The 57,671-nt window shown below is 67.4% G+C and carries 55 protein-coding genes (1 of these 55 running past the window's edge); 34 read left to right on the top strand and 21 right to left on the bottom strand.

The window, feature by feature from the left end:
• The 7 genes from FM113_RS04590 to FM113_RS04560 form a co-directional block, all read left to right on the top strand.
• On the top strand, positions 1-464 hold the final stretch of the coding sequence (locus FM113_RS04590) for a CPBP family intramembrane glutamic endopeptidase (RefSeq protein WP_087011956.1). The gene continues 664 nt to the left of window position 1, outside the view; the window shows 464 of its 1,128 coding nt (coding positions 665-1,128); its start codon lies off the left edge, out of view; the stop codon is at positions 462-464.
• Positions 457-1,878 carry a hypothetical protein gene (locus FM113_RS04585; RefSeq protein ID WP_087011954.1) on the top strand — a complete coding sequence of 474 codons (1,422 nt, stop codon included), beginning with the start codon at positions 457-459 and terminating at the stop codon, positions 1,876-1,878. Before FM113_RS04590 ends, FM113_RS04585 begins: the two co-directional genes overlap by 8 nt.
• Positions 1,879-1,975: 97 nt before the next feature.
• The gene (locus FM113_RS18390) at positions 1,976-2,347 is read left to right on the top strand and encodes a hypothetical protein (RefSeq protein WP_087011952.1); all 372 of its coding nucleotides are present in this window, start codon (positions 1,976-1,978) and stop codon (positions 2,345-2,347) included.
• The gene (locus FM113_RS04575; RefSeq protein ID WP_087011950.1) at positions 2,344-2,838 is read left to right on the top strand and encodes a phage holin family protein; all 495 of its coding nucleotides are present in this window, start codon (positions 2,344-2,346) and stop codon (positions 2,836-2,838) included. The genes FM113_RS18390 and FM113_RS04575 overlap by 4 nt, the downstream gene beginning before the upstream one ends.
• Positions 2,835-3,095, top strand: coding sequence for a hypothetical protein (locus FM113_RS04570; RefSeq protein WP_087011948.1), 261 nt, complete (start codon positions 2,835-2,837; stop codon positions 3,093-3,095). The genes FM113_RS04575 and FM113_RS04570 overlap by 4 nt, the downstream gene beginning before the upstream one ends.
• Positions 3,096-3,284: 189 nt before the next feature.
• The gene (locus FM113_RS04565; protein ID WP_087011946.1) at positions 3,285-4,076 is read left to right on the top strand and encodes a uroporphyrinogen-III synthase; all 792 of its coding nucleotides are present in this window, start codon (positions 3,285-3,287) and stop codon (positions 4,074-4,076) included.
• Positions 4,077-4,078: 2 nt separating this feature from the next.
• Positions 4,079-4,501 (top strand): hypothetical protein, encoded by a 423-nt coding sequence (locus FM113_RS04560; protein ID WP_087011944.1) that lies wholly within the window; start codon positions 4,079-4,081, stop codon positions 4,499-4,501.
• Between the two features lie 71 nt (positions 4,502-4,572).
• On the opposite strand, the gene FM113_RS04555 is transcribed toward FM113_RS04560, so the two are convergent.
• From FM113_RS04555 to FM113_RS04545, 3 genes are all read right to left on the bottom strand, one after another.
• A complete protein-coding gene (locus FM113_RS04555) occupies positions 4,573-5,148 on the bottom strand; it encodes a nitroreductase family protein (protein ID WP_254908867.1) in 576 nt (191 codons plus the stop codon).
• Positions 5,149-5,248: 100 nt separating this feature from the next.
• Complete coding sequence (locus FM113_RS04550; RefSeq protein WP_087011940.1) at positions 5,249-6,172, bottom strand: AEC family transporter; 924 nt, start codon at positions 6,170-6,172, stop codon at positions 5,249-5,251.
• A complete protein-coding gene (locus tag FM113_RS04545) occupies positions 6,172-6,855 on the bottom strand; it encodes a TetR/AcrR family transcriptional regulator (RefSeq protein ID WP_087011938.1) in 684 nt (227 codons plus the stop codon). The genes FM113_RS04550 and FM113_RS04545 overlap by 1 nt, the downstream gene beginning before the upstream one ends.
• Before the next feature lie 112 nt (positions 6,856-6,967).
• On the opposite strand from FM113_RS04545, the gene FM113_RS04540 reads away from it, so the two are divergent.
• Both FM113_RS04540 and FM113_RS04535 read left to right on the top strand, forming a co-directional pair.
• Positions 6,968-8,605, top strand: a complete 1,638-nt coding sequence (locus tag FM113_RS04540) for an amidohydrolase (protein WP_254908866.1) — start codon at positions 6,968-6,970, stop codon at positions 8,603-8,605.
• Between the two features lie 82 nt (positions 8,606-8,687).
• Entirely contained in the window at positions 8,688-10,067 is a 1,380-nt protein-coding gene (locus FM113_RS04535) for a TRAP transporter large permease subunit (protein ID WP_087011936.1), read from the top strand.
• 9 nt (positions 10,068-10,076) lie between these two features.
• Here FM113_RS04535 and FM113_RS04530 read toward each other — a convergent pair whose 3' ends face one another.
• Positions 10,077-10,961: a LysR family transcriptional regulator ArgP gene (locus FM113_RS04530; RefSeq protein ID WP_254908865.1), complete on the bottom strand. Its 885-nt coding sequence runs from the start codon at positions 10,959-10,961 to the stop codon at positions 10,077-10,079.
• A 100-nt stretch (positions 10,962-11,061) separates the two neighbouring features.
• Between FM113_RS04530 and lysE the strand changes: the two genes are divergently transcribed.
• On the top strand, positions 11,062-11,670 hold the full coding sequence (gene lysE, locus FM113_RS04525; RefSeq protein WP_087011932.1) for an L-lysine exporter: 609 nt from the start codon (positions 11,062-11,064) through the stop codon (positions 11,668-11,670).
• Positions 11,671-11,941: 271 nt separating this feature from the next.
• Here lysE and FM113_RS04520 read toward each other — a convergent pair whose 3' ends face one another.
• Positions 11,942-12,706, bottom strand: coding sequence for a response regulator (locus tag FM113_RS04520; RefSeq protein WP_087011930.1), 765 nt, complete (start codon positions 12,704-12,706; stop codon positions 11,942-11,944).
• Positions 12,703-13,941: an ATP-binding protein gene (locus FM113_RS04515; protein ID WP_087011928.1), complete on the bottom strand. Its 1,239-nt coding sequence runs from the start codon at positions 13,939-13,941 to the stop codon at positions 12,703-12,705. The genes FM113_RS04520 and FM113_RS04515 overlap by 4 nt, the downstream gene beginning before the upstream one ends.
• Before the next feature lie 298 nt (positions 13,942-14,239).
• On the opposite strand from FM113_RS04515, the gene FM113_RS04510 reads away from it, so the two are divergent.
• The 5 genes from FM113_RS04510 to codB all read left to right on the top strand — a co-directional run bounded on the left by FM113_RS04510 (position 14,240) and on the right by codB (position 19,460).
• On the top strand, positions 14,240-15,181 hold the full coding sequence (locus tag FM113_RS04510) for a tripartite tricarboxylate transporter substrate binding protein (protein WP_254908869.1): 942 nt from the start codon (positions 14,240-14,242) through the stop codon (positions 15,179-15,181).
• On the top strand, positions 15,178-15,834 hold the full coding sequence (locus tag FM113_RS04505) for a tripartite tricarboxylate transporter TctB family protein (RefSeq protein WP_087011924.1): 657 nt from the start codon (positions 15,178-15,180) through the stop codon (positions 15,832-15,834). The genes FM113_RS04510 and FM113_RS04505 overlap by 4 nt, the downstream gene beginning before the upstream one ends.
• 2 nt (positions 15,835-15,836) lie before the next feature.
• Positions 15,837-17,411, top strand: a complete 1,575-nt coding sequence (locus FM113_RS04500; protein WP_087011922.1) for a tripartite tricarboxylate transporter permease — start codon at positions 15,837-15,839, stop codon at positions 17,409-17,411.
• 223 nt (positions 17,412-17,634) lie between these two features.
• Positions 17,635-18,150 carry a nucleoside deaminase gene (locus FM113_RS04495; protein WP_087011920.1) on the top strand — a complete coding sequence of 172 codons (516 nt, stop codon included), beginning with the start codon at positions 17,635-17,637 and terminating at the stop codon, positions 18,148-18,150.
• Positions 18,147-19,460 carry a cytosine permease gene (gene codB, locus FM113_RS04490; RefSeq protein WP_087011918.1) on the top strand — a complete coding sequence of 438 codons (1,314 nt, stop codon included), beginning with the start codon at positions 18,147-18,149 and terminating at the stop codon, positions 19,458-19,460. The genes FM113_RS04495 and codB overlap by 4 nt, the downstream gene beginning before the upstream one ends.
• Positions 19,461-19,607: 147 nt before the next feature.
• Here codB and FM113_RS04485 read toward each other — a convergent pair whose 3' ends face one another.
• Positions 19,608-20,642: a low specificity L-threonine aldolase gene (locus FM113_RS04485; RefSeq protein WP_087011981.1), complete on the bottom strand. Its 1,035-nt coding sequence runs from the start codon at positions 20,640-20,642 to the stop codon at positions 19,608-19,610.
• A gap of 314 nt (positions 20,643-20,956) precedes the next feature.
• Between FM113_RS04485 and FM113_RS04480 the strand changes: the two genes are divergently transcribed.
• The 4 genes from FM113_RS04480 to FM113_RS04465 all read left to right on the top strand — a co-directional run bounded on the left by FM113_RS04480 (position 20,957) and on the right by FM113_RS04465 (position 24,980).
• Positions 20,957-21,904, top strand: coding sequence for an ABC transporter ATP-binding protein (locus FM113_RS04480; protein ID WP_087011972.1), 948 nt, complete (start codon positions 20,957-20,959; stop codon positions 21,902-21,904).
• A complete protein-coding gene (locus FM113_RS04475) occupies positions 21,901-22,773 on the top strand; it encodes an ABC transporter permease (RefSeq protein WP_087011915.1) in 873 nt (290 codons plus the stop codon). Before FM113_RS04480 ends, FM113_RS04475 begins: the two co-directional genes overlap by 4 nt.
• Positions 22,774-23,031: 258 nt before the next feature.
• Positions 23,032-24,321: a sensor histidine kinase gene (locus FM113_RS04470; RefSeq protein WP_087011913.1), complete on the top strand. Its 1,290-nt coding sequence runs from the start codon at positions 23,032-23,034 to the stop codon at positions 24,319-24,321.
• Positions 24,318-24,980, top strand: coding sequence for a response regulator transcription factor (locus FM113_RS04465; RefSeq protein WP_176387076.1), 663 nt, complete (start codon positions 24,318-24,320; stop codon positions 24,978-24,980). Before FM113_RS04470 ends, FM113_RS04465 begins: the two co-directional genes overlap by 4 nt.
• Before the next feature lie 218 nt (positions 24,981-25,198).
• Here the strand turns inward: FM113_RS04465 and allB are convergent, their stop codons facing one another.
• From allB to FM113_RS04420, 9 genes are all read right to left on the bottom strand, one after another.
• A complete protein-coding gene (gene allB / locus FM113_RS04460; protein ID WP_087011911.1) occupies positions 25,199-26,563 on the bottom strand; it encodes an allantoinase AllB in 1,365 nt (454 codons plus the stop codon).
• Positions 26,564-26,641: 78 nt separating this feature from the next.
• Positions 26,642-27,781, bottom strand: a complete 1,140-nt coding sequence (locus FM113_RS04455; protein ID WP_087011909.1) for a glycerate kinase — start codon at positions 27,779-27,781, stop codon at positions 26,642-26,644.
• A gap of 8 nt (positions 27,782-27,789) precedes the next feature.
• Positions 27,790-29,589 (bottom strand): glyoxylate carboligase, encoded by a 1,800-nt coding sequence (gene gcl, locus FM113_RS04450; RefSeq protein WP_087011907.1) that lies wholly within the window; start codon positions 29,587-29,589, stop codon positions 27,790-27,792.
• A 148-nt stretch (positions 29,590-29,737) separates the two neighbouring features.
• A complete protein-coding gene (locus FM113_RS04445) occupies positions 29,738-30,613 on the bottom strand; it encodes a 2-hydroxy-3-oxopropionate reductase (protein ID WP_087011906.1) in 876 nt (291 codons plus the stop codon).
• Positions 30,614-30,671: 58 nt separating this feature from the next.
• The gene (locus FM113_RS04440; RefSeq protein ID WP_087011904.1) at positions 30,672-31,451 is read right to left on the bottom strand and encodes a hydroxypyruvate isomerase family protein; all 780 of its coding nucleotides are present in this window, start codon (positions 31,449-31,451) and stop codon (positions 30,672-30,674) included.
• Between the two features lie 183 nt (positions 31,452-31,634).
• Positions 31,635-32,450, bottom strand: coding sequence for a bifunctional allantoicase/(S)-ureidoglycine aminohydrolase (locus FM113_RS04435; RefSeq protein WP_087011902.1), 816 nt, complete (start codon positions 32,448-32,450; stop codon positions 31,635-31,637).
• Between the two features lie 37 nt (positions 32,451-32,487).
• Positions 32,488-33,789, bottom strand: a complete 1,302-nt coding sequence (locus FM113_RS04430; protein ID WP_087011900.1) for an aldolase — start codon at positions 33,787-33,789, stop codon at positions 32,488-32,490.
• A complete protein-coding gene (gene aceB / locus FM113_RS04425; RefSeq protein WP_087011898.1) occupies positions 33,786-35,396 on the bottom strand; it encodes a malate synthase A in 1,611 nt (536 codons plus the stop codon). The genes FM113_RS04430 and aceB overlap by 4 nt, the downstream gene beginning before the upstream one ends.
• A 23-nt stretch (positions 35,397-35,419) precedes the next feature.
• Entirely contained in the window at positions 35,420-36,817 is a 1,398-nt protein-coding gene (locus tag FM113_RS04420) for an NAD-dependent malic enzyme (protein WP_087011896.1), read from the bottom strand.
• A gap of 237 nt (positions 36,818-37,054) precedes the next feature.
• Here FM113_RS04420 and FM113_RS04415 point away from each other — a divergent pair, with 237 nt between their 5' ends.
• Positions 37,055-37,834 (top strand): IclR family transcriptional regulator, encoded by a 780-nt coding sequence (locus FM113_RS04415; protein WP_087011894.1) that lies wholly within the window; start codon positions 37,055-37,057, stop codon positions 37,832-37,834.
• Between the two features lie 21 nt (positions 37,835-37,855).
• Positions 37,856-39,061 (top strand): MFS transporter, encoded by a 1,206-nt coding sequence (locus FM113_RS04410; RefSeq protein ID WP_087011893.1) that lies wholly within the window; start codon positions 37,856-37,858, stop codon positions 39,059-39,061.
• Here FM113_RS04410 and FM113_RS04405 read toward each other — a convergent pair.
• Positions 39,058-40,020 (bottom strand): cation diffusion facilitator family transporter, encoded by a 963-nt coding sequence (locus tag FM113_RS04405; protein ID WP_087011891.1) that lies wholly within the window; start codon positions 40,018-40,020, stop codon positions 39,058-39,060. The genes FM113_RS04410 and FM113_RS04405 overlap by 4 nt on opposite strands.
• A 171-nt stretch (positions 40,021-40,191) precedes the next feature.
• Here FM113_RS04405 and proC point away from each other — a divergent pair, with 171 nt between their 5' ends.
• Positions 40,192-41,001 carry a pyrroline-5-carboxylate reductase gene (gene proC / locus FM113_RS04400; protein WP_087011968.1) on the top strand — a complete coding sequence of 270 codons (810 nt, stop codon included), beginning with the start codon at positions 40,192-40,194 and terminating at the stop codon, positions 40,999-41,001.
• A 166-nt stretch (positions 41,002-41,167) separates the two neighbouring features.
• Here the strand turns inward: proC and FM113_RS04395 are convergent, their stop codons facing one another.
• Complete coding sequence (locus tag FM113_RS04395; RefSeq protein WP_176387075.1) at positions 41,168-41,833, bottom strand: TrkA family potassium uptake protein; 666 nt, start codon at positions 41,831-41,833, stop codon at positions 41,168-41,170.
• Complete coding sequence (locus tag FM113_RS04390) at positions 41,826-43,199, bottom strand: TrkH family potassium uptake protein (protein ID WP_087011889.1); 1,374 nt, start codon at positions 43,197-43,199, stop codon at positions 41,826-41,828. Before FM113_RS04390 ends, FM113_RS04395 begins: the two co-directional genes overlap by 8 nt.
• 220 nt (positions 43,200-43,419) lie before the next feature.
• Between FM113_RS04390 and FM113_RS04385 the strand changes: the two genes are divergently transcribed.
• From FM113_RS04385 to FM113_RS04370, 4 genes are all read left to right on the top strand, one after another.
• Positions 43,420-43,896 (top strand): helix-turn-helix transcriptional regulator, encoded by a 477-nt coding sequence (locus FM113_RS04385; protein ID WP_087011887.1) that lies wholly within the window; start codon positions 43,420-43,422, stop codon positions 43,894-43,896.
• A 106-nt stretch (positions 43,897-44,002) separates the two neighbouring features.
• Positions 44,003-44,101, top strand: coding sequence for an AURKAIP1/COX24 domain-containing protein (locus FM113_RS04380; RefSeq protein ID WP_005504750.1), 99 nt, complete (start codon positions 44,003-44,005; stop codon positions 44,099-44,101).
• 93 nt (positions 44,102-44,194) lie between these two features.
• Entirely contained in the window at positions 44,195-44,485 is a 291-nt protein-coding gene (locus FM113_RS04375; protein ID WP_087011885.1) for a glutaredoxin family protein, read from the top strand.
• A 34-nt stretch (positions 44,486-44,519) separates the two neighbouring features.
• Positions 44,520-44,822: a Dabb family protein gene (locus FM113_RS04370; RefSeq protein ID WP_087011883.1), complete on the top strand. Its 303-nt coding sequence runs from the start codon at positions 44,520-44,522 to the stop codon at positions 44,820-44,822.
• A gap of 170 nt (positions 44,823-44,992) precedes the next feature.
• Here FM113_RS04370 and FM113_RS04365 read toward each other — a convergent pair whose 3' ends face one another.
• Together FM113_RS04365 and FM113_RS04360 are read right to left on the bottom strand one after the other, a co-directional pair.
• A complete protein-coding gene (locus FM113_RS04365; protein WP_087011881.1) occupies positions 44,993-46,273 on the bottom strand; it encodes an NAD(P)/FAD-dependent oxidoreductase in 1,281 nt (426 codons plus the stop codon).
• Between the two features lie 235 nt (positions 46,274-46,508).
• A complete protein-coding gene (locus FM113_RS04360; protein WP_087011879.1) occupies positions 46,509-47,435 on the bottom strand; it encodes a LysR family transcriptional regulator in 927 nt (308 codons plus the stop codon).
• Positions 47,436-47,582: 147 nt separating this feature from the next.
• Between FM113_RS04360 and FM113_RS04355 the strand changes: the two genes are divergently transcribed.
• The 8 genes from FM113_RS04355 to FM113_RS04320 form a co-directional block, all read left to right on the top strand.
• Complete coding sequence (locus FM113_RS04355) at positions 47,583-48,014, top strand: RidA family protein (protein WP_087011877.1); 432 nt, start codon at positions 47,583-47,585, stop codon at positions 48,012-48,014.
• The gene (locus FM113_RS04350; protein WP_087011875.1) at positions 48,011-48,688 is read left to right on the top strand and encodes a DUF1028 domain-containing protein; all 678 of its coding nucleotides are present in this window, start codon (positions 48,011-48,013) and stop codon (positions 48,686-48,688) included. The genes FM113_RS04355 and FM113_RS04350 overlap by 4 nt, the downstream gene beginning before the upstream one ends.
• A complete protein-coding gene (locus tag FM113_RS04345; protein WP_087011873.1) occupies positions 48,681-49,823 on the top strand; it encodes a M20 family metallopeptidase in 1,143 nt (380 codons plus the stop codon). Before FM113_RS04350 ends, FM113_RS04345 begins: the two co-directional genes overlap by 8 nt.
• 84 nt (positions 49,824-49,907) lie before the next feature.
• Positions 49,908-51,398, top strand: coding sequence for an aldehyde dehydrogenase family protein (locus FM113_RS04340; protein WP_087011871.1), 1,491 nt, complete (start codon positions 49,908-49,910; stop codon positions 51,396-51,398).
• A 140-nt stretch (positions 51,399-51,538) separates the two neighbouring features.
• Complete coding sequence (locus tag FM113_RS04335) at positions 51,539-52,975, top strand: aspartate aminotransferase family protein (RefSeq protein WP_087011869.1); 1,437 nt, start codon at positions 51,539-51,541, stop codon at positions 52,973-52,975.
• A gap of 106 nt (positions 52,976-53,081) precedes the next feature.
• Entirely contained in the window at positions 53,082-54,506 is a 1,425-nt protein-coding gene (locus FM113_RS04330; protein WP_087011867.1) for a cytosine permease, read from the top strand.
• Positions 54,503-56,188 (top strand): amidohydrolase, encoded by a 1,686-nt coding sequence (locus tag FM113_RS04325; RefSeq protein WP_087011865.1) that lies wholly within the window; start codon positions 54,503-54,505, stop codon positions 56,186-56,188. Before FM113_RS04330 ends, FM113_RS04325 begins: the two co-directional genes overlap by 4 nt.
• A gap of 11 nt (positions 56,189-56,199) precedes the next feature.
• On the top strand, positions 56,200-57,671 hold a 1,472-nt coding region (locus FM113_RS04320), incomplete at its 3' end, for a cytosine permease (protein WP_140393283.1).

The following is a 57,671-nucleotide window of genomic DNA, read 5'->3' as shown; positions in this document are numbered from 1 at the left end:
TGATCCTGGTGCCGTTCCAGGCAACGGCCGAGGAGGTCGTATTCCGGGGTCTGTTCATGCAGGTGCTGGGCTCGTGGCTGAAGAATCCCTGGTTTGCGATTTTGATCCCCTCCGTGCTGTTTGCGCTCGGCCACATCTATGACATTTGGGGCTTGCTGGCCGTAGGCCTGATGGGTGTTGTGGCCGCCTGGCTGACCTGGCGCACGGGCGGCCTGGAGGCCGCGATCGCGATCCACGTCATCAATAACCTTGTCGCGTTCGGCTTCATGACCGCCGGGTTCGGCGGGGAGACCGCGCAAACCTCGGAGGCCGGCGGTCCTGGCGGCGTGATCGGAGAGATCGCGGGCCTGGCCGTCTTTATTTGGCTGACGCTTCGCATCGTCCGGCGTGGGGGACACGGCCGGACGCGCATCGACCTGGTGCAGGTGACGGTTCCCGTGTCGCAGGACGTGGCTCGTGGCTGACGTCGCGGTCCTCGGCGACCAGATCCCGGAACTCGCGGCAGCCCTCGAACTTGCCGAAGTCGGCTTGCGGGTGCGGGTGTACCCCAGCAACGAAGCAGCGGAGCTGGGCGCGGGTGTTGCGGAAGGCCCGGAGAATTTCGACGCGGTGCCGGATCCGACTGGCGCTCTCCGGGACCTCGTGGCACATGTTGCGTCGCCGATTTCCCCGTCTGCGGACGCGGGAGCGAAAGAGGTGGCGGTGCCCGGACACGCACTGCATCTGCGCACGGTGCCTCCCGTCGCGCCACTGCTCCGCGGACCGGGGGGTGCGTGGTTCGCGCAGCCCGAGCCCGCGGTCTGGGGCATCCCGGCGGTCCCCCTCTCCGCCGCCGCGATTGCCCTTCTGGGTGGGGGCGCGGCGCTCCGCGCGGCACTTGACCGGGTGACTCCTGTGTTAACAATCGGCAAGACGCACCGTTTCGGGCCCCTCGTGCGGCGCCGCATGGGCGCGGCGGTGCTGTCTCGGCTCGTTGATCCGCTGAGCCGAGAAACAATGGGTGTGGCCGCTGACGAGATCGACGTGGCGATGCTTACGCCGGGCTTGAACGAGGCGATGACCCGAATGGGTACCCTGAGTGGCGCTGCCCAGGACATCGCTGAGCGGACCGTTGCACGTGAAACGGGGGTCGTTCCAGACGGCGGATGGGACGCACTGCGGACCGCCCTTCGCGCTCGCTTGCGGCTGTATGACGTCGAGTTCTCGACGTCCCCCGCGAGCCGTGTCGCGGCGGCAGAGACCGGTTGGCTTGTCTCTGGCGCGGGTGACTCTCAGGTTTCGGCCCGAGCGCTGGTGCGCGGGGTGTCGAAAACGGGCAGTGACATCGCCGAATCGGGTGATGCCGAATCGGTTGATGCCGGTGAGCTTGCGTTGGGCGAGCTGCTTGTGGGCGCACGGCGTACCGCCGGGGTTGTGGCAATTGCGGCACCCGAATTCCCGGAGGCTCAGCCCGAAGGCCCCGCCGTGTGCGCGGTGCGGCTGACAAACGGTGAGACATGGTCTGTTCGACTGCGGCGTGCGGCGGCACCCGATTCAACTGCGTGGGAGGCGGCGGTGCTCGGTCCCGTGCGAGATTCGCGCATCTGGCAGGGTGAAACGACTGCGCAGCAGCACCACGAGTACATTCGCGAGGCGCTTGAGGCGGCGAACGCGACCCCTACGGGGCCGGTGAAGCTTCTGCCCATGCCGTTTGCGCCATATGCCACGGTCGCGGCGAGAGAACACGCCGAGCAGCAGCTGGAACAGTGGTGTGGGTCCCAGCCTGAGGAACTGCCTGCGGGCGTCGCGATCCACGGGGGGAGTCTGGCGCGCGCCGTCGAGGATGCCCGATCACGGGCAATCATGCTCCGCAGGCGCCTAGCAGGGATCGCCGACTGAAAGAAGCCGGGGGTATATGGCAGTTTGGGTATGCAGATGCCCGGATTCGCGGAGTAGGGTAGTGCAAGAACACCGCACGCTATCGGCTGGAGGCAGCATGAAGGGCAAGATCGCATTCGTTCTGGGCGCGGCCGTGGGCTACGTCTTGGGATCACGCGCGGGCCGGGAACGGTACGAGCAGATCAAGCGTGGTGCACAGTCCGTGTGGAACACGGAACCCGTGCAGCGCGGGGTGGGCGTGGTCCGGACGGCCGCTCAGGGGCGCGTCGACGAGTTCAAGGCCGCAGCCGTCCGCGTGGGAAAGGGCGCCGTCGCCGCACTTGTCCGCGATGACGCGAAGACCCCGGCCCGCAGCCAGCCGTCGACCGCGGGACAGAATTGGCCCGAGGCCACCGACACCTCGGAAGCTTCGCCAGCTGCCGCGGCGGAGCACGGGGATGAGACCCCGACGTCAGGTGGTGCGGCGTGAGCCGGAAGAAGGACCAGGCGGGTACCTTCGAGCTCCTCTCTCGCCTCCCGCAGCAGGTCGTGTCCCTCGCCAAAATCGAGTATGAGAACGCGAAGCACGAGGTCGCCTCGAAAGCGAAGAAGGCGGGGATCGGTGCCGGGGCGCTTATCGTCGCCCTGTTCTTTGTGTTTTTCATGCTGCAGGGTCTGATGATCGCCGCAATCGCGGCGCTCGCTCTCGTGTGGCCCTGGTGGCTCGCGGCACTCGTTGTCGCTGCGGCAATGCTGCTGCTCGCGGCCGCGGCGGTGCTTGCCGGCGTGGCGCTGATCAAGCGAGGAAATCCGGTTCCCGAGGACACTCTGGACCGCGTCGGCAATGATGTCGCCGCGATGAGCGACGTCAAGTTCAATGCCGGTCCTGCGGCACCGGCCCCCGGGGCAACTCCGCCCGGGTCGGGCGGAGTGCCGCAGCACCGAATGCCGCGTGTCGGCGAGGAAGGAAACTGGCGATGAGCGGATGGGACCGTGAGCAGGGCGTCGCGGAGGCACAGGTCGCCCGGGCCGAGTTGTACGACACGCTCACCCAGCTCCAGGGGCGCCTCAACTACGCGCAGCGGATCGATGATTCCGTCGCGCACGCGAAGCGCCGAATAGTGGCCGAGAAGGAGCGCAATCCGCTCGCGTTTGTCGCCGGAGTCGCGGGCGTTGCGGTCGTTGCCGGGCTTGTTGTGTGGGGAATTGCGCGATCGGTGGGCAATCGGCTCCGCTGACCCGGTACAGTGACCTCTTGGGGAGGTTACAGTTCGGTTGCGTTCTGTAACCCAAGGGCGCTCGTTTTGCTTCCTTGAGGTCTCAGGGTAAGAATAGGGTCAACGGTTTTCCGCAGTGACCAACTCTGGGTCCTCAACATGACTGAAATGAGTTGGTCTTTTCTTATTGGTGTCGAGTGAGTGGGGTTTATGTCGTCTGAGGCGAAACCGCTCAGTGGCCTGCGAGTTCTCATTCCTCGCGGCGGCACGTGGGGTGATTTAGTTTCGAAGGCACTGCGCGAGCAGGGTGCCCACACGGTCACCGCGCCGCTGGTCGACTTCGCGCACACAAGCGATGAAGACCAGCTTGTCAATGCGCTGAAACGCCTGGAATCCGGTGAGTTCGACTGGATGACGGCGACGAGCTCTACCGTCGCTGATGTTCTTGCGCATCACAACGCTGTGATCCCGCCCGAGACCAATGTGGCGATCGTCGGCGAAGCCACGGCAGTGGCTTTTCGTGACGCGGGATATCACGTGTCGCGGACTCCGGAAGCGGAGAACAGCACGCATGCGCTTCTCGAGGAGTGGCCGGAGATCGATACAGGCGCGGTGCTGCGCGTCTTGACGTTGCGCTCTGACGTGGCGATCCCCGTGTTGACTGAGGGCCTGATCGATCGCGGGCATGACGTCACGCAGGTCTTGGCGTTTCGGACAGTCGGCGTTCCCGCATCGGTGCACATCCGTGAGGACATCGAGTCAGGCCGAATCAACGCGCTGCTCGTTGCCTCAGCAAAGATCGCGGAGGAGGTTGCGGCTCAGTTCCCTGAGCTTCCCACCGACACGATCGTTGCCTGCGTGGGCGTGAACACGCTGGAGGCCGCGGAAGCGCTTGGGCTCCCCGCGGACGCCAACGATCCGACACATCCCGATTACCGACTGAAACACGCACTGATTGAGACGGTCGAGTCCGTCATCGACCAGAGCGACATGCTGGACTAGCCATGGCACGCGTTGAAGTTCACCCGGATCGCGTTGTGATCCGCCTCACGCGCGCGGAGAAGATCACCGCGATGCGCCGCCGTGACATCACACTGGATCGCTCTGCAATCACTTCGGCTGTCATTACCGAAGACCCGTGGATTTGGCTCCGCGGGATCCGCTCCCCGGGGACGCATGTCCCGGGGACTCTGGCCGCAGGCACGTGGCGGAGTTTTGCGGGCGATGACTTCGTGCTGGTGAAAAAGGGCCGCGACGCGATCGTCATTGACTTGGAGAGCCATGCCGCTTCGGCGGAGGACCGCGGCTGGGTGGGCGAGTACGACGGGTTCTCTCGCGTGATTCTTTCGACCACGCACGCCGCCGATCTTGTGCGTGCCCTGCGGCTCGCTGACGAAGCCACCGAGATCACCCTCGACACGGAGTAGCTCCGATCGGCAGTATGCATGACTGAGGGGCCCGCGGCAGTGCCGCGGGCCCCTCAGTCATGCGGTGGTGCTTAGTCGCGCGCGACGAACAGCTCGTCGAGTTCGATGCGGGTGCGCGGCGCGACCTCGCGCTCACGGAGCGGCTCGGGCAGCTGCTCGACGGTGCCGATCGCGCCGATGACCATCACGGAGACGGGCACAAAGCGCGCTTCCAGGCCGAATGCCGCGCTGATAGCCTCGCGGTCGAAGCCGCCCATCTGGTGGACGTAGAGACCCTCGGCGTGCGCCTGGACGCTGAGGTGAGCTACGGCCTGGCCCAGGTCGTACTCCGCCCACGGCTGCGCGTTCCCGTCAGCATCGGCAACCTCGGCGATGTTCACGACAAGTGCTGCTGCGCTGCCAGCCCACATCTTATTGAAGCCCGCGAGCGTGTCCTCAATTTTCGCGAAGCTCTCGCTACCGCGCCGGGCCAGAATGAAACGCCAGGGCTGCGAGTTGTTGGCGCTCGGTGCCCAGCGGGCTGCCTCGAAGACGCCGCGGAGGGCACCCTCGTCGAACGCGTGGCTTGCGTCGAATGCGCGGGGGCTCCACCGCTCTGCGAGGGTGTCGAGGACGGGGGCGCTGGTCTGTGCGGTGCGCGGGCTCACGGTGTGTGGTCTCCTAGGGTTCATACGTCGACGGTCGGGGCCGGATCTCCCGAGCGCCCGTCGGAGTGCAACGCCGCTGATGGGGTCACTATTCCCGCGGCTAGGCATTCCTCAGCAATAGTGAAATGAGGGCGATGACGGGGAGCGACGCGAAGGTCGTGAGGAACACTGTGTCCCGGACCATTGTCTCGGCGCGGCGGTATGTTGCCGCGTAGTTGTACACGTTCTGCGCCGTGGGCAGGGCAGCGATTGTGGTGGCCACGAACACCTCGTGTGGGGGGAGGCGGAACGCGATCGCCAGAACCCAGGCCACGAGCGGCATCACAATGACTTTGAGGCCTGACGCGACGAACACTGCGGCCCGCCCGGTGCCGCGCTGCAGTGCCCGCTGGCCCCGGAGCGACATCCCAAAGCTGAGGAGCACCATCGGGATCGCGGCACCGCCGAGCATGTCAATGGGGCCGAGCACGATCTCCGGCACGGGAAACGCGAGGAGCGCGACCACCAGGCCAGCCACGGAACCGATGATCACCGGGTTGGCGGCGGCCCGGCCCAGGGCCACCATCGCGCCACGCTGGTTTCCCCGGGTCGTTTCGAGGATCGCGAGGATCGCTGGCGCGAAGATCACCAGTTGCACAAGTAACAGCGGCGCGACGTACGCGGCATCGCCGAGGATGTAGAGCGCGACGGGCAGCCCGAGATTATTGGAGTTGACGTACCCGGCGCACGTGGCCCCGAGCGTGGTACCGGCGAGATCCCGCCGAAACCAGAGCCGCGATGCCACGACAAAGCCTGCCGCCACGATGAGCGCCGCCGCGCTGGTGATGAGGATCACCGGTGACAGGATGACGCTGGGGTCGCTGCGGCTGAGAACGGAAAAGAGGAGCGCCGGGGTCGCGACATAGAAGGCGACGTTGTTCAGCACTCGCCGCTGCTCGCCCTCAACGACCCCGAAGCGGGCTGCGAGGTAGCCTGCGCCGATGATGCCGAGGATGAGGGCAAAACCCTGAAGTACCCCGAACATCAGCCGGCTTCGGCTTCGGCTTCGGCTTCGCCAGCGGCCCGCAGCCCTGCGATGAGCGCGGCGAGTCCAAACTCAAATGTGGCCTCGGCTACCCCGAGCCGCTGGGCACCCGCGTGCGCGCGTGCGGACTGCTCAGCAGCGGTGAGCACAGGCACCAGTGTGGTGTTGCTCAGGGGGCGGAGGTTGTCTTCCGGAGCGAGCGAGTCGAGCGCTGAACCGATCACAAAACACTCGATGGCGACCAGGGCAGGAACGATCCGATGCTCCGGATAGCCATCGCGACGCATCGCCGCCGCGATGCGTTCATAGTCGACCATTGACTCGGGCTCGTCCGCGACGGGCAGCGTGGCAAGTGCCGCAATGATTCCAGGGTGCGCACCAAATGTCGTGCGGTAGACGCGCGCCCACGGCACGATGGCCTCGTGCCAGGGCAGCGTGGCGAATCCGGTGTCGCCGACGCGCGCGGTGAGCTGGCCGCGCATCCCCGCGATGAGTTCATCTTTGCCCGCGAAATAGTGATGCAGCGCGGAGGGCCGCACATCCAGGCTGCGCGCGAGCGCGGCGAGGGTGAAATCGCCGCCACGGACGTCTGCGAGCGCGAAAGCGGCGGCGAGAATGCGCTCGCGCGAGAGCACCGCGGTGCGGGGCCTGCCAGCGGGCCGGTGCGGTTCTGGCACCGTCATAGGGCCCTCCTTTTGTGGGCAGAGGTTGCGGAGTTAATTGAATCTACGTAAATTAAGGGTGCTCCGCCTCATCTTCGAGGATACGGGGTGTCAACAACCGGGGGAGTACACCGTGGCGGAGACCAACGCCGAGCTGATCGTCGCGAACGCGCGCGTGCACACGATGCACGAGGACAGCGCCGTCAACGCGCCACGCTCGATCGCCATCGCCGATGGTCGGATCCTCGCGCTCGGCACGGACGATGAGATCGCGACTGCATTCCGCGGTCCGTCGACCCGTGTGGACGATGTGCGGGGCGCCACGGTGACTCCCGGGTTGATTGACGCGCACCTACACCCGATTCAGGGTGTAGAACTGTGCCAGGGGCTAGACCTCGGACGCGTCCGCACGGTCCGTGAACTTCGCGACGCACTCGGTGCCGAGGCTGAGCGCGTGCGGCGTGACACAAGTGATGGCTGGGTACGGGCCTGGAACCTGGATTACGCGGTCTTCGAGGGGACTCGGCTCACTTCAGCCCTCATCGACGGTGCCGTGGGCGATGTGCCCGCGATGCTCTTTTTCTTCGACTTCCACACGGCGCTCGCCAGCACTGCGGCGCTCACCCGAGCCGGCATCACGGGCGCGCGATCCTTCGCTGACAGCTCAGAGATCGTGGTGGACGCACACGGCACTCCCACGGGAGAGCTGCGCGAGGACAGCGCCTACCAGCCGCTCCTCGAGGTCGCGCCGAAGCCCAGCCGCGACGAGACCCTCGAGGCTGCTCGCGCCACCTTCGCGAAGATGCGGCGGTCCGGCCTGACCGGCGGCGCGATCATGGACGGCAACCCCGAGACCCTTGACCTCCTCGAGGCGCTCGACTCGACCGGTCTTGGACTCCCCGTCCGCATCGTGAGCGCAATGGACGTGAAGCCCAGCTACACGGCGGAGCAGCGCGCCGCCATCGCTGCGCAGCGCGATCGAGCTGGCAAGCGCTGGCGCGGCGGCGTGATCAAGCTCTACGCCGACGGCGTGATCGATACCGGGGCCGGGTGGCTCTACGAGGCGGACGCCGATGGCGAAGGGCTCTCCGGGTTCTGGCCTGAGCAGGCGGATTTCGCCGCTGCGGTCCGCGAGTTCACCGAGGCTGGGTTTCAGATTGCCACTCACGCGATCGGGGACCGCGCGGTGGGGGAAACTATTACCGCGTACGAGGCCGTGGGGAGCCGATCCCGCGCAGGGATCCCGCACCGGATCGAGCACCTCGAAACGCTCGACCCGCGCGACCTGGCGCGTTTGGCGGCAACGGGCATCACCGCATCGATGCAGTTGCCGCACCTGCAGTGGCGGATTGCGGACGGCAGCGACGAGTGGGCTAGGCGCCTGGGCTCGGAGCGAGCCGCGCGCGCGTGGAACGCAGGATCGGTGCTCCGGGCGGGAGCACCGCTCGCCCTCGGATCGGACTGGCCGATCGCGGATCTCGATGCCCGCGTTGGACTCGCCTGGGCCATGCTGCGCCGCGCCCCCGGCGATCGCGATGCCTTCGTCTACGAACCCGAGGAGCGTCTGACCGCCGCGCAGGCACTGCACGGCTACACCCGGGGCGCCGCCCTGGCCCAGGGGGACGATGACCTTGGCGTGATCCGCGCCGGTGCGCGCGCCGACCTGGCCGTGTGGGCCGAGGATCCGCTCGAAGTGTCCGGCGACGATCTCGTCGAGCTCCCCGTGCTGGCGACCTATCTCGACGGCCTGCACACCTCCCACGAGGGCTAACTGCCCGCTGCTCCCGATGGCGCTCCGCCTCACCGACCCCCGACACGATCCGCGCGGCACAGCCGCCGCCTGAAAGGCCACCGTGGTCCAGAACACAGCCCTGGCGCTCCTGCCAGTCCTCACCGTCCTCATCGTCTCGGTGCTCACCAAGCGCGCCCTGTTTGGGCTCCTCTCAGGTGTGCTCGTCGGCGCGGTCATGCTGGGCGGGTGGGGTTTCTTTGACACATTTGTGGGGGCCTTCGGCGCCTCGCTCTCCAACGAGACCGTGCATTGGCTCGCCCTCGTGGTGGTGCTCTTCGGGATCCTGATCGCCTACTTCAACGCCTCCGGTGCGGTGAACGACTTTGCGCGGTGGACGGAGCGGTTTGTGAACTCGCGCCGCAAGTCGCTGCTGCTCACCTGGCTGCTGACAATCGCGCTGTTCATTGATGACTACCTCAACGCGCTCACCGTCGGCACGTCGATGAAACGCGTGACCGACCGTTACGGTGTGCCCCGCACAATGGTCGGCTCGATCGTGAAGCTCACCTCGGCACCCATCGCGGTGATCATCCCGTTCTCGACCTGGGCGGTGTTCTTCGCGGCGCTGCTCGAACAGGACGGCGTCACTGTCGGCGGGTCCGGCTTCGGTGCCTACCTCTCCGGTTTGCCCTTCATCTTCTTCGGCTGGTTCGCCCTCGCGATCGGACTGCTGCTCGCCGCGGGCGTGCTGCCGCTCGTTGGCCCCCTGAAGCGGGAGCAGGCGCGGGTGGACCGCACCGGCGACACTCTGCCGGAGGGCCTCACACCCGAGGAGCGGGCCTTCGAGCTCGCGACGGACGGTGCCGAGAGCGCCCGCCCGCTGCCCTTCAACTTCCTGATTCCGGTCGTCACCCTCGTGCTCGTCACGATCTTCACCGAGGTGGACATCATCAAGGGCGCCGCGGCCGCCGTGGTCGTCGCCCTGGTGCTCTACCTCGCGCAGCGCCGCCTCACCTTCAAAGCCGTCTTTGAGCAGGCGTTCGAGGGCATCACGAGCATGGGCTATGTCATGGTGCTGTTCGTGCTCGCCTTCATGATGCAGCAGATCAACACGGATCTACAGCTCGCTGAATGGGTCATCGGTGCCGCAGAACCCGTGATGTACGGCGCGCTGCTCCCCGCCGTTGTGTTCCTGATCTGCGGTATCTACGCCTACGCCACGGGTGCGTTCTGGGATCTCGCCGTGGTCATCACGCCCGTCGTGCTGCCCCTCGCCATCGGGATGGGCGTCGACCCCGTGCTTGCCGGCACGGCAGTGTTCTCGGGCGCCGCGCTCGGGTCCACAACCTGCCTCTACGGTGACGGGATGGTGCTCGCCGCAAAGTCAGTGGGCGTCAAGCCGCTGAACCTGATGCTGTCGATCCTGCCCTACGCGGGTGCCGCTGCCGTGCTCTCGTTCATCGCCTACCTGATCGCCGGGTTCGTTTCCTTCGGGGGGTAGCTGCGGCGCTCAGGCCAGCGCCGCGGTCGCGTGTCGGGCCACCACCTCGGAGAGGGTATCGAGTACGGGGGAGCGCAGATTCCAGCGTTGCCAGTACAGCGGCAGCTCGACCGTGGTGCCCGGATCAAGCTCCACGATGCGCCCGGCCGCGAGCGGCTCGATGCACTGGAGCGCGGGCAGCATGCCCCAGCCCATGCCGAGCTCGATGGCGTGCGCGAACTCGGCGGAGGACGGGATGAAGTGGCGGGGTGGTTCGACCCGAGCCCGGGTGACCCGGTGGAGGAAGCGCTGCTGGAACGCGTCGTGCCTGTCGAATTCGACGGTGGGGGCGCGGCGGAGGGCCTCGACGGTGAGGCCGTCGGGGAAGCACCTGGCAACGAACTCGGGGCTCGCGACCGCGCGGTAGTGGTCTCCGCCCAGGCGTGACGAGGTGCAGCCGGGTACGGGCTCCCGCGTTGCAGTGAGCGCGGCCATCACCGAGCCGTTGCGCAGGCTCTCGGTCGAGACTGTCTCGTCTGCCCGGATCACCTCGAAGTACACGCCGGTCTCGCGGGCGGCCTCCGCGAGTGCGGGGACGAACCAGGTCGCAAGCGAGTCCGCGTTGACGACGATCGGGATCAGCGTGCCGCCAGCGGGGCCGTGCCCGAGCTCGGCACCCAGGTCGTCGCCGATCCGGGCGATTTGCCGGGCGGCGCGCAGCACGGCGGCACCCGCCTCCGTGACCGCGACCGGACGCGTGCGCTGCACGAGGACCGATCCCACGCGTTCCTCCATCGCACGCACGCGCTGGCTCACGGCGGACGGGGTGATGTGGAGGCGGCGGGCGGCCCCCTCGAAACTGCCCTCGTCAATGACGGCGGTAAACGTGGCGAGGTGCTCGACGGGCAAGTCCACGAGAGTCTCCCTGCTAGATGAAGCACTACTAATGATGCTTGAGAATATACAGGCACGCTGAAGTTGGAGTGGGCGGTCTGCCGCCCCTAGCGTCGAGAGCATGTTCCTTCCCTTCCTCGTCGGTATCGGCAGCGGCCTCTCGCTCATCATGGCGATCGGCGCGCAGAACGCGTTTGTGCTGCGCCAGGGGATCCGGCGCGAGCACGTGCTGCCCGTGGTGCTCATCTGTGGGCTCACGGACGCCGTGCTCGAGACGTTGGGGGTTGCGGGGATCGGGTTCGTTGTGGAACGGGCCCCGATCGTGCTCGAGATCGTGCGCTGGGGCGGGGTCGCGTTCCTGCTCTGGTACGCGTGGTCTGCGGCGCGGCGGGCCATGAAGCCGGAGGTGCTCGTTGCCGCTGAGGGCGAGGCCGGATCGCTGAAGCGCACGGTGCTCGCCTGTCTCGCGATCACGTTCTTGAACCCGCACGTGTACCTCGACACCGTCGTCCTCATGGGGTCCATCGGCAATGCGCAGGGGGATCCGGGCAAGTGGTGGTTCGCTGCCGGCGGGGCGCTCGCGAGTCTCGTCTGGTTTTTCCTGATCGGGTATGGGGCGCGGGCGCTGACCCGGTTCTTCGCGACGCCGCGCTCGTGGCAGATCCTCGACGGCGTGGTCGCGGTCGTGATGCTCGTCATCGCGGGCCGGCTTGCCTTCGGCGGAGTGTGAGCGGTGCCGCCCCTCGTCGGCTGCTGCCTGCTGCCTGCTGCCGCCTGCCGCCCGCTGCCTGCTGCCGCTGAATCCTGCCGCTGCACGCGCAGGAGATTCACACTACAGGTGCCGGATCCGGCACAAAGTCTCCGTGATCTTCGTGAATCTCCGTCGATTCGGTCACACAGCTCACACAGCTCACACAGCTCACACAGCGCGCACGGGTGACACAGCTCGCACGGGTGGCACAGCGCGCACGGGAGCGCAGGGTGGACGGCGTGCGTGCGCGCTACTCCTCGGGCGCAGGGACCAGCCGGTACAGGACCTCGGGGCGGCCGCGCTTGCCGTAGCGGTGGGCGATATCGATCGCACCACGGCTGATCAGGTGGTCCAGATACCGGCGTGCGGTCGGGACGGAGATCTGGCTCGCCGCGGCAAGGCCTGCAACGGTCAGCGGGGCTACTGGATCGAGCGCGGCCAGCACACGTTCGAGGGTCACCGCGGAGATCCCCTTCGGTAGCGGGCCAGGCCGGGCCCTGCCCGCCGGCCCTGTGGCGATCCTCCCAGTGGCGAGGAGGCGGTCGATCTCGCCCTGCCCCAGCGGCACCTCGCGGATTTCGGTGCGTCCAGCGCCTGGTGCAGTACACGTCGCAGCGGCCGCGCGCCGCTCATGCTCTGCTCGGTAGGTGGCTAGTCGTGCGTGCACGGCTTCGGCGGTAAACGGCTTCACGAGATACCCGATCACATGGCCCGCGAGCGCCTGTCGCACCGTGACGCGATCCTGCGAAGAACTGATCACCAGCACGTCCGGGGAGTGCGCTGCGGATGCGCGCAGCCGATGCAGCACCTCGACCCCACTGATGTCCGGCAACCGCATGTCGAGCAGGATGAGATCGATCCCCCCGCTGAGACCGTACTCCACAGCCGACCGCCCGGTTCCAACAGCCGAGACGAGCGTGAAGCCAGGCGCGCCGTCAACGAAGCGGCTGTGCAGCACGCGAGCGCCCGCATCGTCATCCACCACGAGGACGCGGATTCCAGTCCCCGCGGTCACCGGAGCACCCGCATCTCGAAGCGGAAACGAGCGCCGCCGAGTTTCGCCTTGCCCAACTCGACGGCGCCCCCGCGGTCCGCAACGGTGCGACGCACAAGTTCAAGCCCGATCCCGCGCCCGAAGCCCGACGCATCCCGCTTTGACGAGACCCCGCGTGTGAATACCCGCTCGGCCTCCCCTTCGGCCACGCCCGTGCCGTTGTCCGAAACTTCCCCGAAAAACCGCCCGTCGTGTTCCGTGAGCACGCAACGCACCACGGACGCCCCGGCCTCACCCGCGTTGCGGCACAGATTCGCCAGCACCAGGGTGACCTCCTCGTCCACCACTGAGACAACACGCAGCTCTGTTTCAAGCCGCGCGCCGTGCGCGCCCAGCTCAGCGCGGAGGACATCCACCGTGGCGCGGAGCAGCGGCTGATCCGGCAATGACTCTTCCTCCTGACCGGTGACCACGGGAGCGATCCCGCCGATATAGGAGAGCGCGGTGCTCGTGTCCCCGTGAGAAACAAGCCCGTGGATCACGTGGAGTCGCGTGTGGAACTCGTGTGACTGCTCCCGCAGCGCTGCCGCGGTGCGTCGCAGTTCGGCGGACTCGCGCGCGGCCTCATCGAGCCTGCGGAACCGTCGTTCCCAGAGTGCCGCGATCCCCGAGCTCGCCAGGGTGCCGGCGAGGAGCGCGCCGATCACCCAGGGCAACAGCTCGTTCAGTGCCTGCGCGTAGTCCTCGTCGATCCGGCTCTCTAAGATCCCCACCGAGAGCGAACCAATCACCTCTCCGGTGTCGTCACGAACCGGGACTTTCGCCCGGAGAGTTGTGCCGATCGTGCCAGTCTCGGTTCCCAGGAACGGCTCCCCGGCGAGCACAGCAGCGTTGTCGGTCGAGAGCCGCTCGCCCCGTTCGCTGGGGGTGGGGTGGGTGATCCGGATCTGCTCCTCGTCAGAGATCACGACGTAGTCCACCCCGGCTGCGCGCTCAACGACCGTAGCGAGCGGCTGTAAATCACGGGTTGCCACGTTTCGATCCTCGTGGGCGCGCCCCAGGGCGTCTCGGACCTGCGCGAGCTCGGCCAGACTTGAAGCGACGTCGGAGACCCGATCTGCCGTGACCGAGCGGATGCTGCGCTCCTGCACGGCAAACGCGATGCTCGCGGTCACCACGACCGCCGTGCAGACGATCACCGTGGGGAGAAACAGCAGCGCGAGCCGGACACCGCGCGGTGTCGACACCCTTGTCATTCGTGGAGCCTCCTCATTGCCGTCACAGTCTAAGCGTCGGGGAGGCGCGCAGGCCGCGGTGTTGTGAGCATCAAAGACGGAAAAGCCGCGACGGGGCCGCGCCCGGGACGGCGGCCTGTCAGGGTGGTGCCCTCACCTCGGCGCCCACGCGCCCTCACAAAGGAGTGATGCAGTGAACGCACCGCACACGGGGACACCCCTGTCTCCGGTCCCACACGAGGCCGGTTCGGCCACGGAAGCCCAGTCCCCGCCGGGGCGTCCGCCGGGGCGCGTCGCCGGGCGTCTCGTCGGTGGCGTCATCGCCGCCACACTGATCGGCGTCGCATCGTTTGGATCGATCAGCTCGGCCAATGCGGGCCAAGATATCCACTCGTCCCTCACGATCGTCGCCCCCGCGGCAGCGGGCGGCGGATGGGACACCGTGGCCCGTGAAATGCAGCAGACACAGCGCGCCAACGGCCTCGCCGCCAACGTGCAGGTTGTCAACATGCCCGGTGCCGGAGGCACGATCGCGCTCGGGAACATGACCCGTCTTGAGGGGCGCGCAAACACGCTGCTCGTCGGCGGAACGGGGCTGCTCGCGGCGACGATCCAGTACGACTCGGCCGCGACGCTCGACGACGTCACGCCGCTCGCTGTGTTGTTCGAGGAGTACGACGTGATCGTCGTCCCAGCCGACTCGCCCTACGCGACGCTCGAGGAACTTGTCTCCGCGTGGCGGCAGGACCCGGGGGCGGTCCCGTGGACCGGCGGCGGATCGTTCGATCAGCTCGTTGTGACCGATCTGGCGCTCGCCGCCGGGCTCGATCCTGTGCAGACTAACTACATTTCCTCCGACGGCGGAGGCGAAGCCGTTGCCGCGCTCCTCAACGGCACCGCGCAGGCCGCTGCGGGCGGCTACCCGGACAACATCGACCAGATTGAGTCCGGGCGACTGCGCGCCCTCGCGCTCGTCGCCGAGGAACCCGTGCCCGGCATCGACATTCCGACAGCTCGCGAACAGGGATATGACATTACGCTCGCGAACTGGCGCATGCTTGCGGCCCCCGCTGGAATCAGTGACAACGAGGTGGACGAGCTGACTGAGCTTGTTGGAGACACGCTCGCGACCCCAGAATGGTCCGCCGCCGTTGACCGCTACCACTGGACCGAACAGGTGATCACGGGCCCCGAGCTCGCCCCGTTCCTCGATGACGAGCACGCGCGGATCACCCGACTGTACGAGGAGATGGGCCAATGACGCCGTCGAACAACCCCACCGCGATGTCCGCGGTCGTTGGAGAAGAGATCCTGCTCGAGTCCGGCCGGGGCCGCACCGCGGAGCTCCTCAAGGACCTCATCATGCCGGTGCTCCTTGCGGCCTTCGCCGCCTACCTGGTGGTGGGCATGGTCACGATGCGCGTGCCCGAGGGCACGGCGTTCCCCGGTCCCCGGTTCTTTCCCGGACTGATCGCTGCAGGCCTCCTGATCTTCGCGATGCTGCTCGGGATCGCAGCGGTGCGTGCCGCGCTCCGCTCGGACCGCAGCAGCACCCGCACGGTCGGGACGGGGGATGACGCGTTCGAGCTGCTGGCCGCCGAGCACGAGGCAGCGCACGCCGCGGTCGATCCCGCAGCCGATGGCACCCCCGTTCCCGGAAAAGCGGTCGGCGTTGACTGGCGTTCGCTCGCCTGGGTCGTGCTGCCGTTTCTCGCGTTCGCGTTCCTCCTGCCGGTGCTCGGGTGGATTATCGCCGCAGCGCTCCTGTTCGCGAGCGTGGCGCGCGCTTTTGGTTTGCGCAAACCCCTGATGAGCCTCGTGGTGGGCCTCACCATGAGCTCCGTCATCTACATCGCATTCGATATCGTGCTCGGGATGTCTCTTCCCTCGGGCGTGCTGGGTTGGGGGTTCTGACCATGGAAGCACTGCAACTTCTGCTCGACGGCTTCGCCGGGGCACTGAGCTGGCAGAACCTGCTCTGGGTCCTGATCGGCTGTCTGCTCGGCACCGCGGTCGGAGTGCTCCCGGGCCTCGGATCATCTATGGCGGTGGCCCTGCTGCTTCCCGTCACCTTCTCGCTCGAGCCGACGGCCGCGTTCATCATGTTCGCCGGGGTGTACTTCGGAGGGCTCTTCGGAGACTCGACAATGGGCATCCTGATGAACACACCGGGCCAGGCCTCAGCGATCGCCTCCACATTCGAGGGGCACAAGATGGCGCTGAATGGGCGTGCGGCGCAGGCGCTCGCCACGGCTGCGATCGGGGCGTTTGTTGGCGGCTTCATCGCCTCGATTGTGGTGGTGTTCCTCGCCCCCGCCCTCGCCGACTTCTCGACACGCTTCGGGCCCGCGGAGTTCTTCGCGCTCGCCGTGTTCGCGTTCGCCGCGACCTCTACTGTGGTCACCGACAACCCCGTGAAAGGGCTCGCCGCGCTCTTCATCGGCCTCGGCATCGCCGTGATCGGGATCGACGGGGTCTCCGGGGCACCGCGCTTCACCATGGACTCGCCCAACCTGTTCGACGGCATCTCGCTCGTCACCGTCACCGTCGCGGTGCTCGCGCTCGGCGAGGTGATCTACGTGGCGTGTCTGGAACGGCACGTGTCGAATCGCTCGCTGATCCGGCCGAAGGGGCGGCCATGGCTGTCCCGCGCGGAGCTCCGCGAGGCCACCCCGGCGTGGCTGCGTGGCACCGCGATCGGCCTGCCGTTTGGCGTGATCCCGGCCGGCGGCTCCGAGATCCCCACGTTCCTCGCCTACGGCGTCGAGAAGCGACTGGACGCGCGTCGCAAGCGCCCGCAGTTCGGCACGGGCGCGATCCGCGGTCTCGCTGCGCCCGAAGCGGCGGGCAACTCCACCACAGGTATGGCGATGGGTGCCCTGCTTGCGCTTGGGCTGCCGATCTCGGCGACCGCCGCGATCATGCTCGCCGCGTTCCGGCAGTACGGTTTGCAGCCGGGGCCGCTGCTGTTCGAGCGTGCCCCCGAGCTTGTGTGGGCGCTACTCGCGAGCTTCTTCATCGCGATGGTGGTGCTGCTGATACTGAACCTCCCCTTCGCGATGCTGTGGGCCAAGCTGCTGCTGATCCCGCGCCCCTATCTCTACGCGGGCATCACGGTGTTCTGCGCGTTTGGGATCTACGCGACCTCGGGTTCGGTGTTCGACCTGCTCATGCTGCTCGGGATCGGCGTGGTCGGCTTTCTGATGCGCGCCCTTGACTACCCGATCGCACCCCTCATCATCGGGATGGTGCTCGGGCCACTGGCTGAGACGAGCTTGCGTGACGCGGCGATGAGCGCAAACGGCGACTTCTCCGTGCTTGTGCAGGGGCCGATCGTGCTCGTGCTCTACGGGCTGCTGGTGCTGGTGCTCGGCTTTGCGATCCGGAGCCGGATCATGGCACGGCGGGCGGTCCGTGCGGCGCTGCGGGCCGAGGCGAATGCGGCTGCCGATGCGCCGTCGGCTGAGGCGGTGGATCCGGCGCGCCTGTAAGCGTGCCCTGTGGGGTGTCCGGGCCGTGTGCCTGGGCACCCTCCTGGGTTTCGGCGCGAGCGCGATCCGGCGCGAACGAAATCGACGGAGATTCTCGCTCCAGGTGCCGGATCCGGCACAGAATCTCCGTGATCTTCGTGAATCTCCGTGGGTGTCGTGAGGCCGGAGCGGAGCGGAGCGGGGTGTGCCGAGCCGGGGCGGATCCCGCAGTACGATTAACCTCATGGCACTGAACGACACGGACCGCACATACCTCGACCTCGCCATCGAGCAGGCACAGCTGGGCTGGGACGAGGGCGGGGTGCCGATCGGCGCGGCGCTCGTGCACCACGGGCCCGAGGGGGACCGCGTGCTCGCAGTGGGCCGCAACCGTCGCGTGCAGGACGGCAGCGTGATCCGGCACGGCGAAACCGACTGCCTGGAGCGCGCCGGCCGCCTCCCCGCAAGCGTCTACCGCGAGTGCACGCTCTACACGACGCTCTCACCCTGCACCATGTGCGCGGGAACCGCGATCCTGTACGACATCCCACGCATCGTCATCGGTGAGAACCAGAGTTTCGAGGCCTCCGAGGAGTGGCTCCGCAGCAACGGTACCGAGCTGGTGATTGCCGAAGACCCCTCATGCCTTGCGCTCATGCAGCGCATGATGGACGAGCGCCCCGAGGTGTGGGCCGAGGACATCGGCGTCGAAACCGATGAGCTTGGCACGGCTGCTGCGGGCATCGGGCCCCGCGCGTGAGCGCCGGATCCGACGCTGAGGTCCCCGTTCCCGCCGCTGACGCGGCCGATGCCCCGGTAGTCGACGCCGACTACCCGGTCACGCCCGTGCCCCGGCATGCCCGCAAGGGGTTCTTCTCCCTGATGGTCGTGCTGCTCGGCTTCACGGTGTTCACCCCGACGATGCTCGCGGGAGCCGCGCTCGGCCAGGCCTTCGGACTGCGCGATCTGCTCGTGGTGATCGCGATCGGCTCGCTCGTGCTCGGGGCCTACGTTGCCGTGCTGGGCTGGATCGGCGCGCGCACCGGGCTCACCACAGTGGTCATGGCCCGCTACACGCTGGGCACCCGCGGCTCGAAGCTCGCCTCGATCCTGCTCGGCGGCACCCAGATCGGCTGGTACGGCGTGGTCGTGGGTACCATTGGCGAACTCACCGCCCAAGCGTTCGGGTGGGAAAGCTCCTGGTCACGCGCCGTCATCATGATCGCCGTGAGCGCGCTGATGTGCGCCACTGCCGTCTACGGCTACCGGGGCATGTACTGGGTGTCTCTCATCTCGACCCCACTGATCCTGATTCTCGCGTTCTGGGTCATGTTCCGCTCGCTGGAAGAGGTCGGCGGTTGGGCTGGCCTCGCCGCGATCGAACCCGCCGGGGAAATGACGCTCGCCGTTGCCGTCACCACGGTCGTGGGCACCTTCGTGTCCGCGGGGACGCAGGCTCCCAACTGGACCCGCTTCGGGCGCAGCGGCAAGCAGGCGGTGATCGCGTGTGTCGTGGGGTTCCTGATCGGCAACGGCCTGATGATCTTCTTCGGTGCGATCGGGGCAATCACCTTCGGTGAGGGCGACTTTGTGCTCGTCCTGTTCCAGCTTGGGCTGATCGGCTGGGGCTTGTTCCTCCTGTTCGGCAACCTCTGGAAGTCGAATGCCGACGCTGCGTACTCCTTCGGCGTCGCGGGGGCCGAGCTCTTCGAGCGCCCCAGCAAGACGCAGTTCGTGATCTACGGGTCCATCATCGGCACCGTGCTTGCGCTGCTCGGCGTGGGGGATCACCTGCCGCAGTACCTCGGCCTGCTGGGCACGTTCATCCCGCCGCTCGGCGGCGTGATCATCGGCGACTACCTCGCGCGCTGGCGGCGCACCCAGATGCCCGTCGGGGAATCGTTGCCGCGCTTCAACTGGGTCAACCTGGGGGTGTACGTGGTCTCGTGCGGGATCGCGTGGGGTGCCGGCCAGCTCGGCATCGGGATCCCTCCCGTGATCGGGATCATCGCCGCGCTCGTGCTCACGCTGCTGCTGACGCGCCTCACGCCCCGCCGCGTAGCTGCGTAGCGGGTTGGGGTGTGGGCCCGGGATTGTTCCCTGGGCCCCTGCACTTTTGGTGCCGAGACCGCAATTTGGCACCTTTGGGGGCCCGGGAACGTGCAAGATTGCGGTCTCGGCGAGGAACGTTGGGTGGGCCTGGTGGGCCCGGACGTCCTACCCCCGGAGCGCGTTGAGCAGTGCGTCGACGTCCGCCTCGGTGGTGTCGAACGCGCACATGAGGCGATACATGTCGGGGGCGGCGGGCCAGGGGCCAAACGTGAACTGGGCCTGCGCGCGTGCGGCGACCTCGCGCGGCATGGTTACGAACACTGCATTCGATTCGACAGGCTGGGCGAGGGCGACGCCGGGAACCGCGAGCTCCGCGATGCCGCCAGCCAACCGAGCAGCCATCGCGTTCGTGTGTGCGGCGGAGCGCTGCCACAACCCACCCTCGTAGAGCGCGAGCAGCTGCGCAGAGACGAAACGCATCTTCGACGCGAGCTGCAAGTTGATCTTGCGGAGGTAGGGCATGCCCTGCACCGCACCCGGCCGCAGCACGATCACGGCCTCTGCCCCGAGGAGCCCGTTCTTCGTGCCGCCCAGGCTGAGCAGGTCGGCCCCGGCCTCTGTGGTGAGCGCGGCGAGCGAGACCCCCAGGCGCGCCGCTGCGTTCCCGAGTCGCGAGCCGTCGACGTGCAGCACCATGCCGCGCTCGTGCGCAAAGTCGGCGAGTGCCCGGATCTCGCCGGGGGTGTAACAGGTGCCGAGTTCGGTGACCTGCGAGATTGACAGCGCCAGCGGCTGCGCTCGATGCTCGTTGCCGAAGCCCCAGGCCTCGCGGGCCGCGAGCTCGGGGGTGAGCTTGCCGTCCGGGGTCTCCACGGTCAGCATTTTGAGGCCGCCGGTCTTTTCCGGGGCTCCTGTCTCGTCCATGTTGATGTGCGCGGTACGGGCGCACACCACCGCACCCCAGCGGGGCAGTGCGGCCTGGAGCGCGAGCACGTTTGCTCCAGTGCCGTTGAGCACCGGGAACGCCTCGGCGTCAGGCCCGAAGAGGTCCCGGGCCACCTCTGTGAAGCGCGCGGTCCAGGGATCGCCGCCGTAGGCGGGCACGTGCCCGGAGTTCGCGGCGGTGAGCGCCGCGAGCACCTCGGGGTGCACCCCAGCCCAGTTGTCCGACGCGAAGGATCGCGTGGTGGGGGCGACCACGGAGGGGGCCGAGGGTGCGTCGGTGTGGGATACGGCGGAGTTGGGTGCGTCGGTGCGGTTCACCCGCCCAGCCTACGCCCGTACCCCTCGGGCACCCCAAGTCCGCTCCTGGGCTGCTCCGCTGCCGTCGAAGGGTGAGTTTGTGCTGCCTGGCCTGTGCTGAAGAAGTACAAACTCACCCTTCGGGCAGAAAAAGACGAAATTGCCGAGCGCGTGGGCAGGAGCGCGGCCGCGCATCCACCAACCGGTGGAGGGGAAGATCCGCCGCTCCACCGCTGCCGCCGCGCGGCCCAAAGCGCGAGGCTGGAGGCATGATGCAGACAGGAGCCGTGACCCCCATCGACGTGCGAGGCCTGCGGAAGAGCTACGGCGGGCGCGAGGTACTGCGGGGCGTGGATCTCTCGGTCGCTCCGGGTGAGACCTACGCGCTGCTCGGGCCGAACGGCGCGGGCAAGAGCACCGCGATCGAGATCATGGAGGGCGTAAGACGGCCGGATCATGGTCAGGTGAGAGTGTTGGGGGCCGAACCGCTCACCGCGCCCCGCGCGTGGAAGGCGAACGTGGGGGTCGTGGCGCAGAGCACCGGAGACTTTGGGCCGTACACGGTGCGGGAACTCGTGACCCACTTTGCGGCGCTGTACGCAGATCCCCGCACGCCCGACGAGGTGCTGGAATTGGTGGGCCTGCGTGAGCAGGCCGGCACGCGGGCGGCGAAGCTCTCGGGCGGGCAGCAGCGCCGGCTCGACGTGGCGCTCGGGATCGTGGGGAGGCCCCGCCTCCTTTTCCTCGACGAGCCGACCACGGGCTTCGACCCGGCCGCGCGGCGCCAGTTCTGGGACATGCTCGAAACGCTCACCGGCGAGGGCACCGCGATCCTGCTCACCACCCACTATCTCGACGAAGCCGCGCGCCTAGCCGACCGCGTTGGCGTGCTGTCCGGGGGCACAATCGTGGCCGAGGCCCCGCCCGCCGAGCTTGGCGGGCCGGACGCCCGCACGCCCGTGGTGACCTGGCGGGACCCCGATGGCACACCCCGTGAAGAGCGGACCGGGGCCCCGACCGCGCTCGTCGCGCAGCTCCGAGACGCGGCGCTCGCCGCAGGCGATTCCACGGGGGAGCCCGCGGAACTTGAGGTGCGCCGCCCCGGCCTCGAGGACGTGTATCTCGCGCTGATCCACCAGCACAGCGACGGACACGGCACTGCTGACGGCGCGGGATCCGACGACCGCCCCACCCCCGAACTGATGGAGGATGTCCGATGACGCGCCCCGCACCCACCTCAGCCACGACCACCCGGGCAGCCGCGGCAACCTCGGCCGCCCCCGGCATCCTCAGCGCCGGCATCCGTTCGATCGGTCTGGAGCTTCGGGCGTACTTCCGCGTGCCCGATGTCGTGTTCTTCACTTTCTTGTTCCCGGTGCTAATGCTCGGAATCTTCGCCTCAGCATTCCAGTCGATGGGGGACGTGGGGGAGCTGCCAGATGGCACCGGCGGGGTCTCGCTCGCCGCGTACTACACGCCCGGCCTCCTCGCCGCGGGGATCATGCTCTCCGGGGTGCAGAACCCGGCGATCGACATCGTGCGCGAGCGGCACGAGGGATGGCTGCGACGGCTCGGAGCCACCCCGCTCTCGCCGGTAAGCTACTTCATCGGGAAGGCCGGCGTCACCGTCGTGACCGCGCTGCTGCAGGCGGCGCTGCTGCTCGGGGTCGCCGTTCTGGCCTTCGGGGTGGAGCTGCCTACGGATCCGGCGCTGTGGCTGCGCTTCGCCTGGTTGTTCGGGCTGGGGATGGGCACGATGACGCTGCTCGGGATCGCTCTGTCGGCGCTGCCACGCTCGACACGGAGCGCCTCCGCAGTCGTGATCCCGATCGTGCTTGTGCTGCAGTTCATCTCCGGCGTGTACCTGCAGTTCTCCATGCTGCCCGAATGGCTGCAAAACATCGCCTCGGTGTTCCCACTGAAGTGGCTCGCGCAGGGAATGCGCAGCGTGTTCCTCCCGGAACACTTTGCCGCCGCGGAGACCGGGGAAGGCTGGGGGCTTGGGCTCGTGGCGCTGAACCTCGCGGTGTGGCTAGTGGTGGGCCTCGTTGTCGCGCGGTTGACGTTCCGGTGGCAGCGGCGGTCCTAGCGCCGCCGGTCCAGGCGCCGCTCTGGCACCGCCCCGCGCTGGCACCGCCCCGCGCTGGCACCGCCCCGCGCTGGCACCGCCCCGCGCCCTTCCCGAGGGAAGTTATCGAAACCGAGCCGAACTCCGCGGAAAACCGCTCGGTGTAGATAAAACGCGTAGGGGGAGTGGCGTGGACGGCGGCTCGGAGGATCAGCGGGGGAGCGTGCGGACGGCGTCTCGCCCCGGCCAGCGCCCCGGCGTTCGTGAGAGAGTGACACCATGAATGAGAGCCAGCCCGCGCGCACCCGACCGCTGCGGTGGTGGGACCTTGCCGCAAGCGGGGTCCTGCTGGTGCTGCTCGTGCCCGGCGGAGTGGGCCTGTTCAGCGCGCGGAGCGAGGGCGGCGACGCGGCGTGGGAACAGATCCCTGCGCTTGGGATGCTCGCCGGCTTTGTGGTGCTCTACCTGGTGCTGGCACGCCCGGCGATGCGCCGGGTGGAGGCGCAAGAGCCGCCGCTTGGCCGTGACGTGGTGGGACTGATCTTGATCGTTGTCATCGCGGGCGTAGCTGCTGCAGTGAATCCGAGCTTCGCGACCGTGCAGGTCATCACCTACCCGATGATCTGGACGATCACCGGGTATTGGGAACGTGGAACGGTGATCGCAGTGCTGGGGAGCGCGGCGCTCGCCGTCGTCATCGGAGCCGGGACGTTCTTTTCCTACCAGCGCTTGGGTGCCGGGAACCCCGGCTGGACCGCCGTCGCCGTCGCCGTCTGCTCTTTTGTGTTCGCGGTGTTTCTCGGCATGTGGCTCACGCGAGTCCACACCCAGAGCGAAGCGCACCGCGCGCTCGCTGAGCAGTTGCGTGCCTCGCAGGCCGAAGTTGCCGCGCTGTCGGCGGCGAGCGGCGCGGCTGCGGAGCGGGAGCGGATGTCCCGCGAACTGCACGACACGCTCACCCAAACGCTGACGGGACTTGTGATGCTGAGCGAGCAGGCGGAGCGCGCGCTCGTGGCCGGTGATACCGAGCGGGCGCAGGATCGCACCGCGCGGGTGGGGGCCGCCGCCCGCGAGGCGGTGAGCGAGGCCCGAGCGCTTGTCGCCACCACCCAGCCGCTTGGCGACCGCGGGCTGCACGCCGCGCTGGAGCGGGTCGCGGCCCGGCTTCGCGCCGACGCCGGGCTCGAGGTCACCTGTCGGCTCGCGCCACTCACACTGCCTCGGGAGCAGGAGGTTGTGCTGCTGCGAGCCGCCCAGGAGGGGCTCTCGAACGCCCGACGTCACGCGCACGCGACGCGGGTGGAGCTGAGCCTTACAGCGGCGGGGCTGGATCGGGTGGAACTGCGGGTCGCGGACAACGGGGTTGGGCCGGGGCTGGCAGCAACGACCGGCCCGGTGTCAGCACCGGACGGCTTCGGACTCAGCGGGCTGACGGATCGTGCGCGGGCCCTCGGCGGGGAGGTGCGGTTCGGGCCGCGGCCAGGCGGCGGGGCCCAGTTGGTAGTGTCGCTCGTGATGAGCGGTGTGGCCGTGGAGGCGCACCGAACACCGGAGAGGACGTCCCAGTGACCCGGATTGTGGTTGTCGATGATCACCCCATTGTGCGGGCCGGGATCGTGGGGCTCCTGGAGACGGAGGACGGTATCACCGTTGCGGGGGAGTTCGCGTCCGGGGAAGCTGCACTCGCAGAGCTCGCCGAGGCACGCCCCGACGTGGTGCTGATGGACCTGCGCATGCCGGGACTGGGCGGTGTTGAGGCGACTCGGCGGATCGCGCGCGGCGAGTTTCCCGGTGCAGCGGACCTCGCACGCCGTCCGGGTGTGCTGGTGTTCACCACCTATGAGGACGACGAGCAGATCCTCTCCGCGATCGAAGCGGGGGCGAGCGGGTACCTGGTGAAGGCCGCACCCGCCGCGGAACTGATCGCCGGGGTGCGGGCGGTCGCGGCCGGGCAGACTGTGCTCGCCCCCTCGATCGCCGCGCAGCTTGTCGCGCGCGTGCGGGAGCCGGTGCCGCGGCTCACGCCGCGCGAGGCCGAGATTCTGGGCTTGGTGGCGCAGGGTCTGAGCAACCCAGCGATCGCGGCGCGGCTCGTGATCGGGGAGTCGACAGTGAAGACGCACCTGCTGCACGTGTTCGAGAAGCTCGAGGTGTCGGATCGCACCCGCGCGGTCACCCGCGCGATGGAGCGCGGGATCCTCCCCGGCACATCCAGTGCATCGCGCTGAGAACGCACTTTGGCACCTTTCCTCGACGGGAAAGGTGCCAAAGTGCGTTCTCGACGGGGTGACGAGGCGGGGCAGAGGCGGGGTAGGACAGAGGCGGGGCGGAGAAGTGGAAGGGGTGTCATGGTGGGGAAAAGCAGAGAAATACCGAACGGGCCAGGGCTACCCACCGCAACACCTGGCCCGTTCGGAGCGTGTGCTCCCCTGAGGGGAGTCGGGCGTTAGTGCCCGTGGATCATGCCGCGCCGGATCAGCTGGCCGCGGGGCGTCTCGCCGTCGAGCGTCATGCCGCGCAGGATCGTGCGGCGTACGACGCCGGCGAGCGGGCGGCCCGCGTACGGCGTGATCGGGTTCTTGTGGTGGAGCCGATCGACCTGCACGACAAATGCGTCGTTCTCCGCGAAGATCGCGAAGTCGGCGTCGTTACCGGGGGCAATCATGCCCTTTCCGGTGAGGCCCACGTTGGCGGCGGGCTTGGTTGACATCCAGGCCACGACCTGCTCGATCGAGATCCCGCGGCGGCGTGCCTCGGTCCACACAACGGGAAGTTCGAGCTGTAGCGAGGACACCCCACCCCATGCGACCGCAAAGTCGCCGTTCTCGGGGTCTTTCAGCTCCATCGTCGACGGCGAGTGGTCGGACGCGATGTAGTCGATCGTGCCGTCGAGCAGGCCCTCCCACAGCAGCTCGCGGTTGTGGGCCTCGCGGATCGGCGGGCAGCACTTGTACTCGGTCGCCCCGGCCGGGATCTCCTCGGAGGTGAGCGTGAGGTAGTGGGGGCAGGTCTCTACGGTGAGCCGGACGCCGTCGCGCTTTGCGGAGCGGATCATGGGCAGCGCGTCTGAGGAGGACAGGTGCAGGATGTGGGCGCGGGCCCCGGTCCAGCGGGCGCGCTCGATCACCTCGGAGATCGCGAGGTTTTCGGCACCGCGGGGGCGGGAGTGCAGGAAGCGGTCGTAGACGTCACCCTCGGGCGAGGGCGCGCGATCGATCGCGCGGGAGTCCTCGGCGTGCACGATGAGCATCGCGTCGTAGGTGATGAGCTCGCGCATTGCGGCTTCCATCTGGTCGGCGTCGAGCGGCGGGAACTCGTCGACCCCCGAGTGCAGCAGGAAGCACTTAAAGCCGAAGACGCCCGCGTCGTGCAGCCCGCGCAGATCCGGAATGTTGCCGGGGATTGCCCCGCCCCAGAACCCCACGTCGACGTGGGCCTGCGGGAGCGCAACCTCGCGCTTCGCCTCGAGCCCGGCAACGTTAACGGTGGGCGGAATGCTGTTGAGGGGCATGTCGAGGATCGTGGTGACCCCGCCAGCGGCGGCGGCCTTGGTTGCCGAGGCGAAGCCCTCCCAGTCGGTGCGGCCCGGCTCGTTGACGTGCACGTGCGTGTCGACGAGGCCGGGGAGCAGCGTCTCGTCATCGGCGAGCTCGATGATCTCGGCTCCTTCGAGCTTGTTGCCGAGCGGCTCGAGCGCGATGATCCTGCCGTCTTGGACCCCGACTTCCCGGGGGCGGACCCCTGAGGTTGTCATCACGCGTTCGCCTCGGATCACGAGGTCGTACAGGGGCGTGGGGCGGTCTTCGGTCACGGGGTACTCCAGTTCTTTCGGGTTGTTTCGTGGGGTGCGGGCGTGCCCGGCCCCGGGGCGACAGCGGTGTCGGGGAGGTTAGCGGGGGTGTGGCGTCGCGAGGTGGGCCCGCGCGATCTCGCTCCCGATGTGTTCAAGATACTGTGCGGCGTCGCGCATGCTGGCGGCCGAATCAGGTGCGCGCTCGGCAACGGCATAGCAGTCCACGAACCCCGCATCGCGCCACTCTGCCTCGGCCAAGGTGGTGCGTCCGCACACGGCGACCACGGGAACGCCGTGAGCGGCGGCGGCGCGGGCGACCCCCACCGGGGTTTTCCCGGCGAGGCTCTGGTGGTCAAGCGACCCCTCGCCCGTGATCACGAGGTCGGCCTGGGCGATCTCGGTGTCGAGCCCGGTGAGCGCGATGACAATGTCGGTGCCTGGCTGCTGCTCGGCACCGAGCACCGCGAGCGCGGCGTAGCCGACACCGCCCGCGGCCCCGGCACCGGGTGCAGCGGCGAAGCGAGCGCTGCCCGGAAGCACCTGATCCAGGAGGGAGACGAGGGTTGTGAGCCCGGCCTCCAGTGTGGTCACGTCCGCGGGTGTGGCCCCCTTCTGCGGCCCGAACACGCGGGCCGCCCCGTGCTCGCCGAGGAGTTCGTGTGAGACGTCGTTGGCAACCACGAACTGGGTCGCCGCGAGGCGGGGGTCCAGGCCCGAGAGGTCGACGCTCGCGAGCTCCACGAGTGGCCCGCCGCCCCGGGCGAGTGGTGTGCCGTCAGCGCGAGTGAAACGCGCACCGAGCGCTTGCAGCATTCCGGCACCGCCATCCGTGGACGCGCTGCCGCCGATCGCGAGCGAAATGCGCTGCGCGCCCAGGTTGAGCGCCGCAAGGATGCACTCGCCGGTTCCCTGCGAGGAGGCGGCGAGTGCATCACGGCGGGCCTCGGGGACCAGCGCAAGCCCGGAGGCCAACGCCATTTCCACGACGGCCGCGTCGTCGCGCACGCCGATGTGCGCAATGACGGGGTCCCCCAGGGGGCCGCTCACAGGAACGGCGTGCTGGGTGAACCCGCCCTCGACGGCGGCGTCGAGCGTCCCCTCGCCGCCGTCCGCCATGGGCACCGCCACCACCGAAACGGCATCGTTCACGGTCGCGATGCCGCGGGTGATGGCCTCGCAGACCTCAGCGGCCGTCAGAGAACCTTTGAACTTGTCGGGGGCGATGACGATGCGCATGGCTGATCCTAGCGCGCGGCTTCGGCGGGCTGCTTGAGCGGGATCGTGGCGGTTGGTGCGTCGTCGGGGCCCTCGGCGAGGTCCTCGAACTCGTTGATCGCATCGATGCCGGCACCGCTCATGGCGATGTTCGTGATCCGCTCGAGGATCACCTCGACGACAACGGGCACCTGGAACTCCTGCATGAGGTCCTTTGCCCGCTGGAACGAGGCCGCGAGATCGTCGGCCTCACGGACACGGATCGCCTTGCAGCCGAGCCCTTCCGCCACCTTGATGTGGTCGACACCGTAGCCCTCGGTTTCTGGGCTGTTGATGTTGTCGAAGGCGAGCGAGACGTGGTAATCCATTTCGAAGCCGCGCTGCGCCTGGCGAATGAGGCCGAGGTACGAGTTGTTCACGACGACGTGGATGTAGGGCAGCTTGAACTGCGCACCGACGGCGAGCTCCTCGATCATGAACTGGAAGTCGTAGTCGCCGGAGAGCGCCACCACGGGGGTCTTGGGGTCGGCGGCGACAACGCCGAGCGCCGCGGGCAGCGTCCAGCCGAGCGGGCCAGCCTGGCCACAGTTGATCCAGTGCCGGGGCTTGTAGACGTGCAGCATCTGCGCGCCCGCGATCTGTGAGAGGCCAATCGTGGTGACGTAGCGCGTATCGCGACCGAAGGCGCGGTTCATCTCCTGGTAGACGCGCTGTGGCTTGATCGGGACGTTGTCGAAGTTTGTCTTCCGCTGCAGCGAGCCCTTGCGCTCCTGGGTTTCGGCGACCCACGCGGAGCGGTCGGGCAGTGTGCCCTGTGCCTTGCGCTCGGTGGCCGTGGCGAGGAGCCCGGCGATCGCGGCCCCGGCGTCGGAGACGATGCCCAGATCCGGCGAGAACACGCGGCCGATCTGGGTGGGCTCGATGTCGATGTGCACAAATTTGCGGCCCTCGGTGTACACGTCAAGGGTGCCGGTGTGCCGGTTGGCCCAGCGGTTGCCGAGGCCGATCACGAGGTCGCTGGCGAGGAGGTTCTCATTGCCGTAGCGGTGCTGGGTCTGGAGCCCCACCATGCCGGCCATCAGCTCGTGGTCGTCGGGGATCGTGCCCCAGCCCATCAGGGTCGGGATGACGGGGACGCCCAGGGTTTCGGCGAGGGTCACGAACTCTGCAGACGCGTCCGCGTTGATGATGCCGCCGCCCGCGACGATGACGGGTCGCTCGGCCGCGTCGAGGAGCGCGAAGATGCCGTCGATCTGCGCCTGGCTGGCGGTGGGCTTCGCGATGGGGAGCGGCTCGTACAGATCGATGTCGAACTCGATCTGGGTCTGCTGCACGTCGATCGGGAGGTCGATGAGCACGGGCCCCGGGCGGCCGGAGCGCATGAGGTAGAACGCCTGCTGGAAGACGCCGGGAACCTGGCCGGCCTCGAGCACCGTCTTCGCCATCTTCGTGACGGGCTTCGCGATCGACGCGATATCGACGGCCTGGAAGTCTTCCTTGTCGAGCTTCGCGACCGGGGCCTGCCCGGTGATGCAGAGGATCGGGATGGAGTCCGCGGCTGCCGAGTACAGGCCCGTGATCATGTCGGTGCCCGCAGGGCCCGAGGTCCCGATGCAGATGCCGATGTTGCCCGGCTCGGCGCGTGTGAAGCCCTCGGCCATGTGCGAGGCGCCCTCGACGTGGCGGGCGAGGACGTGCTTGATGCCGCCGTGGGCGCGCATTGCCGAGTAGAACGGGTTGATCGCGGCGCCCGGAAGCCCGAAGGCCTGCGTCGCGCCTTCCTTTTCCAGAATCAGAACTGCCGCGTCAACGGCACGCATGAGAGCCATGGTGTTCCCTTCGTTGGGAGAGTGGTGAGGAGACGGAGCGCGCCTGTGTGGCGCGCGAGAGTGTGCCGGATCCGGTGCGCGAACTTGTGTGAGTAAGAACCCCGCGATGATGTGGGGGCGCACCGGGTCCGGAGCTGGGAGGGGCGGGTTACTTTCCGGAGAGCTCGGAGGTGAGCTTGAAGAGGCCGGAGTGGTCGAGCCCGCCATCGCCGCGAGCGACGAGGGCCGATACGAGCTGTGCAACGGCGGCACCGAGCGGCACGACGACACCCGCTTCACGCGCGGCGGAGGTGACGATCCCCAGATCCTTATTGTGCAGCGCCAGTCGGAAGCCTGGATCGAAGTTGCGATCCAGCATCTTCTGCCCCTTCTGGTCGAGCACCTTCGACCCGGCGAGGCCGCCCCCGAGGACCGTGAGCGCGGCAGCGGTGTCGACGCCGTAGGCCTCCAGGAAGGTGACCGCCTCGGCGAGCGCCTGGATGTTCACCGCCACGATGAGCTGGTTCGCGGCCTTGACGGTTTGCCCGGCCCCTGACGGCCCGACGTGCACGATTGTTTTGCCGACGGCCTCGAATACGGGGCCCGCCTCGGCGAAGTCGGCGGCGTCGCCGCCGACCATGATCGAGAGCACGCCATCGATGGCACCAGGCTCGCCGCCGGAGACCGGCGCGTCAAGCGGGCGGAGGCCGGCGGCTCGCGCGTCCTCGGCGAGGCGGGCGGCGACGTCGGGGCGGATCGAGGAGAAGTCGATCCAGAGCGCGCCAGGCTTGACGTTCTGGAAGACCCCGTCGTCGCCGGTGACGACGGCCTCGACGTCGGGCGAGTCCGGCACCATCGTAATGACGATCTCGGCCTCGGCGACGGCATCGGCGACAGTGGCGGCACCGGTGCCACCCGCAGCGACAAGCTGTTCAACCTTCTGCTTGGAGCGGTTGAATCCGGTGACATGGTGGCCTGCGGCGACGAGGTTCTTCGCCATGGGAAGCCCCATGATGCCCAGTCCGATGAAGGCAATGTTCGACATGGAAGTCCTTTCTATGCGGTGAAGTGTGGTGCAGTACTGCGGTGCGGCTGAGCAGGGCCTAGCCGAAGTGTGCGAGCCAGGCGAACGGGTCAGCCTGCGAGGCTTTGTATTCGAGGCCGATGTGGCCGGTGTAGCCGAGCTCTTGACTGCGGGAGATCCACTGCGCGAGGGGGAGCTCGCCGGTACCAGGCTCGGTGCGGCCCGGGCTGTCGGCGATCTGGATGTGCCCGAAGTCGTGTGCGTGGGCCTCGATCACTGCGGCCACATCGTCGCCGTTGACGGCAAGGTGGTAGAAGTCAGCGAGGAGCTTGATGTTGCTCTGGCCTGTCCGCGCGATGACGTCGAGCGCATCCTGCGCAGTCTTCAGCGGGTAGGCCGGAGTGCCGGAGACCGGCTCCAGCAGCACCGTGCCGCCGATCTTCGCGACGCCCTCGGCCGCGGCGACGAGGTTCTTGAGCCCGAGCTCGTCCTGCGCCTCGGGGGTGAAGTCGTCGAGGCGGTTGCCGTAGAGCGCGTTGAACGCGCGCGTACCGAGGCGTTCGCCGATCCCGACCACAACGTCGATGTTGTCCTTGAACTCGCCGCAGCGGCCCTTCCACGACACGAGGCCACGGTCGCCGCCCGGCATGTCGCCGGCGAAGAAGTTCAGGCCGGTGAGCTGGACGCCCGCGTCCTCGATCGCGGCGACAAAGCGGTCAACCTCGGCGTCTGCGGGGACGGCCTCGGCGAAGGGCCACCAGAACTCGACGGCGTCGAATCCCGCGGCCTTGGCGGCGGCGGGGCGCTCGAGCAGGGGGAGATCCGTCAGCAGGATCGAGGCGTTGACGGTGTACGGCATTGGACAACCTCAGCTTTCGCAGCATTCGTGAATTATTTCACCTTACGGAAAAGTAATTCTGGTGTGTGAAATTAGAGTAGGCAGTCCGAGGGGTGGCTGTCAACCCGAGCGCCGCGGGATTCTGGCCGGGAACACCGAAGGGCCGTGCCAGCGCGAACGCTGGCACGGCCCTTCGTGACGAGACTAGAGCGTGATCTGTCGGTTGACGTCCTTGTAGAGCAGGTAGCGGAACTTCCCGGGTCCGCCCGCGTAGCACGCCTGCGGGCAGAACGCGCGCAGCGAGAAGTAGTCGCCAGCCTGCAGCTCGACCCAGTCGTCGTTCAATCGGTACACGGCGTTGCCTTCGAGCACGTAGATGCCGTGCTCCATGACGTGCGTCTCGAGGAAGGGGATCTTCGCGCCCGCCTCGAAGGTGACCACGGTGACGTGGAAGTCGTAGGCGAGATCCTCGGGGTCGAAGAACCGTGTGGTCGCCCACTTCCCATCGGTGTCCGGCATCGCACCGGGTACAATGTCCTGTTCCTGCCCGACAAGCGGCTTGGGGGTGAGGCCAGGGGCCGGCTCGAAGCGCTTCCGGAACCAGTGGAACTGGCCGGGCACGTCACCGGTGTTGCGCAGCGCCCACGGGGTGCCAGCGGGGATGAAGGCGTAGCCGCCCCCGGTGAGTTCGTGTGTCGCGCCGTCGAGGGTGAGGGTAAATGTGCCGTCGAGCACAAAGATGAATCCTTCAACCTCGGCCTGGGGCTCGGGGCTATCGGAGCCACCGCCCGGTGCGACCTCGAGGATGGCCTGCGCGAAGGTCGTCGCGCCGCCCGCAACGGGTCGGTTCAGGATCCAGGCCCGGGTCTGTTCCCACTCCGGGTAGAAGCTCGTGACGATGTCTCGCATCACGGAGCCGGGGATCACGGTGTACGCATTCTTGACGATTGCGGCCGACCCCAGCGAGTCGCTCTGCGGGGGCATGCCAGCGGCAACGGTGGCGTAGCTGGGTGTGGTCATTCGTTCTCTTCTTTCTGGGGCGCGCCTCGGCGCCGCACTATCGGGACTGACGCGTGGGGTACGCGATTGCGAGGAGCTCCGCTTCGGTGATCCCGACGCGCTCGTCGAGCTCAGCGGGGCTGACCGCGCCGGATTGCAGGCCGCGCGCGAGGAACGCGGCAAGCGGGCGAGCCGTGGCGGGTTCGTCGAGGAAACCCTCGGTGTTCTGCTGCACGTAGTTCCGCAGTCGGGTGGCGATCTGGTCGACGCCCGTACGGAAAAACGTGTAGGTGGCCACAAAACGACTCGGGAGGTGTGCGGTGTGCAGATCCCAACCCTGGTAGTACGCGCGCTCCAGGGAGCGCCGCACGAGCCGCGCGTGCAGCTGCCAGGTTGCCGCAAGCAGCGCGGGATCATTGCTCGTCGGGACCACGTTTGTGGAACCGTCAGACAGCCGCACGCCGGTGCCAGCAACGGCGACCTGCATCACTTCTTTCGCGAAGTCAGCGGCCGGGTGCTCCATCGACTGGAACGCCGCGGACACCCCAACGGACGCGGAGTAGTCGTAGGTGCCGTAGTGCAGGCCGGTGATCCGGCCGTTCCCCGCGTGCAGCAGCTGGGCCACCGGGATCGTGCCGTCCTGCGCGATGATCACCTGGGGTGTTTCGATCTGCACCTCGAAGGTCAGCCGGCCCGGGGTCAGGCCGAGCGCGGTTTCGAGCTGCTCGAGGAGCGCGACCATGACCTCAACCTGCGCAACAGTCGTGACCTTGGGAAGGGTCAGAATGAGTCCCTCGGGAAGGGCCCCGTTCGTTTCGCGCACAAGCGTGGTGACGAACAGGTCCAGAGTTCGGATCCCGCGATCCCGCGTCTCGGCCTCGAAACACTTGAATCGAATCCCCACGAAGGGCGGTGCGGTTCCCGCTGCGACGTCCTGCGCGAGCTCAGTGGCGGCGAGCACGACCGCGGCGTCCTCCGCCGCGTCACCCTGATCGCCAAAGCCGTCTTCGAAATCGATGCGGAGATCCTCGATGGCCTCCGTCGCGAGCTTCGCGCTCACGCGCTCCGCGATGATCCCGCGCTCCGCGATGATCCCGCGCTCCGCGTCCGGGACGTCGAGTGCCTCGACGAGCCGCGCGATGCCGCCGAACGCAGTGACCGCCGCCTGGGCGTCCGCGCCCCACTGCTGCGCGAGCCCGGCGCGGTACTTGTGGCCGGGCACGTACACGGTGTGCACGGGCTGGCGCGATCCGGTGTCACCCGGGTAGCTGTTCGCAAGCAGCGCGTCGGTGTCACCGAGCGCGGTGGCCGCGGTTGCGAGCTGCGCGGACGAAAGGGTCGATCGAAGTTCCGTGGTCATGCATCCTCACTCTGAATTAGGAGTTCGTAGGCGGGCAGGGTCAGGAAGTCCGTGTACTCGGGGCTGAGTACAATGTCCCGGACCAGGTCGCCCGCGGGGGCGTAGTACCGTGCGAAGAAGTCGGCGGGGACCTCGCCGCGGAGTTGCTCGAGTTCCTCGGCGAGCACCTCGGTGACGAGGGCCGCGGTGACGGTCTCGCCGGACTCAAGTACGGTGGCGTTGCGGAGTTGCTGCCACACCTGGGAGCGCGAGATCTCGGCCGTGGCGGCGTCCTCCATGAGTCCGTGAATCTGCACCGCCCCATTGCCGCTCAACCACACCGCGGTATAAGCGACTGAGACATACAGATTGGTGCGCAGGCCCTCTAGGGTTGCGGTACCGGAGAGGGATGCGATGTCCAGGAGATCCTGCGCGGATACGGACACGTCCGGTCGCAGGCGGTCGATCTGATTGGGACGATCACCGAGCACGCCGTCAAATACTTCCTGGCACACTGCCACCAGATCCGGATGGGCCACCCAGGACCCGTCAAAGCCATCGGTGGCCTCGCGGGTCTTGTCGTCACGTACCTTCTGAAGGGCGACGCGTGCGGCCTCGGGATCGTGTCGACTGGGGACGATCGCGGCCATCCCGCCCATCGCGAAGGCACCGCGCTGGTGGCAGGTCTGGACGAGCAGTTCAGTGTAGGCCCGCATGAACGGTGCGGTCATCGAGACCTGTGCGCGGTTCGGGAGCTCGAACGCGGTGCCGGCGTCCCGGAAATTCTTGATGATACTGAAGAGGTAGTCCCAGCGCCCGGCGTTCAGGCCCACCGCGTGCTCGCCAAGTTCGTAGAGCATCTCGTGCATCTCGAAGGCCGCAGTGATCGTTTCGATCAGCATCGTGGCGCGCACGGTGCCCGGGGCGATGCCGAGCTGGCGCTCCGCGAAGCTGAACACCTCGTGCCACAGGCGGGCCTCCCGGTGATTCTCCATCTTCGGAAGATAGTAGTACGGCCCGCGCCCCGCTTGCGAGAGCGGGAGCGCCGTGTGGAAGAAGTGCAGGCCAAAGTCGACGAGTGCGCCGACGGCAGTCTTCCCGTTCACGGTGACATGCGCCTCGGGGAGGTGCCAACCCCGGGGTCGCGCAACAACGAGGGCGAGCGGAGCGTCCTCGCGAAGCCGATACTCCCTGCCCTCGGGCGAGGTGTAGGAGAGCGTGCCGTGGGCGGCATCGGTGAGGTTCGTGATCGCATCGATCACGTTATGCCACGACGGCGTCGCGGCATCCTCGAGGTCCGCAAGCCAGACCTTCGCGCCCGAGTTCAGCGCGTTGATCGCCATTTTGGCGGGGTTTGCGGGCCCGGTGATCTCGACCCGCCGGTCCTTGAGGGCCTCGGGCGGTTCAGGAACCGTCCAGGTGCCCTCGCGGACGGCCTGGGTCTCCGGGAGGAAATCGAGCACAGGGTTCGCGGCAAGCTGCGCGCGACGAGTGGCGCGGTCCGCGAGCAGCTCGGGCACCCGATCGGCGAAGCGCTCGTGCAGCGCCTCAACAAAGGCGAGTGCCTCGGGAGTCAGGATCTCCGCAGCGCGCCCGGTGGGGGTCAGATTGGTGACGGTGATTGTCATCAGTACTCCTCTACGGTCGTGGGCTAGCTTGACTGCGTGGTGCGTTGGGCAACCTCGACGATGGCGTTGGCCACATCACGGGCCACGTCGCCGTCGAAGACGCTCGGAATGATGTAGCTCGAGTTGAGCTGCTCGTCGGAGACGTTCTCGCTGATCGCGGTGGCCGCGGCGACGAGCATCTCGTTGGAGACGTCGGAGACACCGGCGTCGAGCAGTCCGCGGAACACCCCGGGGAAGGCGAGCACGTTGTTGATCTGGTTGGGGAAGTCGCTGCGGCCCGTTGCGACCACGGCGGCGTGCTTCGCGGCGAGTGCCGGATCGATCTCGGGGTCGGGGTTCGCGAGTGCGAACACGATGGCCTGATCCGCCATCGCGGCGACATCGGCCTCGGTGAGCACGTCCGGTGCGGAGACGCCGATGAACACGTCGGCACCCTTCACCGCGTCCGAGAGCGTTCCGGTGAGGTTCTCCGGGTTCGTGTGCTCCGCGATCCACTTGCGGTGCGGGTCAGTGTGCTCGTGATCCCGCGCCACGATGCCCGCGCGCCCCGCGGCGACGATGTGAGTGACGCCCGAGGCCTGCAGCAGCTGGATGATGGCGTTGCCCGCGGCACCCACGCCGGAGATCGCGACCTTGATGTCTCCGATCTGCTTGCCGACGATGCGCAGCGCGTTGTTCAGCGCCGCGAGCACCACGATGGCGGTGCCGTGCTGATCGTCGTGGAAGACGGGGATGTCGAGCTCTTCGCGGAGTCGGGCCTCGATCTCGAAGCAGCGGGGAGCCGCGATGTCCTCAAGGTTCACGCCGCCGTACACCGGCGCGAGCGCCTTGACGATGTTGACGATCTCGTCGCTGTCCTGAGTGTCCAGGCACACCGGCCAGGCGTCGACGTTGGCGAACTGCTTGAACAGTGCAGCCTTGCCCTCCATGACGGGGAGGGCGCCCTCCGGACCGATATTGCCGAGGCCAAGCACGGCCGAGCCGTCCGTGACGACGGCGATGGTGTTGCGCTTCACCGTGAGCTTGCGTGCGAGGCTCTTGTCTTCGGCGATTGCCTTCGAAACGCGGGCAACACCCGGGGTGTAGGCGCGCGACAGGTCGTCACGGTTGCGCAGCTCGAGCTTGGGCACAACCTCGAGTTTGCCACCGAGATGCATCAGGAAGGTGCGGTCGCTCATGTGGTTCACCGTGACCCCCTCGAGGGTCTCTAGTGCGGTCTTCACCTCTTCCGCGTGCTCGGGTGAGGACGTGTTGGCCGTGAGGTCGAGCACCATTCGGTCGTGGTGCGATTCAACGACGTCGAGCGCGGTGATCTGGGCACCGGCGGTGCCTGCGACCGTGACGATCTCGCTCGTGGTGTTGTATCCGGCCGGGGCCGAGATGCGTGCCGTCACCGAATACCCGGGGCTGGGAGCTGCCATGATGATCCTCCTCGATCAGAACAAACGTAGCTTGGTACATCACTTACAAATTCCATAATGCGGATAAACTATTTTGAAGTGTGGAATAATAGTATGACTTGGGCGCGGGCCTCGCAAGCGCGGCACCGCTCACAGTGTCGGGGTCCGATCCCGCAGCAGTACGATCGGGCAGTGTGTGTGGCAGGGCTTCACACTTCGGCAAATCAGTGATTCAGTGGTGTGGCAAGGAGGCTCATTGTGGCGCAGTCATCGAACGGACAAGCATCAGGTTCATCCGGCGGAGTGCAGTCGGTGGAGCGTGCCTTCGACCTGCTGGAGACGCTGACCGACGCCGGCGGCACCCTGTCGCTGAGTGAACTTGCCGAACGGTGCGGGCTTCCGCTCCCCACGATCCACAGGCTGATCCGCACGCTGGCGGGGCGCGGCTATGTGCGGCAGCTTGAGGACCGCCGGTACTCGCTGGGAAGTCGCCTCATGCGCTTCGGCGACGGCGCGAGCACCCAGCTCGGCGTGTTCGCGCGGCCGCAGCTCGCTTCTCTGGTGCAAGAGCTCGGGGAGTCCGCGAACATGGCCGTCCGGGAGGCTGACCAGGTACTGTACATCGCTCAGGTGCCGTCGCGGCACACGATGCGCATGTTTACCGAGGTGGGCAAACGAGCACCCATGCACAACACAGGTGTCGGCAAGGCGATCCTCGCGCAGCTCGATGAACAGACTGTGCGGCGCATCATCGCGCAAACCGGGATGCCGCGCGCCACCTCGAAGAGCATTGGCGACGTCGAAGAGCTCGTGACGCACCTCGAGATGATCCGGCAGCGCGGGTACTCCGTGGACGATAACGAGCAGGAGATTGGGGTGCGCTGCTACGCAGTCTCGGTGCCGAACTCGCCGTCGCCGATGGCGATTTCGGTGTCGGGCCCGACCTCGCGCGTAGACGAGGCGTTCGGGATGCGGGCGGTACCCCTGTTACAACGGGTGGCGCAGACAATCGGCGATTCCTTCCTGGCACCGGCCTGATCTGACCGGCCCGCAGCCCCGGTGTCGTTCTTGCCGTCCCCCGGCGCGCCCACACCCCAGTATCCCGCGACCCCGCGGGTTCTCGGCTTGCTCGTTGTCGCTGCCCTCCTTGTAGTGGGCCAACTCTACGCTGCGCTGCCGCTGCGTATCCCGGTGTCGCACGCGTTCGCTGCGGACGCGACGTTCTCCCTGTCCACAGTGTTCGGCGTGGGGTACGCCGCAGGCTTTCTGGTGTGGGGGCCGCTCTCCGAACAATTTGGGCGGAAACGGATGTTGCTCTTCGGGTTGACTGTGCTTGTCTTCGCCACGGCCGCCTGCGCGCTCGCACCGTCCCTGATCGAGCTCGGTGCGGCCCGCGCGGTGCAGGGCCTCGCGGCTGCCTGTTTCGCCCCGATCGTGCTCGCGTACCTGTCCGATGCGGCCCCGCCGCCCCGCCGCCCGCTCGCGATCAGTGTGATGGCCACCTCGTTCCTCCTCGCGGGCGTATTCGGGCAGGTCTATGCTGCAGCGCTCCTGACCCGGTTCGCGTGGTCGGGCGTTTTCTGGGTATCGACCGCGCTACTCGCCGCCACCGTGGTCATGATCGCGGTCGGAATACGTGACGCCGCGCCTGCGCACCGACCCGAGACCACACTGGCGCGGCGTTTCCGCGACAGCCTCGCCCTCCTCGTCACGCGACCGGTGCTCCTCATCTCAGGTGGGCACGTCACCCTGATGTGTGTGTTCACCGCGTTCTACGCGGCGCTCATCCCGGTGCTTCAGCAGCACGGTGCCGGTGAAACCGGCATGCTGTGGCTGCGGATTGCCGCGATCCCGGGGATGTTCGCGACTTTGCTCGTGGGGCCCCTCGCCGCGCGCCTGGGTGGGATCGCGCGGGTCGCGCGGCTCGGCTGCCTGGTATCCGGCGGCAGCCTGCTCGCGGCCCCGCTCGTGCTGGGGTCCCCGCAGCTGCTCGCGATCGCAGGGTGCCTTATGTGCGCGGGCGTGGCGCTGAGCCTACCGTCCGGGGTGATGCTGTACGGCGATGCCTCCCCGCACGCACGGGGGATCGGAATGGCGCTGAACGGGTTTGTGCTGTTTCTCGGAGCGAGCCTTGGACCCCTCGCCGCGCTCGTGCCGGTGTCCGCGCCGATCCTGCTCGGCTGTCTTGCGGGCGTCTCACTCCTGGGGGCTGCGAGCTACACCGGATTCCTCCGCCAGACCCCGTATTCCGACGGGCCTCGCTAGTCGCTGGAGAGCATCACTACAGAGCTTGTTGTCGGCTGCGTGGAGTTCGGGTCGAGATACACATCAGGCTCGAGGTAGATGATGCGCGCCGCGGGCACGGCCTCGCGGATCCGGCGCTCAGCGAGGTTCACGATCATGGAAACCTCGTTCATTGTGCGCTCCGGGGCGAGGCTGATCTTCGCGCCGATCATGAACTCGTCGGGACCGACGTAGAGGGTCTTCATATGGATCAGGCGGTCGATGTCCTTCGACTTCATGAGTGCCGCCTCGATCTTCGCAACATCCTCGTCGCTCGCACCCTCGCCGACAAGCAGGCTCTTGACCTCGGCCCCGATGATCACGGCGACCGCGATGAGCAGCACGCCGATTGCGATGGTGGCGATGCCGTCGAACAGGCCGTTGCCGGTGAGCACAGTCAGCCCAACGCCGAAGAACGCGATGACCAGGCCCAGCAGCGCCGCCATGTCCTCGAGCAGGACAACGGGAAGTTCCGGTGCCTTCGAGCGGCGGATGAACTGGAACCAACTCGAATCGCCCTTGAGCGGGCGGCTCTCGCGCACCGCGGTCCGCAGCGAGAAGCTCTCAAGCACGATCGCAATCGCGAGTACAACAAGCGGGAGCCACCACATCTCGAGCGGGTGCGGGTTCTGGATCTTCGAGACGCCCTCGTATACCGAGAAGACGCCACCAATCGAGAACAGCACGATCGCCACCACAAACGCGTACACGTAGCGCACCCGACCGTAGCCGAACGGGTGCTCCTTATCCGCGGCCTGCTTGGCGCGCTTGCCGCCGAGCAGCAGGAGGAGCTGGTTGCCGGAGTCGGCGAGCGAGTGCACGCCCTCCGCGAGCATCGAGGACGAGCCTGAGAACCCCCAGGCGATGAACTTGGTGATCGCAATGCCCATGTTGGCGAGGAACGCCGCGATGATCGCCTTACTGCCGCCTGTCGCGCTCATGTCAGATGCCTCCAGCCGAGTGTCGTACGCTTCTGCGCCATTCTATGGTGGCCGCGCCACGGAAGTGGGATATGCGGGGTGCCGGATCCCCACAGCGATCGGGGATCCTCCTACACTGGGCCTGTGAGCGAAACGACGAAGAACACGCTGCCCGCACTGCCCCGAACCGCGATGATCGGGGTCGGCTCGATGGGCGGGGCGATCCTCGCGGGGCTGCGTGATCCAGCCGTCGCGATCGCGCGCCCGATCGCGGTCACCACGCACTCCGCAGCCTCCGCGGCGCAGTTCGACGGTGCCGATGACGTGGCCGCCGTGGCGGTGGAGCAGGACGCTGAAGCGAACCGGGGCGCTGTTGCCGGGGCGGGGCTTGTGATCCTCGCGGTGAAGCCCTGGCTCGTCGTGGATGCGGCGCGGGAAATCGCGTCGGCACTGGAACCGGGCGCGGTTGTGGTGAGCGTAGCCGCGGGCGTGCCGAGCGCCGCCATCGAGGCTGTGCTGCCCGCCGGCGTTGCCGTGGTGCGTGCGATGCCGAACACCCCCGCACATCTGGGTCGCGGCATGACCGGGATCGCGGGGGGCGCGAGCGCCGACGCCGCCGCGGTCGCCCTCGTGCAGCGGCTGTTCGAGACCGTGGGCTTGGTACTCGTTGTTGATGAAGCGCAGATTAACGACGTGGCCGCCGTCTCCGGATCCGGCCCCGCCTACCTGTTCTACTACGTCGAAGAGATGATTGGCGCGGCCGAGCGGCGCGGGTTCACCCCAGACGCCGCACGTCAGCTCGTGCAGCAGACCGTGCTCGGCGCCGCGGAGCTGCTCGAGACGAGTGGCGAGGACGCCGCCCAGCTGCGGCGCAACGTGACAAGCCCGAAGGGCACCACAGAGCAGGCGATTTTCGTGCTCCAGGACGCCGGGTGGGCGGAGCTCTTCGACCGGGCACTCGCCGCGAACGTGCGTCGCTCAGAGGAGCTCGAGGCGAACTAGCCGGGCGGGGTCCGCCGGGTCTGCCGGTCTGCCGGTCTGCCGGGTCTGCCGGTCCCAGACCGCCCAAACGGTGGCAATTTATCTGGCCCGACCCGTTTTCCGGGAAGAACTCATCGGGCCAGATAAATTGCCACCGTTTGGGCGCGGGCGGGTGCGGGTGTGGGCGCTACGCGATTGTGGCGAAGCGTTCCACATCTGACGCGGTGCCGCTGACAATGATGAGGTCGTGGGGTGAGATCAGCGTGTCCTGCGTTGCGTGCGTGAACGGCTGTCCAGGTGTCTTGACGCCGACAACGGTGACGCGGTAGCGGGTACGCACCCCACTATCGGCGAGGGTGCGGCCGCGGATCGAGCGCGGCGGGTACATCTTCGCGATCACGTAGTTGTTGTCGAACTGGATGAAGTCGAGCATCGCGCCGCTCAGCAGGTGGGCCACGCGCTCGCCGGCTTCCCGCTCCGGGTAGATCACGTGGTTGACCCCGATCCGCTCCAGGATCTTGCCGTGGGAGGCCGAGATCGCTTTGGCCCAGATTTGCGGGATCTCAAGGTCCACGAGGTTTGCGGCGATCAGCACGCTCGCCTCAATGGAGGAGCCTGTGGCGACGACCGCAACCTGGAACTCGTCGGCACCGATCTGGCGCAGCGCCTCCATCGAACGGGCGTCGGCCTGCACCGCGTGCGTAACGCGATCGGCCCACTTCTGGACAAGAGTCGGGTCGGTGTCGACCACCAGGACCTCGCGGTCCTGACGGTCAAGCTGACCCGCGGTGGCCGCGCCGAAGCGGCCGAGGCCGATGACAAGCACCGGGGCATCACTGCGAATATCAACCAACGATCGGCCTTTCTTCGGGGAGTCGGAACAACCGTGAACGGTTGGTGGCGGCGATAGCCGCCGCGAGGGTGACGGTGCCGACACGGCCCGCCCACATTGTGGCGATCAGCACGTATTTTCCGCCGTCCGGGAGCTCCGCGGACAGGTTGGAGGACAGCCCACAGGTGCCGAATGCGGAGATCACCTCGAACAGCACGATGTCGAGCGATTCGCCAGTCATATGCATGATCGCGACGGTCGCCGCGAGCACGATCGTCGCCCCCCAGATGAGGATCGACACGGAAACTCGCAGCACCTCGTTCGGGATACTGCGCCCGAACGCCTGCACGTCCTTGTACCCGCGAGCCTCCGCGAATGCCGCGAGGAACAAGACGGCAATTGTCGTGACCTTGATCCCGCCGGCCGTGGACGCGGAACCGCCACCGACAAACATCAGCATGTCCATGACCAGCAGAGTCGAACCGTTCATGTCGAGCGGGTCAATAATGCCGAGCCCGCCGGAGCGCGTCATGATCGACATGTACACGGAGCTGAACATCGTCTGCCAGAAGTTCTGGTTGCCGAGCGTTGCCTGGTTGTTCCACTCGAGCGCCGCGATTGCAAGCCAGCCGAAGATCACAAACACGAGGGTGGTCGTGAGGGTGAGCTTCGCGTGGAGGCCGAGTCGCTTGTGCGCACGCCAGCCGCTGCCGATGACGTAGCGGTAGAGGGCGAAGATGACGGGGAACCCGATCGCGCCGAGGAACACGCCGATCGCGAGCACGGTGAGGAGATATACGTCGGTCGCGAACGGTTCGAGGCCGCCGCCCAGCGGGACAAAGCCGGTGTTCGTGAATGCCGAGGCAGCGAGGTAGAACCCGTTCCACAGCGCATGGGGGAGGTCGTAGCCCGCCATCATGAGGCGCGGAGTGATGAGAATTGTGAGCGCCGCCTCGATGATGACAACGCTGAGCGCGACGGCACCCAGCAGCCCGCCGATCTCGCCGAGGCCCACAGCCTGGCTCTCGGAGACGTCGCGGCCCATCCGCATCGGGTTCGTGTCGCCCGCGGCGAGCAGGCGCTGGCGGAGCCCGAGGCGGCGCGTCACGGTAAGCCCGAGGATGCTCGCGAGCGTCAGTACGCCGATACCGCCGATCTGGAGGCCGGCGAGCACGATGATTTCGCCGAAAAGTGACCAGTGCGTGGACATGTCCACTGTTGAAAGCCCGGTCACGCAGATTGCGGACACTGCGGTGAAGAGCGCGTCTGCCAGCGGGGTCATCTTCCCGCTGCTGCTCGCGATGGGGAGCGAGAGCATCGCGGTCCAGAGCAGGATCAGCGCGGTGAAGACAAGGAGCGCGAAGCGTGCGGGGGAGGAATGGATCATCCCGCCCAACCACGACCGCCGCGAGAGCGCAGCGGAGCGGCGTCGGCTCCTGACGGATGCCCCCACAGTGCCCTACTTTCCCGGTGACGGTGCGAGGCGCACGATGATCATGGTCTCGGCTTGCTGGTGTCATGGTACACATGCCGAGCGGCTCAGGTGAATTATCGGCCCGCGGCACGCGGGTGCGGACAGAATCGTCCCGGCCCACTACCCTGGGGCTATGCCAGATATCTTCGGGGTTATTGCCGACGCGACCCGGCGCGACATCCTGCAGGTCCTGCTCGAGCGGGTGCAGCGTGACGCCGAGATCAGCGTGTCCGAGATTGTCGGGCAGCTTGAGATCAGCCAACCGACTGTTTCGAAGCACCTGAAGGTGCTCCGCGAGGCCGAGCTTGTCACTGTCCGCGAGGAAGGTCAGCACCGCTACTACTCGTTGAACGCCGAGCCGCTTGAGATGATCGAAGACTTCGTCATCCCCTTCCTCTCCGCAGACTTTGACACCGAGGTTACGGTCGAATATCTCTCGGAGTCGGGCGAGCGAATCCCTGGTCCGGGCGATCAGGATGCGTTCTCGAACCTGGACGAGGAAGTGCTTCCGGAGGAGGCCGCGGCCGCCGCTGAACGCATGGGACGCGCCGCAGCGCGCGCCGAAAATCGGGTCAAAGAGCTCGTCGCTCGCTTCCGTCTGCGCGAGTGATCTGAAGAAATCTCGGCGTTGGGTTCGCGCTGCGGCCACACACCGAGTAGGATTACTGTTTTGTGGGCCACGAATCCGGCGGCCCGAGAGACGTTGTGAGGTGACCGTGGGTTCTGTTATTAAGAAGCGCCGTAAGCGTATGTCCAAGAAGAAGCACCGCAAGCTGCTTCGGAAGACGCGTCACCAGCGTCGAAACAAGAAGTAGTCGACGCGCCTCGGGCGCGACGGATGCTGGCGTCGGGCCCTTGGTCCGGCGCCATTGTGTTTTCTGGGGATGCGACACGTGCGGAGGAACGCAATGCGAACGGTGCGGTTGACACTGATCGGGAAGCCCGGCTGTCACCTGTGTGACGATGCGCGTGAGGTCGTCGAGCGCGTCCGCGCCGAAGCCGCGGAGCAGGGCTTCGCGACCGAGCTCGAGGAGCTTGATATTCTGCAGGACCCCGCCCTCGCTCGCGTCCACGCCGAGAGTATTCCGGTGCTCCAGATCAACGGTAAGCGGCACGCGATCTGGCGCGTGGATCCTGCGCGCCTCGCGCCCGCGATCCAGAAGGCGGCCCGCGGCCCGCTCGGCCGGCTGCTGCCGTAATTCACCACAGTTTGCGTGACCCGAAAGGCCTCTCATGACCCTGCGCCACATTGTTTCCTGGAAGCTCGGCGGCGAATCGCGTGCCGAGCGTGATGCCCAGGCCGCGGAGATCACCGCCGCCCTCCTGCCGCTGCGCGAGCTCGTGCCGACGTTGCGCGCGCTCGACGTGCACCGCAACGAACTGTTCGACGGTGACAACTACGACCTGACGCTTGTCGCTGACTTTGATGACGCGGAGGGTCTCGCGGGCTACGCGACACACCCCGACCACGTCGCGGCAGGCGCCGTCGTGAAGCAGCACGCGGTGGCCCGCGTCGCCACAGACTTCACGCTCTAGCCAAGCCCCCACGCCCTCAAGCCCCTGGGGTCCCAAGCCCCTGGGGTCTCAGGGCTCATCCCGGCGAGAACGCATTTTGGCACCTTTCCCATCGCGGGAAGGTGCCAAAATGCGTTCTCGGCCAGGTAGCGGGCTCGTGGGTAGCGGGTGCCTGGGGAGCAGGGTGGAAGTTAGGCCCCTGCGAGGGCCGGCGTGCTCGGGGTGTAGGCCCGGTAGCTTTGCTGGATCGCGATCTGGTCTGCAAGGTACTTCGCGTCGTGCCAGACGCCCCAGATGAAGCTGGAGCCGCGGCGCGACTGCCAGGGAAGCCCGAGGAAGTAGACGCCGGGCTCGCGCGAGACGCCGCGCTGGTGCACCGGGCGGCCGACCTCGTCGAACGCGTTGACCTGCAGCCAGCTGTAGTCGGCGCGGAAGCCTGTCGCCCACACGATCGAGGTGATGCCCGCCGCGGCGAGATCCAGCTCCAGGATCGGGTCGGTGACGCACTCCGGGTCTGGACCAAGTTCGCGGGCCGCGGGTTCCTCGGGAAGGTCAAGACCCATGCGTTCGATGTACGCGTCGGCTTCGTCGAGCAGGGTGAGGTAGTTCTCATCGCCGCCGCAGATGTTGGTGGCGAGATCCGTGCCGAATCGCATGACGCCGTGCTCAAAAGCGTTGGCGCGGCCCACGAGCGTGATGCCGTCGGCGGCGAGGTTCCGGAAATCGATGGTGCGGCCGCCGTCCGCGCCGCTCACGGCAATTGTTACGTGCTCCGCGCCCTCCGCGGGCGTAGCTGCATCCCACTTGCCCAGCACCCCGAGCCACCACACAAAGCTCCGGTTGCGGTAGCGCTGCGGCGGGCGATCGTGCGGTCCGACCGCAAGCGTGACCTGGCGGCCGGCCTGGCGAAGCTCGTTCGCGATCTGCACGCCGGAGGACCCGGCACCGACGACGAGGACGCCGCCGTCGGGGAGCTGCTGCGGATTGCGGTAGCCCGCGGAGTGCAGCTGCGTGAGGCCGGCGTGCTCGGGGACGAGCGGCGGGATCGCCGGAACCTGAAACGCGCCGGTCGCCGCCACAATGTACCGAGCCCGGATCGCGCCGGCTGAGGTCTGCACCTGGAAGCCCGCCGCGTGGGGGAGCTTGTGCACAGCCTGCACTTCGACACCGCAGCGGATCGGGGCGTTGATCTGCTGTGCATACTCCTCGAAGTACGCGGCGACCCGTTCCTTGGTGGCGAAGGCATCCGGGTCCACGTCGGTGAACTCGAGGCCGGGAAAGCGGTCGTGCCAGGCGGGACCGTTCGCGACGAGCGAGTCCCAGCGTTCGGAACGCCACCGCTCCGCGATCCGGTGCCGTTCCACCACGATGTGGGCCACGCCCTGCGCGCTCAGGTGCTCGCTCATGGCGACGCCGGCTTGCCCGGCACCGACGACGAGGACATCGGTGACCTCGGGTTCTGGGGTCGACATAGTTCGTTCTCCGCTCGAATTGGGGTCGATGCGAATCGGTGGCGCGGTGCCGCAGTGCACACGGCGCCGAGGATTCGGCCGGGGCGCGGGAGGTGCGGCCCGGATACGCACCAGCAAACCTCAGGGTTCGGGCGGGAAGCCAATACACATTCGCGGAGCACTGCATCGGTTTCTGCGATGCAGTGTGTGTGGGGGATCGGAAAAAGGCATTCCCGATACGGGGCGGGGAGGAACCTTACTGAGACGCTGGCACCGCGCCGGTGACAAGCTCGCGCACGGCAGCGGCCACCGCACGTGAACGCGCGGTGCGCTCGACCTGGGCGAGCGAAGCCACCGTGACGTTGAGGCTCCGCACATCATCGCTGATGTCGACAACCACAGTCTTGTTCCCGGTGTATGTCTCTTCGATCAGTGGCCGCTGGTTCAAGATCGCGAAGCCGCAGCCCATGGCGACAAGCGAGCGCACGGCCTCGTAGTTCTTGGTGCGGTACTTGATGTTTGGGGTGATGCCTGCGTCGCTGAACAGCCGCAGGAAGTACGCGCTGCTGTCGGGGAGGTCGAGCAGCACAAGCGGATCATCCGCAAGCTCCGCGAGTGCCACTTCCGAGCGCCCGGCGAGGGGGTGAGCGGTGTCGAGAATGACGTGCGGGGACACCTCGGCGATGAACTCGTGCGCGATCCCGTCTGGCGCGGTGAGGTCGTAGCCCACGACGACCTCGGCACGGCCGCCGCGCAGGGCCGCGAGATTTTCCTCGTGATCCCCTTCAAGCACGTCAACGGTGAGGCCCGGATAGCGGTCCTGGAGCAGCGCGAGCAGCTGGGGGAGGAGGAACGGGGTGAGCGTGTGGAAGCACGCGATCGTGATCCCCCCGCGGACCTCGTTCTGCTCGGCTTGGATGTTCTCGATTGTGTCGGTGAGGAGGCCGAACAGGCGGTGGGTATCCCGCAGCAGTTCTTCACCGGACGCCGTCAGGATCAGGCCCTTTGAGTGCTGCCGGATGAACAGGGCCGTGCCGAGCGAGCGTTCGAGGTGAGAGATCGCCGTCGAGACCGCGGACTGGGCGACGTGGAGTTGCTGGCTTGCCGCGGTCATGTTCAGCGTCTTTGCGCACTCCGCGAAGTAGCTGAGCTGGGTCAGTGTGATGGCGAAACGGTGACTCATGCGAGGCTCCTCAGGCGGCGGGACGCACCCAAGTGCATCTAAATTATCGATAGCCTAGCTCCGTTTTGAGTATTTTACAGATGCACTTGCGATGTCGACAATGGTGCTCAGGACCCCTTTCACCCCGCAACTCAACGAGGAGACACCGTGACGGAGACAACGCATACGCGCCTGCGGAAGTTCAACACCCGCGAGACCTACCCGGAGCAGAACCTCGACAACGATCTCTGCCAGGCCGTCGTTGCGGGCGGGGTTGTGTACCTCCGCGGCCAGATCGGGCAGGACCTCGACACTCGCGAGTCAGTGGGCATTGGAGACGTGACCGCGCAGACCGAGCAAGCCATGCGAAACATCGCGATGCTGCTCGACGAGGCGGGCAGCAGCCTGGCCGACATCGTGAAGGTCACGATCTACATCATCGACCCGCGCTACCGCGAGGACGTGTACCGCACGGTGGGGAAGTGGCTGAAAGGCGTGTACCCGGTGTCCACGGGCATCGTGGTGCAGGCGCTCGCGCGGCCCGAGTGGCTCGTCGAGATCGACGCCACCGCCGTGCTGAGTGACGGGGTCCGGGCATGACCTTCTCACTGATCCTCCGGGACGCCGCGACCGGCGAGTTTGGCTCCGCAATCTCCTCTTCCTCACCCGCCGTCGCTGCGCGCTGTGTGAACCTCGCCGACGGTATCGGCGGCGCGCACTCGCAGAACGTGACCGACCCGCGCCTCGGCCCCGCGCTCCTCGCCGAGCTCAGCTCCGGGGCCACCGCGCAGCAGGCCGTCGACCGCGTGGTCGCGACCCAGGATCCCGCGACGATCGGATACCGGCAGCTGCTTGTACTCGATGCTGAGGGGCGCGCCGCGGTGTTTTCCGGGGAGCGCGCGCTCGGGATCTTTGGTTCGGCCAGACGCGAAAACGCGGTCGCGGGCGGCAACATGCTGGCGAGCCTCGACGTGCTTGATGCGCTTGTTGACACGGCGCTGTCCACATCGGGCCGGATCGAGGAACGCCTCCTCGCCGCGCTCCAGGCCGCCGGCGCAGCCGGGGGCGAGGCCGGCCCCGTGCACTCCGCGGGGATGGCAGTCGTGGGATCAGCCGGCTGGCGGATCACGGATCTCCGGGTCGACTGGTCCGAGGACCCCATCGGAGAACTCGGCCGGGTGCTCGAGCAATGGCTGCCGCAGCGCGACGACTACACCCACCGCGGGCTGAACCCCGCGGTCGCCCCCTCGTACGGGGTGCCCGGCGATGAGTGACCCGCTGAAAGCGCGCGTCGCGGCGCGGGCCGCCGAGGTTGACGCCGAACTGATCGCGCTCTCGAACGACCTCCACGCGCACCCCGAGACGGGCTGGCAGGAACACCGATCATCCGCCGCAGTCGCCGCGGTCCTCGCCGCGCACGGCTTCATCGTCGAGCAGCCCTACCAGGACCTTGAGACCGCGTTTCGTGCGGTGCGCGAACCGGCATCCCGGGTGCGTTTCACCGTCGGCTTCCTCGCGGAATACGATGCGCTTCCCGGACTGGGGCACGCCTGCGGCCACAACCTCATCTCGGCGATGTCCGTGGGTGCGGCGCTCGCACTCGCCGCCGTGGCGGACGAGGCCGGGATCGCGGTGGAGGTGATCGGTACCCCCGCCGAAGAGGGCGGCGGGGGCAAGATCACGCTGCTGGATCGCGGCGCGTTCCTGAACCTCGACTTTGCGCTCATGGCGCACCCCGCCCCCGTTGACGTGGCCGAGGCCAGGCCCTTCGCGGTGACCCACTGGCATGTTCAATACGACGGCCGGGCCGCGCACGCCGCCGCATACCCGGAGCGCGGGATCAACGCGAATGACGCGTTCCTCGTCGCGCAGGTGGCGCTCGGCCTGCTCCGGCAGCAGCTGCCCGCAACAGCGCGCGTGCACGGCGTGCAGACCCGCGGCGGCGAGGCCCCCAATGCGATCCCGGAGCGCACCGAGGGGCGCTGGTACGTGCGCGCCGAAACCACTGAGCAGCTGCTCGCCCTTGAGGAGCGCGTCCGCGCGTGCTTCGAGGCCGGCGCACTCGCCACGGGCGCGCGGCTGACGATCACCCCCGAGAGCGAGCGCTACGCCGAGATGCGCACCGACGAGGCTGCGCTCGATAGGTACCGGGAGAATGCGACCGCGCTCGGCCGAAACTTCGACGTCGATCCGGCAGCCGCCACGATGAACCGCGCCTCGACAGACATGGGCAACGTCTCCCAGCTTGTCAACGCGATCCACCCCTACATCGGGGTCGGCGGCGAGGCGAGTAACCATCAGCCCGCCTTCGCCGCGGCATGCGTCGGCCCCGCCGCTGAGCAGGCGCTCCGCGATGGCGTCCTGGGGCTCGCCTGGACCGCGCTCGACGTGGCGCGGAACCGCAGTTGAGCCCGCAGCTGATCCCGCACTGATTTCGCACTGATCCTGGCGCCGCACACGGCGCGACCCCACCCACGGAGAAACGAGAACCACATGACCCGCACCCATGCCGAGTGGCAGGCCGCCGCTGCGGCCCTCAAGTTCGACGGCCGCGCCGTCATCGGGGGTGCCCGCGTTGCCGCGAGCTCGGGGAAGACAATCCCCAAGACAAACCCCGCCACCGGCGAGGTGATTTCCCAGATCCACGAGTGTGGTGAGGTCGAGGTGGCCGCTGCCGTTGCCGCCGCCCGCGCTGCCTACGAGTCCGGGGAGTGGTCTCGCGCCGGTGCCGGCTTCCGCCGCGAACGCCTGCTGGAACTCGCGCGCCTCATTGAGGAACGCGCCGACGAGTTCGCTCTGTACGACACGCTCGATATGGGGAAGCCGATCCGCGAGTCCTCGACGATCGATGCGCCCGGCTCCGCCGCGCTGTACCGCTTCTACGGGGAAGCCGTCGAGAAGCAGGAGAACCTGATCCCGGTCACGCCCCCGGGCTCCACCGCGCTCGTGACACGCGAGGCGCTCGGTGTTGTCGCCGTGATCGTGGCCTGGAACTATCCGCTCGAAATCGCCACGTGGAAGCTTGCCCCCGCGCTCGCTGCGGGCAACGCCGTGGTGGTGAAGCCGCCGGTGGAGGCCTCGCACTCGACGCTGCTGTTGGCCGAGCTCGCACTCGAAGCCGGGATCCCCGCGGGCATCGTGAACGTGGTCCCCGGCCGCGGCTCGGTCGTGGGGGCGGCGCTTGCCCTGCACGAGGACGTCGATATGCTCGCCTTCACGGGATCCACCGAGGTCGCTAAACAGCTGCAGCAGTACGCGGGTCAGTCAAACATGAAGCGCCTCGCGCTCGAGGCCGGCGGGAAAAGCTCGAACCTCATCTTCGCGGACTGCGACGACCTCGCGCTCGCGGCGCAGAAGGCCGCGTTTGGCAGCTTCTACAATCAGGGCGAGGTCTGTTCGGCGAACTCCCGGATCTTCGTGGAGCGCGCGGTATACGACGAGTTCCTGCGGCTCTATGCCGAGGCGGCCCGCGCGTACGCACCCGGGGATCCGCTGGACCCGGCGAGCGGGATCGGCTCGCTCGTTTCGGAGGCGCACGCGGACACTGTGTGGGCGACGATTGAGAACGCCCGCCGAGACGGCACAATCGTTGCGGGTGGCACCCGGCCGAAGATCGGCGGATCCCGCGCCTTCATCGAACCGACGATCGTCACGGACGTGCCCGCGGACCACGAGGTGCACACGCGCGAAATCTTCGGCCCCGTGGCCGTTGTCACACCCTTCGATACTGAGGAGGAGGCGATCGCGCGAGCGAATGAGACGCCCTTCGGCCTTGCCGCCTCGCTCTGGACGGGGAGCCTGGCCCGGGCGCACCGTGTCTCCGAACGACTCGTGGCTGGCACGGTGTCGGTGAACACCGTGGACGCCCTGGGCTTCACCACGCCGTTTGGCGGGTTCAAGCAGTCCGGGTTTGGCCGCGATCTTTCGGTTCACGCACTCGAGAATTACACGGATTACAAGACAACATGGATGCAGTGGGGCTAGGCGGGATCCGACGCCCAGCTGCATCTGAAAGCACGATGCAGTGATCCGAAAATAACTATTTTACTGATGAATGAAGCGGTGTGACGATGGGTGCAGGAACCGCGACCCGTCCGGTCAATGCCGACTGAGAGGAACCCGACATGACCATGCAGCAGGAATTCTCCGACGTGAGCGCACAGCTCACCAACACTCCGAGCGGGCTCGCCGAGATCGCCAAGCGCCACCTGGTGATGAACTTCACCCCGGCAAGCAAGTACCGCGACGACGAGCTCCCCGTGTTTGTGCGCGGTGAGCACTGCTCAGTCTTCGACGAGAACGGCCGCCGCTTCTTCGACGGCCTCGCCGGGCTGTTCTGCGTGCAGCTGGGCTACACCCACGGTGCCGAGGTCGGTGACGCGGTGCGGGATCAGCTTGCGGCGCTCCCGTTCCAGACAACGTGGAGTGTGGCGCACCCGCCCGCCGCCCTGCTCGCACAGAAGATTGCGGAGCTCGCCCCCGGCGACCTGAACCGTGTGTTCTTCGCCTCCGGTGGCGGCGAATCAAACGAGGCCGCCATCAAACTGGCGCGGCAGTTCCACATCACCCGAGGCGAGGGGACACGCACCAAGTTCATCGCCCGCCGCGTCGCCTACCACGGCACGAGCTTTGGTGCGATGTCACTGAACGGGATGACTGACGTGCGCAAGATGTTCGAACCCCTCATGCACGGGGTGAGCCACACGCACAACACGAAGCGCTACCGCCGCCCCGAGGGCGAGACCGCCGAGCAGACCACGGCGTTCCTGCTGGGCGAGCTGGAATCGCTCATCGTGCAAGAGGGCGCCGACACCATCGCGGCGATCATCATGGAGCCGTTGCAGAACGCGGGCGGCAGCCTCACGCCGCCCACCCCGGACTACTTCCCGGGCGTGCGGGCGCTGTGCGACAAGTACGGCATCCTGCTCATTGCAGACGAGGTCATCACCGGCTATGGCCGTTTGGGCTCCTGGTTCGGTTCCGCGCACTACGGCTTCCAGCCCGACATGATCACGTTTGCAAAGGGCATCGCCTCGGCCTACATGCCGCTGGGTGGCGTGATCGCGAGCGACCGAATCATCGAGACCGTGCTCGACGGGCCACTCGGCATGTTCAACCACGCGCTCACCTACGGTGGCCACCCGGTCGCCTGTGCCGCAGCGCTGAAGAACCTCGAGATCATGGAGCGCGAAGGCGTCGTGGAAAACGTGGCCGAGCTGAGCCCGTATCTGGGTGAGAAGCTGGCTGAGGTCGCGTCCCAGCACGCGACGATCGTCGGCGATCTGCGCGGCGACGGCTTCCACCGCACCTTCGAGCTTGTCACGGACCACGCCGCGAAGCGCTGGGCCGAGACGCCGCTGAACGCGGGCGACTTCGTCGGCGGCCACCTGAACCCGGCACTTGCCCAGGCCGGACTGCTCTGCCGCGTCGCAATCGACGCCGAGGGCAACCCGCTCGTGCAGGTGTCGCCCCCGCTCGTGATGACGCGAGCGGACATTGACGAGCTCGCGGGGCTGTTGGACCAGGCCTTTACCGCCGCGACGGCAAGCGCGGGACTGTAACACCGCACGCTGAACACCCCGAGGGCCCGCACCGAGCGGGCCCTCGGCTGGCGCGATTCGTCGCGCCGTTTTTGACCCAACTTCAACGGCGAAATAGGGATCCCCCATGAGCGAATACCCAAAACTTTCGACATCCACGACAAAGATCATCACCTTCGAACGGCGCCACATCCGGCCGATTCCCGAAGACGAACGCCACGGGACCACGCGCGGGCTCTTTTTCGTGTGGCTCGGGATCAACATGCTCCCGCTCACGATTGTTACCGGCGCGCTCGGCCCCACCGTGTTTGGGCTTTCGCTCGGCTGGACAATCACCGCCGTGGTCATCGGGAACGTCGTCGGCGGACTCGGGGCCGCGTTGCACGCTTCGCAGGGGCCGCAGCTCGGCATCCCGCAAATGCTGCAGGCCCGCGGACAATTTGGCTACTTCGGTGGCAGCCTGCTGGCGCTCATCGCGGTGATCATGTTTCTCGGCTTCTTCGCCTCGAACCTCGTTGTTGCCGCGCAGAGCTTCGCCGCGGTGTTCCAGAGCGACAACATCAACATCGGCATCATTGTGTGCGCCGGAATCGCTCTCGTGGTCGCGATCTTCGGCTACGACCTCGTCCGCAAGCTCATGGCCGTGTTCTCGGTGGTCATCGGCCTGCTCGTGGTCGTGTCGATCATCATCGCGGTCTCAAACCCGGCGACGTTTGTGCCGCACGCGGAGCTCGGCTACAACACGGCCGGATTTTTCGGCATGCTCGCGATCGGCGTGACCTGGCAGCTCGCCTACGCCCCGTATGTCTCCGACTACTCGCGCTACATGCCGCGTGAGGGCGGGGCCAAGCAGGCGTTCTGGGCAACCTACCTGGGCCTCGTGATCGGCACCGTGCTCGTTATGCTGCTCGGAGCGCTTGTCGGCCTGACCACCGCGGACGGGGACACAATGGCCGCACTTGGCCGCCTCCTCGGCGGCTTCGGCCCGGTTGTGCTCTTTGCGTTCGGGATCGCCTCAGCGATCATGAACTCCTCCAACATTTATTCCGGGGTGATGTCCTCGCTCACCGTACTCGAGACGATCTCCGCCAAGATCCGGATCAACACCTCAAAGCGCATCCTCATGACGGTGGCCTACGCCGTGCTCGCCATGCTCGGGGCGCTGCTCGGCAAGGACAGCTTCCTGCTGATCTTCGGTGACTTCGTCACGCTGCTGTTGTACGTCCTGATCCCGTGGTCCGCCATCAACCTCGTGGACTACTTTGTGCTGCGCAAGGGCCACTACGAGGTCGACGATATGTTCCGACGTGACGGCGGACGTTATGGTCGCTGGGACTCGGCGGGTCTCGTGAGCTACCTGATCGGCATCCTTGTGCAGATTCCGTTCATGGTGACGGGCCTGTACACGGGGCCGCTCGCTGAGCCGCTCGGGTTCGTGGACGTTGCCTGGATCTTCGGATTCATCGTCCCGGGCGTGCTCTACTACCTGTGGCGGCGCGGCAGCGCGGCGGCAGAGCTCACTGCCGATGCGCGTGAGCGGGTCGCCGCGTGAGCGCGCCGGATCTGATTGTCACCGGTGCCCAGGTGTGGGCCCCGGCGCTCAGCGCGGACACGGCGCTCGCTGTGCGGGATGGCCGGATCGTGGCGGTGGGTAGCGATACCGCGATTCAGGCGCTCGCCGCTCCCACGACCGAGCGGATCGATGCCGGGGGTGCAGCGCTGCTTCCGGGTTTCCATGATGCCCACATCCACGCGCTCGCTGGGGGGCTCGCGCTGCTCGGCTGTGACCTGGAGACCGAGCACTCGCTCGACGGCTACGGCAGGCTCATCCGGGACACCGCCGCGCTCGGCGAGCCCTGGGTGATCGGTGCCGGCTGGTTCGGTGACGTGTTCCCCGGGGGCCTCCCCACGCGGGAGCTTCTCGATGAGTGGGTGCCGGATCGCCCCGCCGTGCTCACGAGTCACGACGCCCACGGGGTCTGGGTGAATACGCGCGCACTCGAGCGTGCAGGGATCACCGACGAGACACCGGATCCGCCGGCCGGGCGGATCGTGCGGGACGCCGCCGGGGTCGCGACGGGCATGCTGCTCGACACCGCTGGCGAACTCGTCACCCGCCACGCGCCGCCACGCGGTGCCGCTGAGATGCGACGGGCGCTCCGTGCCGCACAGGATCGCCTCTTCTCCCTCGGAATTACGAGCTGGCACGACGCGATCCTGGGTGACTACCTCACCCTGCCCGACAGCCTGCCCACCTACCTGGAGACACGCGCCGACGGGAGCCTGCTGGCCAGAGTTACCGGGTCAATGTGGTGGCCGCCGACGGCCGGGCCCGCATACCTGCCCGAAATGTTCGCGCGCATCGAAGCGGCGCAGGCCGCGGGATTCGCGGTCTCGAGCGTCAAGATCATGCAGGACGGGATTTGCGAGAACTGCACAGCGGCGCTCATCGACCCCTACATCGGGGTGTCACCCGCGGTGCGCGGTGACTCGGTGATTCCGCCCGCAGACCTCGCGCAGATCACCGCGACGCTCGATGCCGCGGGCCTCAGCGTCCACTTCCACGGGGTGGGCGATCGGGCCGTACGCGAGTGCCTCGACGCGGTCGCCGCGGCGCGGGCGCGCAACGGGAACGCGGGGGCGCGGCACCAGATTGCACACCTTGACCTCGTGGATCCCGCAGACATTGCGCGGTTCGCCGAACTTGGTGTGACCGCGAATCTGCAACCGCTGTGGGCGCGCAACGACCAGGAGATACTCGAGCGCAAGCTCCCGCTGCTCGGAGCCGAGCGGGCCAAGTCCCACTTCCCGTTCGGCTCACTGCACCGCGCCGGGGCGCACTTGGCGATGGGCAGTGACTGGCCCGTGACAAGTCCCGACCCACTGTGGGGGCTGCACACCGCGTGCACCCGCACCGCGCCCGCGGCCGACGTGCACGCGCTGAACCCGGACTCCCGGATCCCCGCGCGAGCGGCGGAACAGCTGAGCCCCGAGGTGGCGATCCGCGCCTACACGCTCGGCTCGGCCGAGATCGCGGGTGTCGCGGATCAGCTCGGCCGCATCGGCATCGGGGCGCTCGCCGACCTGGTGCTGCTGAGCGGTCCGATCGGGGGTCCTGGCGACTTCGATCGGGTGCGCGTTGCGCGCACAATTCTCGGCGGCACCACGGTGTATGCCGACACCACCACGAATGACCGTGATCCCGCACCGGCATCTCAGCCGGCACGGGTGTGACAAGGAGAGACATGACTCAGGAACCACCCGTCGTCACGAAGTCATTCGTGCGATTTGAACAGCAACACATTCTGCCCATCCCCGAAACGGAGCGGACGGGCACAAGCAAGTCGATCTTCGCGATCTGGGTGGGCCTCAACATGATGCCCCTGACCGTGGTCACGGGTGCCGTCGCAACGGGGGCCTACTCGCTGCCGATCGGGTGGAGCATCGCCGCGCTTCTGATCGGCAACGTGATCGGTGCCTTCGGCTCGGCGCTGCACGCATCGCAGGGCCCGCACCTCGGCATCCCGCAGATGCTCCAGGCCCGCGCTCAGTTCGGGTATCTCGGGGGCGGCCTCTTTGCGCTGATCGCCTTCATCATGTTTATGGGTTTCTTCGTGGGGATCCTGATCGTCGCGAAGGACGCGCTGCTCGCCGTGTTCCCCGGCGTGAACGGTTCGGTCGCGATCATCGGATTCGCCGCCGTCGGTATCGCCCTGTGCGTGTTCGGCTTCGACCTGCTGCGCAAGACGATGGTCTACATCTCGATTCTTATCGCGATCGCCGTGACAGTGTCGATGGTGATGCTCTGGCTGCAGCCCGAGGTGACCGCCTCTCGGAACGACGCGGAGTTCACCCTTGAAGGCTTCTTCGCGGTCCTCGCGATCGGTGTGGTGTGGCAGCTTGCCTACGCGCCCTACGTATCTGATTACACCCGGTACCTGCCCAAGAAGACCGGGCCCAAGACCGCGTTCTGGAGCACCTACCTGGGGCTCGTGTTGAGCTCGGTATTCGTGATGACCCTTGGCGTGCTGCTCGGTGCCGCGAACCCGGATAACCCGCTAGCCGCGCTGGGCGACCACCTCGGCGGGCTCGGCCTCGTGGTGCTCCTGGTGTTCGCGGTGACCTCCGCGCTCATCAACGGTGTGGAACTCTACTCGGCCGTGATGAACGCGCTCACGGGGATCCAGTCGAGCTTCAAGAACGTGGTGATCACGTCGGGGACGCGCGTCTGGACCACGGTCGTGTGTGGCGTTGTCGCAACGGTTGTCGCGCTGCTCGGCCAGGGCGACTTCATGACAGCGTTCGACAACTTCCTGTCGCTGCTGCTGTACGTGCTGGTTCCCTGGTCCGCCATCAACCTCGTTGACTACTTTGTCGTCAAGAAGGGCCACTACACGATCGGTGATCTCTTCGACCGCACCGGCGGGCAGTACGGGCGCTGGAACCTCGTCGGGCTCGGGAGCTACGCGATCGGCTTCCTCGCGCAGGTTCCGTTCATGATTACGGCCCTGTACACGGGGCCGATGGCGGCACCCCTGCACAACGTGGACATCGCCTGGCTTGTTGGCTTTGTCGTCACGGTGATTGTCTACCTTGTCTGGGTTAAGCTCGCTCCGAACGGCGGCACTCGGACTGTCGAGGAGTTCTCCGCAGAAGCGGCCCCGGCCGCGACCCCCACCCACATACCCCCCCCCCGCGCCCCCCCCCCCCCCCCCCC

The sequence above is a fragment of the Leucobacter sp. 7(1) genome, from assembly GCF_900163635.1.
In the GTDB taxonomy this organism is placed as follows: domain Bacteria; phylum Actinomycetota; class Actinomycetes; order Actinomycetales; family Microbacteriaceae; genus Leucobacter.
Note: the sequence above shows the minus strand (reverse complement) of the source record. Positions and strands in the feature narration are given on the sequence as shown.

Coding starts and splice junctions, on each gene's coding strand:
- FM113_RS18390 (WP_087011952.1), top strand. CDS start 1,976: ATGAAGGGCAAGATCGCATTCGTTCTGGGCGCGGCCGTGGGCTACGTC.
- FM113_RS04570 (WP_087011948.1), top strand. CDS start 2,835: ATGAGCGGATGGGACCGTGAGCAGGGCGTCGCGGAGGCACAGGTCGCC.
- FM113_RS04565 (WP_087011946.1), top strand. CDS start 3,285: ATGTCGTCTGAGGCGAAACCGCTCAGTGGCCTGCGAGTTCTCATTCCT.
- FM113_RS04560 (WP_087011944.1), top strand. CDS start 4,079: ATGGCACGCGTTGAAGTTCACCCGGATCGCGTTGTGATCCGCCTCACG.
- FM113_RS04550 (WP_087011940.1), bottom strand. CDS start 6,172: ATGTTCGGGGTACTTCAGGGTTTTGCCCTCATCCTCGGCATCATCGGC.
- FM113_RS04545 (WP_087011938.1), bottom strand. CDS start 6,855: ATGACGGTGCCAGAACCGCACCGGCCCGCTGGCAGGCCCCGCACCGCG.
- lysE (WP_087011932.1), top strand. CDS start 11,062: ATGTTCCTTCCCTTCCTCGTCGGTATCGGCAGCGGCCTCTCGCTCATC.
- FM113_RS04515 (WP_087011928.1), bottom strand. CDS start 13,941: ATGACAAGGGTGTCGACACCGCGCGGTGTCCGGCTCGCGCTGCTGTTT.
- FM113_RS04505 (WP_087011924.1), top strand. CDS start 15,178: ATGACGCCGTCGAACAACCCCACCGCGATGTCCGCGGTCGTTGGAGAA.
- FM113_RS04500 (WP_087011922.1), top strand. CDS start 15,837: ATGGAAGCACTGCAACTTCTGCTCGACGGCTTCGCCGGGGCACTGAGC.
- FM113_RS04495 (WP_087011920.1), top strand. CDS start 17,635: ATGGCACTGAACGACACGGACCGCACATACCTCGACCTCGCCATCGAG.
- FM113_RS04480 (WP_087011972.1), top strand. CDS start 20,957: ATGCAGACAGGAGCCGTGACCCCCATCGACGTGCGAGGCCTGCGGAAG.
- FM113_RS04475 (WP_087011915.1), top strand. CDS start 21,901: ATGACGCGCCCCGCACCCACCTCAGCCACGACCACCCGGGCAGCCGCG.
- FM113_RS04470 (WP_087011913.1), top strand. CDS start 23,032: ATGAATGAGAGCCAGCCCGCGCGCACCCGACCGCTGCGGTGGTGGGAC.
- FM113_RS04455 (WP_087011909.1), bottom strand. CDS start 27,781: ATGCGCATCGTCATCGCCCCCGACAAGTTCAAAGGTTCTCTGACGGCC.
- gcl (WP_087011907.1), bottom strand. CDS start 29,589: ATGGCTCTCATGCGTGCCGTTGACGCGGCAGTTCTGATTCTGGAAAAG.
- FM113_RS04445 (WP_087011906.1), bottom strand. CDS start 30,613: ATGTCGAACATTGCCTTCATCGGACTGGGCATCATGGGGCTTCCCATG.
- FM113_RS04440 (WP_087011904.1), bottom strand. CDS start 31,451: ATGCCGTACACCGTCAACGCCTCGATCCTGCTGACGGATCTCCCCCTG.
- FM113_RS04435 (WP_087011902.1), bottom strand. CDS start 32,450: ATGACCACACCCAGCTACGCCACCGTTGCCGCTGGCATGCCCCCGCAG.
- FM113_RS04430 (WP_087011900.1), bottom strand. CDS start 33,789: ATGACCACGGAACTTCGATCGACCCTTTCGTCCGCGCAGCTCGCAACC.
- aceB (WP_087011898.1), bottom strand. CDS start 35,396: ATGACAATCACCGTCACCAATCTGACCCCCACCGGGCGCGCTGCGGAG.
- FM113_RS04420 (WP_087011896.1), bottom strand. CDS start 36,817: ATGGCAGCTCCCAGCCCCGGGTATTCGGTGACGGCACGCATCTCGGCC.
- FM113_RS04405 (WP_087011891.1), bottom strand. CDS start 40,020: ATGAGCGCGACAGGCGGCAGTAAGGCGATCATCGCGGCGTTCCTCGCC.
- proC (WP_087011968.1), top strand. CDS start 40,192: ATGATCGGGGTCGGCTCGATGGGCGGGGCGATCCTCGCGGGGCTGCGT.
- FM113_RS04390 (WP_087011889.1), bottom strand. CDS start 43,199: ATGATCCATTCCTCCCCCGCACGCTTCGCGCTCCTTGTCTTCACCGCG.
- FM113_RS04385 (WP_087011887.1), top strand. CDS start 43,420: ATGCCAGATATCTTCGGGGTTATTGCCGACGCGACCCGGCGCGACATC.
- FM113_RS04375 (WP_087011885.1), top strand. CDS start 44,195: ATGCGAACGGTGCGGTTGACACTGATCGGGAAGCCCGGCTGTCACCTG.
- FM113_RS04370 (WP_087011883.1), top strand. CDS start 44,520: ATGACCCTGCGCCACATTGTTTCCTGGAAGCTCGGCGGCGAATCGCGT.
- FM113_RS04365 (WP_087011881.1), bottom strand. CDS start 46,273: ATGTCGACCCCAGAACCCGAGGTCACCGATGTCCTCGTCGTCGGTGCC.
- FM113_RS04360 (WP_087011879.1), bottom strand. CDS start 47,435: ATGAGTCACCGTTTCGCCATCACACTGACCCAGCTCAGCTACTTCGCG.
- FM113_RS04350 (WP_087011875.1), top strand. CDS start 48,011: ATGACCTTCTCACTGATCCTCCGGGACGCCGCGACCGGCGAGTTTGGC.
- FM113_RS04345 (WP_087011873.1), top strand. CDS start 48,681: ATGAGTGACCCGCTGAAAGCGCGCGTCGCGGCGCGGGCCGCCGAGGTT.
- FM113_RS04340 (WP_087011871.1), top strand. CDS start 49,908: ATGACCCGCACCCATGCCGAGTGGCAGGCCGCCGCTGCGGCCCTCAAG.
- FM113_RS04335 (WP_087011869.1), top strand. CDS start 51,539: ATGACCATGCAGCAGGAATTCTCCGACGTGAGCGCACAGCTCACCAAC.
- FM113_RS04330 (WP_087011867.1), top strand. CDS start 53,082: ATGAGCGAATACCCAAAACTTTCGACATCCACGACAAAGATCATCACC.